The following is a 56394-nucleotide window of genomic DNA, read 5'->3' as shown; positions in this document are numbered from 1 at the left end:
AGTTTTCCGCTGGAGGCCGCTCAGTCACGCGCAGGGCTGGACGCCAGCCGACCGAATCTGACTGCATTCTTGAAACGTATAAGAGACAGGCCCGCTTATCAGCGCGCCGTTGAGAAAGGTGGTCCGGTGATGCCGGGACGCTAAGCCACCACGCCCGGCATCGCCAAGGTCAGCGATGTCGGGCCGCTGCCTTGTCTCGTTCCGCACGCACCGGGATAGGCTGCAAACGAGGCGGTTCGACAAACCCAAGCGCCACTGCCAGATTCCAGCACACACTATTGAGCCATGCTTTCATGGTCTAACCCCTCCTGCTGATACGGGTTTTGGTGGAGCCATGGGACTTCGAGATCAGCATAACCCAACAACTGCAACATCGCCTGTGCTAGGTGTTGCAGAGTGTGCAGCCGCCGCGCCGTTCGTCCGGCCCTTATCAATAGCGACCCATATCGTATGGAAGCGTTCGCCTCGCACGACTACTGGGCAGTCTGCGCCTTGCGACGATACGGAAAGACGTCGATCACCTTGCCCGCGCTGATGGCCTGTTGCAGCCCCTTCCAGTAGTTGGCGTCGTAGAGTTCTCCGTGCAGCCTTGCGAACAGTCGGCGCTGCTGGATATCCGCAAACAGGAAGCGAGGAAACTCCTCGGGAAACACATCGTTGGGCCCAACGGAATACCAGGGTTCGGAGGCCATTTCATCTTCGGGGTATCGGGGCTCGGGTATATGGCGGAAATTAACCTCGGTGAGAAAGCAGATCTCGTCGTAATCGTAAAATACGACACGGCCATGGCGGGTCACCCCGAAGTTCTTCAGCAGCATGTCGCCAGGAAAGATGTTGGCGGCTGCCAGTTGCTTGATGGCGAGCCCGTAATCTTCCAACGCTTCATGCACCTGCTGTTCGCTTGCGTTTTCGACGTATAGGTTCAAGGGCGTCATCCGCCGCTCGGTCCAACAGTGACGCACCAATACCGTATCGCCCTGAACCTCGACCGTAGAGGGCGCGACCTCGAGCAGTTCGGCAAGGCACTCGGGATCGAACTTGCCCTTGGGGAAGCGAAAGTCTGCGAACTCCTGGGTATCAGCCATGCGCCCCACGCGATCGACGCTTTTCACCAACCGGTATTTGTCTACAACCGTCGCGCGGCTGACATTCTTGGTATGGGAAAAACGATCCTTGATGATCTTGAACACGGTATTGAAGCCCGGCAGCGTGAACACGCTCATGACCATCCCGCGCACGCCCGGCGCCATGATAAATGTGTCGTCGGTAGTCGCCAGATGGTTGATCAGCGCGCGGTAGAACTCCGACTTGCCGTGCTTGTAGAAGCCGATCGAGGTGTAGAGCTCGGCGATGTGTTTGCCTGGTAACATCCGCTTGAGGAAGCCGATGAACTCCGCCGGGATCGGAACTTCAACCATGAAGTACGAACGGGTGAACGAGAAAATGATTGAGACTTCCGCCTCGTCAGTAATCAGGGCATCGGCGACCAGCCCATCGCCTTCGCGGTGCAACAGCGGGATGACCAGCGGCCATTGCTCGTCGCGGGTGAAGATGCGCCCGACAAGGTAGGCACCCTTGTTGCGATACAGCACCGAAGTGAAGAGCTCAACGATCAGCTCCGGGTCTCTGCAGACCCAGTCTGGCAAGGACAACTGCAGCTGCGCCTCGAGTCGCTGCAGATCCCCCTCCCGGTCACCGTACGGCACGTCGAACGCGAAATCGCTGAGGATCTGCTCCAGCACGCCATGCAGATCCCCGCCGGGTTGGTAGCGTCGCGTCTGCGCCATCCGTTGAGCGCGGTTAGCGGGCCGGGTGGTGTGGATGAACATGGTGCTGTCGTTGATGCAGTCATGGCTGAACAAGTTACAGAAGATCGAGTTGTACCAAGTCTCCGAAAGCTCATCGTCAAAGCGCGGGTTGATCAATCCAATGTATTGGCCTTTGATCTGCGGCCAGCGGTTCACGTCGAGCAGAACCTGTGGGTCCATAACAGAGCGCAGCGCTGCAGCGGTTTCGCCGACCTTCTGTTCGTACAGATTGATACGCGCCGCCGATGCGTGTTGCGCATCCTGCCACCGGGCTTGCTCGAAGCGCGCCCTGGCGCCTGCGGTGATCAGCCTGAAATGTTCGCGGTAGTCATCGAACCCCAGAAGGATCTGTCGGGCGATCTCGAGGTCCGGCGAATGCTGCGCCATAGCATTTTTCTCGCTGCGTAAAAGCCTCGAGCTTATCCACCGACCATGCCCAATGAAAGCCGGACAGCTCAACGGGAGTTTTGAAAGCCAGATCCGAGTTGCCAGAAGCGCCCACCTCGCCAACACTGATAAGCCGTCCGCCGGAGCCCTGCCATGCGACCGCTCGACCTGTTGCGCCTGCTCAGTCTCGCCGCTATCTGGGGCGCCAGTTTTCTGTTCATGCGCATCATCGCGCCGGAGCTTGGCACCTTCCCCACCGCGTTCTTCCGAGTGCTGTTCGCCTGCATCGGTCTGCTGGCGATTCTGATGATCATGCGGACCCGCTGGGACTTTCGCGGCAAGCTCAAGCTGTGCCTGATCCTGGGGATGATAAATTCCGGCGTGCCATTCGCGCTGTATGCCTTGGCGGCGCGATTCCTGCCAACGGGCTATTCGGCGATATTCAATGCAACCACACCGATGATGGGCGTACTCATCGGTGCCTTGTTCTTCGCCGAAGCATTGACTGCAGCGAAACTGGTCGGCGTACTGTTTGGCCTGAGCGGCGTAGCCTTGCTGACGCGCACCGGCCCGGTGGCCTTCGACCTTCAACTGCTGGTCGGTGCACTCGCGTGCCTGGGTGCGACAGCGTGCTATGGGTTTGGCGGATTCCTGACCCGGCGCTGGATCAACCAACATGGCGGTCTGACGAGCGAATTGGTCGCCTTTGGAAGCCAGGCCGGAGCAGCGCTATGTCTGCTGCCGCCGTTCATCATTTCGCTGCTGATCGCACCTCCGGTTTCCTGGGGTGACAGCACCGTCTGGCTAAGCCTCGCTGGCCTCGGCATCGTCTGCACGGCCTTCGCTTACATTCTGTACTTCCGCTTGCTTGCGGATATTGGTCCGGTTCGAACCTTGACGGTGACGTTCATCATCCCGCCATTTGGCGTGCTGTGGGGCGCCCTGTTTCTGGGCGAACCGCTGGACTGGGCCTATGCCTACGGCGGAGCGCTGATCGCTGTGGCGCTCTGGCTCGTGCTGAAGCAGGCACCGAGCCCAATCGCACCGCTTCAGGCCCAACGCGACCAGACGAATGCGGCGCTCGTTCCCTCTGATGAACTGGAGCTGCGTCGGGACTGAAGATTCAGTCCTGACGCAGGACCAATTACTGCTGCAGTTCCTGCTCGCCGAACACGTCGGAAAACAGCATGGTCGACAGGTAGCGTTCGCCGGAATCGGGCAGGATCACCACGATGTTCTTGCCCTGCATTTCCGGCTTCTCGGCCAGGCGTACCGCTGCCACCATCGCCGCACCGCAGGAGATACCGCAGAGGATGCCTTCCTCACGCATCAGGCGCAGCGCCATGGCCTTCGATTCATCGTCATCGACACACTCAACCTGATCGATGATCGACAGATCCAGGTTCTTCGGAATGAAGCCGGCGCCAATGCCCTGAATCTTATGCGGGCCGGGTTTGAGCTCTTCGCCGGCCATGGCCTGGCTGATCACGGGTGAGCTGACTGGCTCCACCGCGACGCTCAGAATCTGCTTGCCCTGGGTGTTCTTGATATAGCGCGACACGCCGGTAATAGTCCCGCCCGTCCCCACGCCAGCCACCAACACGTCGATGCTGCCTTCGGTGTCGTTCCAGATTTCCGGCCCGGTGGTCTTTTCGTGAATGGCGGGGTTCGACGGGTTTTCGAACTGTTGCGGCATGAAATAGGTGTCCGGCGCAGAAGCCGCGATCTCGGCGGCTTTCTCGATTGCCCCGTTCATGCCTTTTGCGGGTTCGGTAAGCACCAGCTCAGCGCCAAGCGCCTTCAATACCTTGCGCCGCTCCAGGCTCATCGAGGCAGGCATTGTCAGCATCAGCTTGTAGCCACGCGCCGCTGCGACGAACGCCAGGCCGATGCCCGTGTTGCCCGAGGTCGGTTCGACAAGCGTCATGCCCGGCTTCAAGCGTCCACTTTGCTCGGCGTCCCAGATCATTGCCGCACCGATCCGGCACTTGACTGAATAGCCGGGGTTTCGACCCTCGATCTTGGCCATGATGCTGACGCCCTTGGGCCCCAGCCGGTTGATCATGACCAGTGGCGTATTGCCGATGGTTTGCGCGTTGTCAGCGAAGATGCGGCTCATGACGAATTCCCTGTGATGAAAAAACCAGACTGGTGAGCCTAAGCCCAGTCTCCCAACTCGTCCAGCCGAACTCATGGTCGGCAAGCAGGGTCCATCCAGAAGCACAGCCGCCCATGTTTCCGCACGATCAGGTCGCCCATGAAGACACGCTACCGACGCCCGCTATGGATCTTGTTGTCGCTTGCACTAGTGCTGCTGGTTGTCCATCTGGCACTGCCCTACGTTGTTCTCAACTACCTGAACGGCAAACTCGCCGACATGGGTGACTACCGCGGCCACATCGAGGACGTCGATCTTGCCTGGTGGCGTGGCGCCTATCGAATCGACGACCTGCTGATCGAGAAAAAAAACCAGCAGGTCCAGGCGCCGCTGTTCACCGCTGACGCCATCGATATCGGGCTGAGCTGGGGGGCGCTATGGGAGGATCAAGCGCTGGTCGGCGAAATCACGCTGGAACAGCCGCACCTGAACTTCGTGGACGGTGAGGAGAAGGAAAGCTCGCAGACCGGCGACGGAGTCGACTGGCGGGATCGCCTCAATGAACTGATGCCATTCACGCTTAACGAACTGAAAGTGGTGGACGGACAGGTCTCGTTTCGCAACTTTCAGGCAGATCCGCCGGTTCATGTCTATGCCAGCGCAGTCAACGCGAGCCTCTTCAACCTGACCAATACTGCCGACCAGAAGCAAGGGCGCGTCGCGCGGTTTGAAGGTAATGCCAAGTTTTTCAACCAGGCCCCGATGGAAGCCCGTGCGCAGTTCGATCCCTATACGGACTGGGAAGATTTCCAGTTCAGCTTGCGTGTAACGGATGTTGATCTGACCAAACTGAATGATTTCAGCAACGCCTACGGAAGCTTTGACTTCGCCGACGGTACCGGCGACCTGGTAATCGAGGCCGAGGCCAACGACGCTCAACTCGATGGCTATATCAAGCCACTGCTGCGAAATGTCGAGGTATTCAACTTCGAGCAGGACATCAAGAATGAAGACAAGGGATTTTTTCGCGGCATCTGGGAAGCGGTTGTCGGCGGTGGCGAGGAAGTCCTGCAGAACCAGCGCAAGGAGCAATTCGCTACACGCGTTGAGCTGAATGGCAGCACCAGGAACGCTGATGTGAGTCCGTTCCAGGCGTTCATCGCAATTCTGCGTAATGCATTCGTGGAAGCCTTCTCGGCACGTTTCGAGCGCTCGCTGGGCGAAGATGAAGGCTAAGCGTGAGCATCCATCGAACGGCCGCTCATTCAGTGACTGAATGATCTCCTCACGTTCACACTCATGCGCCCATCACTTATAGTCGGCGGTCTAATTAACACGAAGCGCCTGCGTGCCAGGCCCGATCCAAGGAAACTCCGATGAAGTTCGAAGGCACCCAGTCCTACGTCGCCACAGACGATCTCAAGCTTGCCGTGAATGCTGCCATAACGCTCGAGCGTCCTTTGTTGGTGAAAGGCGAACCGGGCACCGGTAAAACCATGCTGGCCGAGCAGCTCGCAGAATCATTTGGCGCGCAGTTGATCACCTGGCACATCAAATCCACCACCAAAGCCCATCAAGGCCTTTACGAATACGATGCGGTGAGCCGTCTGCGCGACTCGCAGCTGGACTCGGACCGCGTTCACGACGTACGCAACTACATCAAGAAGGGCAAGCTGTGGGAGGCGTTCGAGTCCGAGCAGCGCGTCATCCTGCTGATCGACGAGATCGACAAGGCCGACATCGAGTTCCCCAACGACCTGCTGCAAGAACTCGACAAGATGGAGTTCTACGTTTACGAGACCAACGAAACCATCAAGGCTAAGCAGCGGCCCATCATCATCATTACCTCGAACAACGAGAAGGAATTGCCCGACGCCTTCCTGCGCCGCTGCTTCTTTCACTACATCGCCTTCCCCGATCGCGACACGCTGCAGCGGATTGTCGATGTGCATTACCCCAACATCAAGAAGGACCTGGTGGCCGAAGCGCTCGATGTGTTCTTTGATGTACGTAAGGTGCCAGGCCTGAAGAAGAAGCCGTCCACCAGCGAACTGGTCGACTGGCTGAAGCTTTTGATGGCCGACAACATCGGCGAGGCCGTCCTGCGCGAGCGCGATCCGACCAAGGCGATCCCGCCGTTGGCTGGCGCCCTGGTGAAAAACGAGCAGGATGTGCAATTGCTTGAACGTCTGGCGTTCATGAGTCGTCGCGCCAGCCGTTGACCGGCGGCGGTTCACGGGAGCCGGACGCCTCATTTACTGGAGGAAGATCCATGCAAACGCATACCGGTAGTTGCCTCTGTGGTGTCGTGCGCTATCGCATCGACGCCCCGATCAACGAGCTGACCCACTGTCACTGCAAGAAGTGCCGCAAAGCCCACGGTGCGGCTTTCGCCACTTACGCGAGCGTGCCGCTGGATGCGTTTCACTTCCTTTCAGGCAAGGACCAGTTAGGTGTCTATCACTCCTCCGATCATGTGACGCGGACGTTCTGCATTCGCTGCGGCTCCAACCTGCAATTCGTCGACAACCGCGAGCATGAGCTCGGCGTCGCAGCCGGCACATTCGACTCACCATTGCCCGCCCCGCCGCAGACGCACATTTTCGTGCGATCCAAGGCGGACTGGTACGAGATCCGAGACGGCCTCCCGACTCACGACGAAGATATCTGAATCAATCATGAAAGCTGCCGCCAAGACGGCACGCTAGAGGTTCTGCCATGCTGCTTGGCTTGTTCAATGAGATGCGCGCCGCCAAGGTTCCGGTGTCGGTGCGCGAACTGCTCGATCTGATCAACGCGCTGAAACACAACGTCGTATTCGCCGACATGGATGAGTTCTACTATCTTTCGCGTGCGATCCTGGTGAAGGACGAGCGGCATTTCGATAAGTTTGATCGTGCCTTCGGCGTCTATTTCAAAGGTCTGGAAAACCTCAACCAACACATTGAGGCGCTGATTCCAGAAGAGTGGCTGCGCAAGGAATTCGAGCGCTCGCTGAGCGACGAAGAGCGGGCCAAGATCGAATCGCTAGGCGGTCTGGATAAGCTGATCGAGGAATTCAAAAAGCGTCTGGAGGAGCAGAAGGAAAAGCACGCCGGTGGCAACAAATGGATCGGTACCGGTGGCACCAGCCCGTTCGGCTCCGGCGGCTACAACCCCGAGGGCATCCGCATCGGTGATGCAGGCAAGCGCCAGGGCAAAGCGGTAAAAGTCTGGGATCAGCGCGAATACAAGAACCTCGACGATCAGGTCGAGCTGGGCACGCGCAACATCAAGGTCGCGCTACGCCGCTTGCGCAAGTTCGCTCGCCAGGGTGCGCAGGATGAACTGGACCTGGACGGCACCATCGACCACACCGCTAAAGACGGCGGCCTGCTGAATATCCAGATGCGCCCCGAGCGCCGCAATGCCGTCAAGCTGCTGATCCTGTTCGATATCGGCGGCTCGATGGATGCGCACGTGAAGGTCTGCGAAGAGTTGTTTTCGGCCTGCAAGACCGAGTTCAAGCACCTCGAGTATTTCTACTTTCACAACTTCATTTACGAATCGGTCTGGAAAAACAACTTCCGCCGCACCTCGGAGCGCACTTCGACCCTCGATCTGCTGCACAAGTACGGCGCGGACTACAAAGTCGTGTTCGTTGGCGATGCGGCCATGGCGCCCTACGAAGTTACCCAGCCCGGGGGCAGCGTTGAACACTGGAATGAAGAGGCCGGTTACGTCTGGATGCAGCGCTTCATGGAAAAATACAAGAAGCTCATCTGGATCAACCCTTACCCGAAAGACACCTGGGGCTACACCTCATCCACCGGCATCATCCGCGACTTGCTGGAAGACCGCATGTATCCGCTGACCTTGAGCGGGCTGGAAGAAGGCATGAAGTTCCTGTCGAAATAGGCCGTTTCCGGTTAACCATTGCAAGGATGCAAATAATGAAACAGCGCTGGGCGATTGCCGCAGTAACCGGGTTTACGGCGCTCATAGCGGTTAACGATCTCCGCTTGGTTATTGCGGTGCTGCAGTCTGGCTCTTATAGCTGGCCAGCAGCCCCATCGCATGCATTCTTGCTGGGCAACGGAGGGATTCTTCCTGCCCTGTGGAAAATGTCGTTATCGATGACCTTGCTGGTGTGGTGGCTAGGCGCTCTGCTGGTGCCAGCGCACCGCCCGTGGCTGCGAATTGCCAATGGGATTTTCGGCGGCTGGCAGCTCGCTCAAGTCACTGTGATATGGCTCGGGGTTATCGGTGTCCTGCTGCAGGTTGCCGAAATGCCCACGACCCTTCGAAACGTGAGGCTGATTGTGGGAGATACCGACCTGCTGTGGATCATACCTCTGACACTGTGCCTGCCTGCCCTGCAGTTCGGTCTAGGGGAGTGGGCGTATCGCGTAAACAGGCGAGTCGAGCAAACCCAGGCGACCAATACTATCGCTTCGACGGAAGCGAGTTAGCCGTACGACGCCGACGTCGATTGCGTTGTGGAAACAGCGCCTGGCGAAGCAATACGAAGAGACTTTCGACGATCCAGGCGAGCAATAGCGCACAGCTCAGGCCCCAGGCGATCGCCTCGGGCGACAGCAGTACCTGGAAACGGTAGCTGTTCCAGACCTGACGCCTGATCGCCTGATCCGCGCCGACCAGGACGTGCCAGGCCTGTGCATACCAAGGCCCCTCCATGATTCGCCATTCGCGGTCGAGTAAACGCGCACGTTCGACCAATGCCGAAACGCTGCGCGCATCGCTCTGGATTACCGGATCTTCGCTGGCTCGATAATGTTCGACCAACGCATTCAGATCACCTTTGAAAAATCGCCCTGCCGTATCCTGGAATCCCTCCAACCCCTGTTGTGCCTCGAGGCGGCGCGCCTCGACGTGGTTGCCGTATGCCTCAATGAAGCCCGGCACCTGAACACCAACCAGCAGCCCCAAGGCGAACAAGGTCAAACGCAAATAGCTTCTCAGCATCACCCCACCTGCCCGCGCGCGACGCACTCGCCCAGCCGCCAAAGCGTCCATTCGCCCGATTGGTGCACATCCCACTGTTCATTGTCAGTTAACGGCTCGGTCGCCAGCACGGTTACGACATCGTTTGGCGTCGTCTCGGCCTCGAAGTCCACCGTCAACTCGGCATCTTTCAATTGAGCCGGGCCGAACGGCGCGCGACGGGTAATCTGCGCCAACTTGGTCGAGCAGAAGCTGAACAGCCACTCGCCATTGCTCAGCAGGCAGTTGAATACGCCCTTGGCACGGTAGCCGGCACAAGCATCGAGCAGATGCGGGATCAAATCCTCCGCAGCGACCCGCTCGGGAAAATCGCCGCGTATCCGATTGAGCAGGTCACAAAATGCCGCTTCGCTGTCGGTATCCCCTACCGGCTGATAGAAACCACGCGCCGGAGCGAAATCCCCCAGCTGGCCGTTGTGGGCAAAACACCAGTGCTGACCCCACAACTCACGTACGAAAGGATGCGTGTTGACCAGAGCGACCTTGCCGACGTTGGCGTGACGGATATGGCCGATCACCACATGACTTTTGATCAGATAGCACTGGACCATTTTCGCCACTTCCGACTCGCAGCTAGCCACCGGATCCTGGAACAGCCGCAAACCACGGCCTTCGTAAAAAGCGATCCCCCAGCCGTCCTTGTGTGGTCCAGTACGGCCACCGCGTTGCATCAGGCCGGTAAAACTGAAGTGGATGTCGGTGGGTACATTGGCGCTCATGCCGAGCAATTCACACATGCGCTATCTCCCGATAGGTCCTGCCGCGCCTTGGGCGAGAAGGTTCTTCAGAGTCTGGGTTCAGTCCGTGCCTCGTAGCGGTTTGTCGGGCGAATGTCCTCGTCGTCATCCTCGAGTCGTTCACGCAGGGTACGAGGATCATCGTGTCGCGATTGGCTCCGCTGCTGCTTAGTCCGGCGCTCGATCAGCCAGCGTATGACAACAAACACTGCGTAGATCGCAAATGCGATCAGTCCATACAGCGCCAGGTCAGCCACGGCACGCCAGGCATTGCTGCCAACCTTGAATAACAAATCCAGTGCCGTGATGGCGACCGCTGGGGCGAACAGGTCCTTGGCGGGGTCGACGATGGTGGGCGTCAGCAACAGCACGGCAACGATCAGCCGCAACGGCTCGCGCAGCCAGCGCCACATTGGGCGGGTGATGCGCATCCAGACCAGCAGGCAACCCAGCGCGGCGATACCGTAGGCTGACCAGGCGAGCAAATATTCATTGGCGAATAGGGACATAGCGATCTCTGTACAGGCCGGAGGAAGCACCGGCATCAGCGACGTGCATGATAACAGTCGTGACCGGCGGCACGGCTAGTGACCTGATGCGCTGCACGCTGGCCATTACGCATCCAACGCCGTATAAACCCTGAAAAAAAACGCGTCCTTACCCACACCGCGCGCCGAGAAGCCATACTTGTAGCAACCGACATTTCAGGAGATTCAACATGATCTACCAGCATATTCTGGTCGCCACCGACCTGAACGACGATTGTCATCCGGTGGTAGCGCGCGCTCAGGCGCTGGCGACTGCCAGCGGTGCGAAACTGGCGCTGGTCCATGTCATCGAGCCGATGGCCATGGCGTTCGGCGGGGACGTGCCGATGGATCTTTCCATGCTGCAGCAGCAGCAGTTCGATCAGGCGCGCGAGCGTTTGGCCGGGTTTGCCGACCGTTACCCCGGACTCACTGCGGAACAACGTCACCTGGCTTACGGCCAGCCTCGCCAGGAAGTTCACCGACTGGCCAAGGAGCAGGGCTGCGATCTGGTAGTGGTCGGCAGCCATGGTCGCCATGGCCTGGCGTTGCTGCTGGGCTCCACCTCCAACGACATCCTGCATGGAGCACCTTGCGATGTGCTCGCCGTGCGCCTGAAAAAGCCCGAGTGAGCTCTCCAAACGGCCTGAACCGGCAACCAGTTCAGGCCGTTTCGGCGTTTTCCTCGGCGCTCATCACCAAAGGGCGGATCTTCTGCAGCTGGGTTTCCAGTGAATAGGTCAAGCTCGACGCCATCGAGAAAAAACTCAGGAATGCCTTGAGATTCGAATCACCGTGGCAGGTGTCATGGATACGCTGCCAGAACGCCTGATTGACCAGCTGCAGTTGCTGAAATGACCGTACCAGCCCGCGCAGCTCCCAGTCAGCATGCCGCCCCTCGCGCAGATTGAAATACTGCTGCGCCAGATGCAGAGATACCGCGCGCAACACGAACTCCTGATTGCTGGCGAATGGCAGGTGCTGATGGGCCATGGGTTTCAGCCGGCCGAGCACCGGGCAAGCACTGGTCGCCATGATAACGCCAAGCAATGCGCGCAAGCCCTCCTCCAGCCCCACCAGCTTGCTGTATTCCCGCTCTGGCGTGCGAACGTGAACCTGCGCCTTGCGGATGGCTGGCAGGCCCTGAAAGTCTTCGATCACTCGATGCAGGTCGACCGCCGCCGGGCAATGGCGGAACTGGTCGCGGCTCAGCGGGCAGTTGTTGCATTGCTGATGATCCAGACGCGTCCACTTGGGCGCTTGTCTGGCTGCCTCGTGATCAAACACACGGTCCAGTTCGATCCGGTAACTGAACTCGTGCTCATCATCGAGGATGATGCGGTATTCGATTGCCATCTATGCCCGTCCAGTGCTGACAGATGTTTCGTTTAACGGCGTCCTGCAACTTGCTAGACGTTTCGCGCCGCATACGCCGAAGGCTGTATGCGGCTTTTTCGAGAACGCCGAGCAAAACCTACCCGGCGTCTCAGCCTTCCAGCTCAGCCCAACGCTCAAGCAGCTCATCGAGCTGCTGTTGCATCGTTTCGAGCTTCGCTATCGCTTCGCCAGTACGCTCAGCAGTCTGCTGGTAGAAGGTCGGCTGCGCCATTTCCTCCTGAAGCGCGGCGATGCTCTTTTCCATGGCATCGATTTTCCCCGGTAGCGCCTCCAGTTCGCGCTGTACCTTGTAGCTCAGCTTCTTCTTCGCTGGTACGGGTTCGGCGGGCATCGGCGCAGCCGCTGGCGCCGCTTCGGGTTTGCTCTCCTTGCCATCCTTCGCATCGCCGACGCCGAGCAGCTTTACCGAACCGCCCTGGCGTAGCCAATCCTGATAGCCACCGACGTACTCGCGAACCAGACCATTACCTTCGAATACCAGCGTGCTGGTCACCACGTTATCGAGGAACGCCCGGTCGTGACTGACCATCAGCACCGTGCCCTGGAAATTCAGCAAAACTTCCTCCAGCAGCTCAAGCGTTTCCACATCGAGATCGTTGGTGGGTTCGTCCAGGACCAGCAGGTTGGCGGGCTTACTGAACAGCTTGGCCAGCAAGAGCCGTGCCCGTTCGCCGCCCGAGAGCGCCTTGACAGGCGTGCGTGCACGCTGGGGGCTGAACAGGAAATCTCCGAGGTAGCTCAGCACATGTCGATTCTGGCCGTCGATGGCAATGAAATCACGACCCTCAGCGACGTTGTCGACGACGGTTTTTTCCAGCTCCAGCTGGTGACGCAGTTGGTCGAAATATGCCACTTCCAGCTTGGTCCCGGCTTCCACCGTACCGCTAGTCGGTTGCAGATCACCCAACAGCAGCTTGAGCAGCGTGGTCTTGCCAGTGCCATTGGCGCCGAGCAAGCCGATCCGGTCACCGCGCTGCAACACCATCGAGAAATCTCGGATCAGCGGCTCACCACCGGGATGAGCAAAACTCGCATGCTCCACGACGATGACCTGTTTGCCGGACTTTTCCGCAGCATCGATCTGAATGTTCGCCTTGCCCTGATGCTCACGTCGCTCGCTACGCTCACTACGCAATGCCTTGAGTGCCCGCACGCGTCCTTCGTTGCGGGTGCGCCGCGCCTTGATGCCCTGGCGAATCCACACCTCCTCCTGTGCCAGCTTCTTGTCGAACAGCGCATTGGCTGTCTCTTCGGCGGCCAATTGCTGCTCTTTGTGCACCAGGAAGCTGGAGTAGTCGCCGTTCCAGTCGATCATGTGGCCACGATCGAGCTCCAGGATTCGGGTCGCCAGGTTCTGCAAGAATGCCCGGTCATGGGTGATGAAGAGCACTGCGCCATTGAAACCACTGAGCGCCTCTTCCAACCACGCGATAGCGCCGATATCGAGATGGTTGGTGGGCTCGTCGAGCAACAGCAGATCAGGCTCTGAGACTAGCGCCTGGGCCAGCAGCACGCGTCTGCGCCAACCGCCGGACAGCTCGGCGAGTGTTTTGTCCGCTGGCAACTGCAAACGACTCAAGGTGCTGTCCACCAATTGCTGCAGGCGCCATCCATCCTTGGCTTCGAGCGCTTGCTGGACATGCATGAGCTTGTCGAGATCGGCTTCGTTGTGGATGTTCTGACTCAGGTGATGATATTCGGCGAGCAACTGCCCCACCCCGGCCAGCCCTTCGGCAACAACATCGAAGACAGTGCGCTCATCGGCGACCGGCAGTTCCTGCGGCAACTCGCCAATCTTCAATCCTGGCGCTCGCCAGATTTCGCCGTCATCCGGCAGCTGGCTGCCCTTGACCAGGCTGAGCATGCTGGATTTGCCGGTGCCGTTACGGCCGATGATGCAAACCCGCTCACCCCGCGCAATCTGCCAGGACACTCCATCGAGTAATGGATTGTTGCCATAGGCGAGGGACACATCGGTCAACTTGAGCAGGGTCATGACGATCTCCGGAAAACAGGGCGCGCATTCTAACAGAAGGCATTGCTCCGCCGGGCTGTGACGGATATCTGCAAGCTGCTTGAGGACAGGTTATCGCCCGCCCTGCCGGCCTCCATCCGAACGAGCCGCGCCCGCCTGGGGCGAGGCATTGGCATGACGTTCGTCGGAAGTTTCGCTTTGAGCGTTTGCAACGCTTAATCCTCGTTTAACTGCTTGACCGCTCAAGCTAAGCTAGCCGCAGAAACTCCCCGTACCCCCCGTTTTCGGAAGTCTCATGCGCGGTCGACTCTCCAGTGTCTGTTTGTGTCTTTTTTTCACCATCGTCACCCTCGAAACCACTCAAGCCGCGAGCCTGCAGCAGCAGCGCCAGCTCTATGACGAAGCCAAGCGGGCGCTGGCCAAGGGCGATAGTGGGCCGTACCGGCGTCATGCCAACGCCCTGCGTGACTATCCGCTCGAACCCTATCTGGCCTATGACGACCTGACCGCACGATTGAAAACCGCCAGCAACGAGGAAGTGGAGAAATTTCTCGCCGAGCACGGTGATTTGCCACAGGCGAGCTGGATGAAGCTGCGCTGGCTGCGACTGCTGGCTGCGCGCGGCGACTGGCGTCCCTTTGTCGCCCACTACGACCCAAAGATGAACTTCACCGAGCTTGACTGCCTGTATGGTCAGTACCAGCTCATCAGCGGTCGGAAAGACCAGGGCTATGCCACGGCTGAAAAGCTCTGGCTGGTTGGCAAATCCCAGCACAACGCCTGCGATGCCTTGTTCGAGCGCTGGGAAGACGCAGGTCAACTTACCGAGAACCTGCGCTGGAAGCGCACCAAACTGGCCGTCGAAAGTGGCAACTATGGGCTGGCCAAGTTCCTGGTCAAAAGCCTGCCAACGCTGAAAGCTCAGGGTGAACTGCTAATCGACGTTGCGCAGAAACCGCAATTGCTGAGCCACCCTGAGCGGTTCTCCCCAGCTACCGAGGCCATGGGTGATATCGTCTCGATCGGCTTGCGCCGGCTGGCCCGTACCAAACCGGAGCAAGCGCTTGGGTTGCTGGACAGTTACTCCAGGCGGATGTCGTTCTCGGCGGAAGAAAAGGTTTCCATTGCCCGCCAGATCGGCCTGACGTTGGCCAAGCGGTTCGATCCCCGCGCGCTGAAAATCATGGCCGAATACGACCCCGAGCTACGCGATGACACGGTTAGCGAATGGCGGGCTCGTCTGTTGCTCCGCCTCGGCCGCTGGGACGACGTCTATGCGCTGACTCAGCGATTCCCCGAGGAGCTGGCAAACAGCAATCGCTGGCGGTACTGGAAAGCTCGCAGCCTGGAGCTGGCCAGACCCAACGACAAGCAAGCCGCCCAGCTCTACCAGCCGGTCGCGGGGGAACGCGACTTTTACGGCTTCCTGTCGGCAGACCGTATCCAGGCGCCCTACAAACTCAACCATCAACCCCTCGCGCTTGACCCGGAACTGGTGCAGAAGGTTCGTAATACCGCGGGCATTCGCCGTGCCATGGAATTCCATGCGCGCGGGCAGATCGTCGATGGGCGCCGCGAGTGGTATCACGCCAGCCGGTTGTTCAGCCGCGACGAACTGGTTGCCCAGGCGCGACTGGCGTACGAAATGGAATGGTACTTCCCGGCCATCCGCACCATCAGTCAGGCGAAGTACTGGGACGACCTGGACATCCGTTTCCCCATGGCTCATCGCAGCAGCCTGGTGAAAGCCGCAAAAGCGCGTGAAATCCACCCGAGCTGGATATTTGCGATCACTCGCCAGGAAAGCGCATTCATGGCCGATGCTCGCTCTCACGTGGGCGCCACAGGTCTGATGCAACTAATGCCGGCCACCGCGAAAGAAACCGCGAGGCGCTTCGATATTCCGTTGTCGTCGCCTAAGCAAGTGCTCAATCCCAGCGTCAACATTCAGCTGGGCGCTGCCTATCTCAGCCAGATCTACGGTCAGTTCAACGGCAACCGGGTGCTAGCCTCAGCCGCTTATAACGCAGGTCCTGGGCGGGTCCGCCAGTGGCTGAAGAATGCGGAACACCTTCCGTTTGACGTATGGGTCGAGAACATCCCGTTCGATGAAACCCGCCAGTACGTGCAAAACGTACTGACCTATTCGGTCATCTACGGGCAAAAGCTCAATTCACCGCAGCCACTGGTGGAATGGCACGAGCGCTACTTCGATAACCAGCGATAAACGCGTATCCGGCCTGACGGCCGCATGCGCGGTGCCGCCGCCACCAAATCGGCCCAGGCTTAGCCGTAGCGTTATTTCATGGGCGTCAGTGGCGCCCTGGCTGGGCCTATTCGAGCACTTCGACCGGCATGCCGACCTGCAACAAACCAGTGCCTTCGGCGATGAGGTTCTGTCCGAAGAACACGCCACCGTCGCCCTTGCGGTAGTTCATCAGCGTCGCCAGCGGCTCGCGATCAAGGTTCCGTTCGCCGCTCAGCGGATCGATGGTCGGGATGATGCAGCGTGAGCAGGGCTTGACCACGCGGAACGCAAGATCACCAATGCGAATTCGCCGCCAGCCATCCTCGGCGTACGGCGCCGCCCCGGCGATCACCAGATTCGGCCGAAACCGACGAGCGTCGAACAATCGTCCAACGCGCGCCGAGAGATCATCGAGTGACCGCTGACCGATCAGCAGAAACGGAAATCCATCGCTGAACGCCGTGCGCTCGCCCGGCCGAGCATAGTCCTGATCGATCTGGATGGCCCGCGACGTGGGCAGATGCACCAACCGACACGGACGCTCAAGCAAGCGTGTAAGCCACTCAGCCGCAGCGTCGCCCGCATCGGGCACCTGCAGACTTTCACGCCAGATAAGCACGCCTCGCTCAATGCCACCCTCCTCCGGGACCGAGACCGCCAACGCCTCCATCCCCGGCGCCGTCAACAGCAGCTCGGCGTCGCCTTGCCAGCGGGCGTCCAGCAACGCCATGCGGGGCAGTATGCGTTGGGTCAGGAATTTCCCGGTCGCGGCGTCCACTACCATCCAGCGCCGGTCGCCAGACAGACCCAGTTCGTCACATCGCCCCTGTTCCAGTGACTCAGCCGAACCGGACTTGAGTGGAAAACGGTACAACGAGGCAAGGTGCATACGGGGCCCTCGAGCGATGGGTCAGGTCAGCGTGTTTCGTCCAGCAACAAGCGCTCGCGGACGACATCCACCAGTTTCTCCGGCTGGAACTTGGAAAGGAAGTTGTCACAGCCAACTTTCTGCACCATCGCCAGGTTGAAGCTACCGGAAAGCGAGGTATGCAACACCACGTAAAGATCACGCAGACGCGGATCGTTGCGGATCTCGGTGGTGAGCCGGTAGCCGTCCATCTCAGGCATTTCGGCATCGGTGAACACCATGAGCAGACGCTCGGTGAGCACCTCGCCGCTGTCGGCCCAGGCTTTGAGTCTGTTCAGCCCCTTCATGCCATCGCTGGCTGAGTGAACGGTAATTCCCAGCTGGCTCAGGGTTTCACGCAGTTGCGCCAAGGCTACGGTCGAGTCGTCGACACATAGCACTTCACGGCCCCTGGCACGCTCGAGCACCGGATCGGCCAAACGCTCCGGTGCGATGCTGGTGTTGTAGGGCACGATCTCGGCGAGGACCTTTTCCACATCGATGACTTCAACCAGCTTGTCCTCGACCTTGGTAATCGCCGTGAGGTAATGCTGACGTCCCGCAGTAGTCGGCGGCGGTAACACCTCTTCCCAGTTAAGGTTGAGGATGCGATCCACGCCGCCGACCAAAAATGCCTGAATCGATCGGTTGTATTCGGTCACGATGATGGTACTGCGCTCATCCGGCACCAGAGGACGCAAACCTATCGCGCGCGACAGGTCGATGACCGGCAGCGTCTGTCCGCGCAGATTGACCACGCCGCATACAGAACCATGGCGGTGCGGCATCAGCGTCATCTTTGGCAGCTGCACGACTTCCTGCACCTTGAACACGTTTATCGCGAACTGCTGCCGCCCCGAAAGACGGAACATGAGAATTTCCAGGCGGTTCTGCCCCACCAATCGGGTGCGTTGATCGACTGACTCTAGAATGCCGGCCATTGCAGGCTCCTTTGGCGAATAAGGGACTGAGGAGTTATCGGCCGCAAATGTCCGGGCTTTATCCAGCATCAACAGAATTTATCGACCCGTTTTCATGCGTGTCTGTGCACGGAGCCGTAAAGGGTCAGATGGGTGAATCATCGTCTTCGATCAGTGGTTCCTCTCGTAGTAGAGGGCTATCCACTGGAAGATGCAGTCGCAGCGCCCGACGCTTTACGGAAAAACGCATGTGCTTTGCCGCGAGCGGCTCGCCATCGAGATTAATGCTGATTTCTTCTGGCGCCTCCACTTCGAACCATGGCGCGCGGGCTTTGACCGAGACAGTGTCGATGCCAAGCAAGCCGCCACTCAGCAAAGTACCGAGTGTGCCGACCGTATCGGGCGGTGCCGGAACGATGCAGATGTCGAGCAAGCCGTCATCGATCGAGGCCTGTGGGCAAAGCAGCTGGCCGCCACCGGACTGACGGCCATTACCGATGCCCAGCGCCAGAAACTCCCCCTCCCAGGTGAAATCGGGCGCCACGAAGCGCCCCCAGGTGGCGCGCAACTCACTGAAGCGCGACAACCCGGTCAGCAGGTATGCGCTTCCGCCCAAAACCCGTTTCAATTCCGATGAAGTGGTGGCGGTCACTTTGGAGCCAAAGCCACCCGTCGCCATGTTCATGAACAGCTCACCGTTCATGTCCCCGACGTCGACCCAAACGGGCTCCCGATTGAGCAGCGTGAGCGCATCGAAAGGTGCCAGCGGGATTTCAGCCGCAGTGGCGAAATCATTAGCGGTGCCCAGCGGTAACACCGCCAGGCTTGCGTCAGAGCCGTTGTCGAGCAGGGCCTGAACCATCTCCCGCAAGGTCCCGTCACCGCCACCCGAGACCAGTGTCCGATAACCTGCGGCCAGCGCTTCGCCGACCAGGCGCGCGGTGTCTCCCGGCTCCCATGTCACCCGCACGGCCAGTTCATTACCCAGCTGACGCCATTCGGTAACGGCCTCCCTCAGTTCTTCGTTGAGTCCTTGCTTCCCGTGAAGGACGAGCAGCGCCTTAGGCTCATTCATACCAATGGTTCCCGTCGTCCGTTTCGATATGCGAGATAGACCTGTTCCCACCGCATAAAGTTGTGAAAAAGCAAAGCGTGCACCGACTTAAGTCGCCCAGGCAAAACGCTGACCATCGGTCAGCGAACAGCGATGGAACACCCTGCCGGAAACCCGCCATAACCGATTTATTATTTACATATCAATCACTTGCGAGAGGCATTTAATCCTTTCGGAGCGATCGGGTCTTTCCATGGTTTCTGTGAACTCATTTCCCGCAAGGCGGTCCGAGCACTTGTCCAGGTAAAGGTTGCGATAGCGGCCTGCCATCAGAACCGCGGATCGCGGCGATCAAAACGAGTATTGAGCTAGCAATAGCCATAGGAAGGAGCCTTGTATGCGCTTACAGTCCGTTGGAACCCTTGAGTACGCCCACCCCAGTTTCGTAGATTACTTTCTTGCCAGCATCCGTCTGATCCACGGGCTGACCGCAGTACTGCCGGGCGTTCTGTTGTTGCTGTTCCTGCCCCTCGACCTACCGGCAGGCGGAGGCACATTCAGCACCTTCCTGATGTTCTTCGGCGTAATCAGCGTCGTGATCTTCCAGTCGGTCGGCATCTATAGCGAGGAAGTGTTCAGCACACTGCTACGTTTTCGCACCATGATGGTCGCCTGGGCCGCGGCTTTCAGCCTGATGATCTTCATGCACCAGGGCCTGGGCATGTTCGGCTACCTGGAAGCCAAACACCTGACCTTCTGGTTCATTGCCAGTGGCATCCTGTTCGGCGCCGAGCGACTGATGATGCTGGCGCTGTTCCGCCGCCTGATGGCAAAAGGCGTGTATCTGCAGAATGCAGTCATCCTTGGCGGTACCGACAACGGTGTACGGGTTGCCGAGTATCTGGCTCATCACCGCGATATCCGCACGGGCGTGCTCGGCTTTATCGATGACCGCCTCGAGCGACTCCCGAACACCCTGGCGGATCTGCCGCTGTTGGGCAACACGCGCGATCTGGAGCAGATGATCCGCGAGGAAAAGGTGACCCAGGTGCTGGTTGCCCTGCCCTGGTTTGCAGACAGCCGTATCGGCCAGCTGATCAATGAGTTGCGCAGACTTCCGGTCAACGTCTTGCTGGTGCCGGACATGGTCGCCTTCCGCCATGCGAACAAGCGCATCACCGAAGTGGGCGGGCTGCCGACGCTGATTGCCTCCGACCTGCCGCTACGTGGCTGGTCACCGATGTTCAAGCGCATCGAAGACATCACGCTCTCCAGCCTGGCGCTGCTGGCCGCCGCCCCGGTCATGCTGCTGCTTGCGTTGGCAATCAAGCTCGATTCACCCGGTCCGGTGTTGTTTAAACAGAAGCGCTACGGCTACAACAACCGACTGATCGAAGTGTTCAAGTTCCGCTCGATGTACCACGCCAAGTCAGATGCCAATGCCGAACGGCAAACAACGCGCAACGATGACCGCATCACCCGAGTGGGTCGTTTCATTCGCAAAACCAGCCTCGACGAGCTGCCACAGTTGCTCAACGTGTTCCTCGGCAGCATGTCCATGGTCGGCCCTCGCCCCCATGCAACCGCGACCAAGGCCGCAGGCGTGCTGTTCGAGGACGCCGTATCGGAATACTCCGCACGCCACCGCGTCAAGCCGGGCATCACCGGCTGGGCGCAGATCAATGGCTACCGTGGCGAGACCGACACCGTGGAGAAGATCGAGAAGCGCGTCGAGTACGACCTCGACTACATCGAGCGCTGGTCGGTCTGGTTCGACATCTACATCCTGGCCCGAACCATCCCCGCCCTGCTGCTCAACAAGGATGTTTACTGACTGCCACACGCATTGACCAGCTCCAACCGGGCACCAAGCCACATTCATGCGCGAGCGCAGCAGGAAGATTGAACTAATGAAGCGAGCCAATATCAGATTTGCGTTCTGCAACAGGCACACCTGTTCGCCCACGAAACGCGGGCTACGAGGCTGAGCGAATGTTCCAGAACATATTGATCGTCTGTGTGGGCAACATCTGCAGAAGCCCCGCAGCCGAAGCGTTGTTAACCCACAAACTCGAGAACAAAGGCCTGACGATCAGTTCGGCAGGCATAGGTGCCTTAGTAGGCAACCCAATGGACAAGACTGCACATGAGGTGCTTAACGACCACGGAATAGAACATACGGCCCACCGTGCGCGTCAGGTCGATAGCGAGATGCTGCATCGCGCAGACCTGATCCTTGTGATGGAGCAGAGCCACATCCACCACATTCGTCAGATTGCACCCGAAGTACATGGCAAGACCTTCCTGCTGGGTAAATGGCTGGACGATACGGAAATCCCTGATCCCTACCGCCAGTCCAAGCCCGCATTCGAACATGTTCACAGCCTTCTGACCCAGTCCGTCGAAAGCTGGCTTCCTTACCTGAAATAAGAAGAAGGAACTTCAATGACCACCATGCCCCGACCCATCTATGAAACAAAAGAGGCCAAAGACATTGACTTGGCCCACCTCTTTGACACGTTTCTCAACAATCGCGCGCTGATACTCACCATCACGGGGTTTTTCGCCGCGCTGGGTGTTGCCTACGCCCTGCTCGCGACGCCGGTGTACCTGGCCAGCGCAATGATTCAAATCCAGCCGAAAGGCGGCCTGCCCAGCCTCACCGATGTGGTCGGCACCGCGCCAGCCGTTTCGCCGGCCCAGACCGAGATCGCCCTGCTCAAGTCGCGCTCGGTGGTCGGCGGAGCGGTCCAGGACCTGAACCTTGACATCATCATCGAGCCTCATCATTTCCCTGTGATCGGCGGTTATATCTTTCGTCGATTCGAGCCCACTGAGGAAGGTGAGCTGGGCTGGTATCCGGAAGGTTTCGAATCCTACGCCTGGGGCGGCGAGTCGCTGCGAGTCACGCAGCTGATCGTGCCGGACAAGATGCATGGCGAGGAACTGACGCTGGAAGCTGCCGAAAACAACGGCTTCATCCTGCGTGACACCGATGGCGAAGTGGTCGTTCAAGGCGTCATCGGCGAGCCGATCGAGACCCAGGATTACGGCATCACCGTGGCGGAGATGAATGCACGGCCAGGCACTACGTTTACCGTGATCAAGAACCGCACCTATGCCACCACAGAGGAGTACCAGAATCGCCTGAACGCCGGTGAGCGCGGCAAGCAGTCGGGCATCCTCAATGTGACGCTCGAGGGCACCGATCCAGAAAAAGCGGTCAAGGTGCTTGAGGCCGTGGCCCAGCGCTACGTCGATCAGAACATTGCGCGCAATGCGGCCGAAGCGACCCAAAGCCTTGAATTCCTGAGCGAGCAGGTACCTGAGGTCCGCCAGAAGCTCGATGCCGCTCAAACAGCACTGAACGAATTCCAAACCGGCAACCGCTCGGTGGACATCTCCGCGGAAACCCAGTCGGTACTCGACCGTATCGTGGACCTGGAAAGCCAGATTTCCGAGCAGAACCTCAAGCGCACCGAGATGGAGAGCCGGTTCACCCGTCAGCATCCTAATTTCCAGGCGCTGATGAACCAGATCAATCAGTTGCAAGCGCAAAAAGCTGAACTGGAGAAGCAGATTGGCACCCTGCCGTCCACTCAGCAGGAGCTGTTGCGCCTGAACCGCGATGTCGAGGTGTCCTCCGATACCTACTCGATGCTGCTGAACAAGACGCAGGAGCTGGATATCATCCGTGCGGGGACAGTGGGCAACGTTCGTATCGTTGACCACGCTGCGGCCGATATCGACGAGCCGATCAAACCCAACAAGCCGTTGATCGTCATTGTCGCTACGCTGCTTGGCGGAATTCTTGCAGTCGCCTTCGTATATGTTCGTGAAGCACTGAAGCGTGGCGTCGAAAATCCTGAAGAGATCGAGCGCGTAGGTATCCCTGTGTACGCAGCGATTCCGTTCAGCGAGAAGCAGGGATTACTGGAAAAACGTCTGGCCAATTTCAAGCGGGACAAGAGCAGCGCTTCGTATCTGCTTTCGATCAATGATCCAGCCGACCTTGCGACCGAAGCGATGCGCAGCCTGCGTACCAGCTTGCACTTCGCGATGATCGAAGCAAAAAACAACATCCTCATGATCACTGGACCAAGCCCAGCAGTGGGCAAGTCATTCGTGACCAGCAACCTTGCGGCCGTCATCGCGCAGTCTGGCAAGAAGGTGCTGCTGATCGACGCCGACATGCGCAAAGGCTATCTGCACAAGGTCATGCGCTGCCAGGGTGAGAAAGGCCTCTCCGACATCCTGTCAGGCCGAATCACACTGTTCGATGCCATTCAGAAAACCCAGCTGAACAATCTGCATGTGATCACCCACGGCCAGCTACCGCCAAACCCATCGGAGCTGCTGATGCACGAGAACTTCTCGCGCTTCGTCAAAGAGATCAGCGGCATGTACGACCTGGTCATTTTCGATACTCCACCGATCCTGGCCGTAACCGACGCCGCACTGGTCGGCAGCCAGGCCGGCACCACCCTAATGGTGACGCGCTACGGACTGAACGGCGTGAAGGAAATCGAGTTCGCCAAACGACGCCTTGAGCAGAACGGGCTCTTGGTCAAGGGCGTTATCTTCAATGCCGTCATACGCAAGGCGTCAACTTATAGCGAGTACGGTTATTACCAGTACGAGTACCAGAGCAAGTAACGTGTGCTTGGCTTGTAAGTATCAACACACTTTTCACTCTGCAAATCACCCCATGCTGCTAACCGAGCCGTTCTCCCGATAACACAGGGGAGCGGTTCGCATTATGCAACCGGCTGAATATCAAATAAGCCGCCGAGTTGACAGCGATCCTTAGGAGATAATGGTCATCATGGAACGTCGCCCCCTTTCTCTGCTGTTTCGCACTGCAAGGCTTGTAGTCAGTTTGACCCTGGCCGGCTGCGCGTCGCTTGTACAAGCTCAGCCCAGCGAACACACAGGCATCGACTTGATTGGCATCAATATGTCGGGTGCGAACTTCGCTCCGCACATCACACCAGGCAAAGTCGGCACGAACTACTTTTATCCGGAAGAAAAGTACTTCGAATATTATGCAAGCAAGAATATTCGCCTGATTCGGTTTCCGTTCATCTGGGAACGCCTGCAACATGATCTATATAAGGGCGTCAATTTCGATCAAATGCGGCTACTCCGGCGAACCCTCGACTTCGCCGCCAAACATGACCAGCAGGTTATCCTGGATATGCACAACTACGCCCGCTACAAAGGCAAGTTGATCGGATCACCGCAGGTGCCTTACGAAGCCTACGCAACTGTCTGGCGCAAGCTTGCAAAGGAATTCAAAGACCATCCCGCGCTGTTGGGCTACGACATCATGAACGAGCCCCACTCCACTGACGGGCTGTGGCCCGCTGCGGCCCAGGCGGCCGTCGACGCCATCCGCCAAGTGGACATGGACAGTTTGATCTTCGTCGAAGGCGATCGCTGGGCGAGCACCTTTCACTGGCGTTACGTCAATGAAGACTTTCTTATCAACGATCCCGCAGACAAGATAATTTACGAGGGCCACCTATACCTCGATAAGGATTTTTCAGGGCGTTATGCAAAAGACGAAGTGGTCGATCCAATGTTGGGCGTTGAGCGCGTTCGCCCGTTCGTCGAATGGCTAAAGGAAAACAACCTGAAGGGTTTCCTCGGCGAGTACGGTGTACCTGGGCACTCAGAGTCAATGCTGGTCGCCATGGACAACCTCCTCGACTACCTCAACGAAAACTGCATGCCAAGCGCTTACTGGGCTGGCGGTCCGGGCTGGGGCAAATACGTGTTGGCTGTCGAACCCGTCGATGGAAAGGACAGACCTCAGATGGAGCTTCTGCAAAAGCACATTTCCAATAGCTGCACGGAATACGGCCCTAAGCAGCAACGTTGAAAAGGCTCCTTTGCCTCGCTGGCTGCAGCTGTCGGCATCGCCCCTACTCAACAATGTGAAGCTGTTCGGAAAGATTTCAGCGAAACCCGAAAAATTTACGCAACCCTGCCCGCAGTTGCTTGTCCAAATTTGACCATCCATCGAGCGGCTTAATGCGTGCGGAACTCAAATGACCTAGCGGCTATCGAAACCGGTTCTTTACAGGCTCATTACCGGATTCGGATTGATTAAGGCGCTTAGGCGGTCAGCGATTCACAGAGTGACGACGCACCGAAGGCAACGATATGGCAATGCTAAAGCTTGAGTTTGTTGCGACGTAGTTAATCTGGAATGGAATGCACCTAAGGACTCAGGTGATGACAAACATCAGCTCAAAATTTTTCTTTTTGCCGTTGACCGTGCTGGCGATTGTCCTGCACTTTTCGGTGTTCGGGGACAGTACGCACAACCCGATCGGCTTCAAGTTTTTGAACGAAGCCTATCTGGCTGTAAGCTTGGGATTCTCGCTTCTGTTGATTCTTGCCAGTACTGAAGAATCATCCAGAGAGTTCCGCATCCTGATGTATTACGCGTTTTACAGCGTTTTCGTATTCACCATACTACCGGCGATCTTTTCGTTTTATACCTTTGGCCAGCCCATCACTTACGGTTTGATCGAAGAGCGCCGAATTCTTTTTACATTCGGTTTCGTACCGCTGCTATTGCTCACCAAGTACGTCAGCACGCGCCAGTTCGAGCATGCATTAATCTACGCCGCATTGATCGCTATAGCCCTGTCCTGGGGTTTCAAGTTTGGGCTGGTTCCGGATTTGCGTGAGGAGCAAACCTCATGGGACCGCCCGGACCGTTCGTCCATAGGGCCGTTTCTGATCTGTTTTGCGTATTTCTATTGCATTCAGGTCTGGGCAAGAGGCAAGTCGCCAATCAATGGCGAAGAACGGCAGCGAGTATTTTATCTCGTTATCGCAGCCCTACTGTTGCTGACCTTGGTGTTCGCAACGCAGACTCGCCAATTGATCGTGCTATGCCTGGCATTCACATTGTTTTCGCTGCGGGCCAAGGCCATTATCTGGGCCGCCTCTCTTTGCGTGTTGTTGTCACCGCTGTTTTTTTATCCGGAACTACTCGACGTCCTCGGTCTGAACGTCGAGTTTTACGAGAACAGTCTGGACGGTGACCTCGAGGATGGGGTGCGGCCGCATACGATCGCATCCGTGTTCAGCCATTTGAGCCTGGTTAACTGGCTCCCCAGCGGGTCCCTGTCGCTGATGTGGCAGGACGGTTTCATTCCCTACTTCGGCGAACACTTCTTTCTTTCCGATATCGGCATCATTGGCACACTGTTCCGTTTCGGTTTTCTAACTTTCCTTCTGGTTCCGCTGACGCTGTTCATCTATCGGCGGATTGCCCGCAGCATTAACGCGGATATGGAGTTCACCTATGCGGTGATGCTGGCCTTCTTTGTGATATGGCCACTTAACGGCCTGTTCGAATATACGCAACCAGTTATTTGTATGCTTTTCGTACTACATGCTCTACGGGCACGCCATCTTCGCAGCAAGGAACGAGTACATGAACGTCGCACTTATTCTCAACTACAAAGCTGCTACTGAAACGATCAGCTGCGCTGAAAGCCTGCTCGAATATTGCGCGACGATTGGCCATATCGTCATCATCGACAATGATTCGCAGGACGGCTCAGCCATCGCCCTTCAAAATTGGCGCGATGAAAAAGCTTATTCAAATGTGACGCTGCTTTGTAATCCAGAAAACAGCGGTTATGCAGGCGGCAACAATTATGGGTTGCGCTGGGCCATGGAGCATCTGCAACCCGAGTATTTCTGGGTTATCAATAACGATACTTATGTAGACAGTGATGCCTTCTCACCGTTGTTGGCGGCATTGCAGCGCAACGACCGTCAGTTCGTCGGCTCGCTCGTATTGAGTGCCGATACAGGTCGCCTGGAGTGCTACGGCGGCGGCAAGCTCTACCCGATCCTAGGCAAGGCTCGACTACTCGGAAAAGATCAGAGCATCGAAGCCTCTCAGCGGCAAAATCCACAACACACGCCTGATTACATCATGGGCTGCAGCCTGGCTTTTTCGGCCGCTTTGACTGAAGAAATCGGTTTGATGGATGAAGATTACTTCATGTATTTCGAAGAGGTGGATTGGCAATACCGTGCGAGACGCTTTGGTATTTCAACGAGCGTGATCGCTGAAAGTCGCCTCTATCACTACGGTTCACTCAGTCTGGGCAATCGCTCGGCGTTTTATCACTACTACCGCAACCGTGCAGCTACCCGTTTCAACAAGCGTTTCTACGGCCCGGCATTCGCTGTCGTCTCCGCGTTTCTGCTTTCGGCTGTTACAACCATCAAGGAATACAAAAATCCCACCCTCGCCTGGTCAGGTATCAAGGGCGCCTTCAAGGGAGTAGCAATGAGTGTCGAGTGATACTACTGCGTTCGGAATAGATTTCTATTCCGGCAATAAGAAGACTTTATTGACCTGCATACGCGAGGGAGTCAAGCAACCCTATTCGTTTGTGGTGACGCCGAATGTTGACCATCTCGTTCAACTGGAACATGACGAACAGCTGCGTGACGCTTATTTCAAGGCGCGCTGGAGACTGTGTGACAGCCGCATCCTGGTGTCGCTGTTAAGTCGTCTGGGCGTCCATCTGGATGAAGCTATTCCCGGCAGCGATCTAACGCTCGACCTGCTCAAATGGGCAGACCGGGACCGGCTGCGAATTGTCCTGATCGGTTCAGCGAAATCCGAAGCCGACAAACTCAGAGCGCTTTATCCCGGCATCTCTCTGTATCACTACAACCCACCGATGGGCTTTATAAAAAAGCCGGAAGAAGTGCAGCGTTGCTTGCAATTCGTTCGCGAAAATCCGTCGGAATTGGTTCTGTACGCGGTGGGTACGCCACGCGGTGAGGTCCTGGCTGCAGCGACACAACCGTATGAGCGCACCGGTATGGGTTTCAGTATCGGCGCCTCCATTTCGTTTGCGACGGGTACGATTAAGCGAGCCCCAAAGTGGATGCGCGAATACAAACTCGAATGGCTGCATCGCATGTGCATGGAGCCCCGCAGGCTGGCCAAACGCTATTGGGCAGATGCGGTGTATATCGTGCCTGCCTTCCTGCGGGAAAAAAGCGCCAGGCAGAAAGCCAGCCCAGCCAAACAGGAATCTTGAACAGATATCGAACGTCATCTTCCGGAACTACCGGGCACCGGTACGCGGCGCTCGATAGTCAGTGAAGCTTACCGAAGCACTTCGCTGCGCTTCAGTGCCCTGTGCCAGGCAGGAGCGAAGCAAGAGCATTTAGAAACCTATCCTTCGAACAGGGAAGAAAATGAAAGCGATTATCACGGGTATCACAGGACAAGACGGCGCCTACTTGGCAGAACTTCTGCTGGAAAAAGGCTATACCGTCTACGGCACGTTTCGTCGCACCAGTTCGGTCAATTTCTGGCGAATTGAAGAGTTGGGTATCGACAAGCATCCCAACCTGAATCTTGTCGAGTACGACCTGACTGACTTGTCGTCCAGCATTCGCCTGCTGCAGAGCACTGGCGCGACAGAGGTGTACAACCTCGCCGCACAGAGCTTCGTGGGTGTTTCCTTCGAGCAGCCGCTGACTACCCTTGATATTACCGGTGCAGGTGCTGTGAACCTGCTGGAAGCAATTCGCATCGTCAATCCGAAGATCCGCTTCTACCAGGCCTCGACCTCGGAAATGTTCGGCCAGGTGCAGGCCATTCCACAATCCGAAACCACACCGTTCTACCCACGCAGCCCCTACGGCGTCGCCAAGCTGTATGCACACTGGATGACCATCAACTACCGCGAGTCATACGGCATATTCGGCTGCAGCGGCATTCTGTTCAATCACGAATCGCCACTGCGTGGGCGCGAGTTCGTGACTCGGAAAATTACCGATTCGGTAGCCAAGATCAAGTTGGGCAAGCTCGACGTCTTGGAACTGGGCAACATCGACGCGAAGCGTGATTGGGGTTTTGCCAAGGAATATGTCGAAGGCATGTGGCGCATGCTGCAGGCCGACGAGCCCGGCGTGTTCGTGCTAGCGACCAACCGCACCGAAACCGTGCGCGATTTCGTGACATTGGCGTTCAAGGCAGTTGATGTCGAACTCCAATGGGAAGGTTCCGGTGAGCAGGAACAAGCCATCGACGCAGCAACCGGTAAGGTGGTTGTGCGGGTCAACCCGAAATTCTATCGCCCAGCGGAGGTCGACCTGCTGATCGGCGACCCGCAAAAGGCCAAGGACGTATTGGGCTGGGAGCCGAAAACCACACTGGAGCAATTGTGCCGCATGATGGTGGACGCCGATATGCGCCGCAATCAGCAGGGTTTTTCATTCTAGACGCCATCGGCTGGCGACGGCCGCTCTCGTTCCGGCATCTGCGTCCGGTTACTCCACGGGGGTAACCATGCCGGAGAGCCAGCCGGTGCATTAGTTCAGAGCGGTCTTGGTGGCTCCAGCGGTCGAGACAGGTGCCTTTGGAACACCGAGTACGCACTGGGGTTACGGCACTGATCGTCGAACTGGCCGTCGGCAGTCATCGGAACGCCATGTCTCGCACCTATATCTGGGCTTTGCATCGCCGTCTAAACTGGAATTCATCCTATCGGGAAGATCATGCGCAAAGTGCTGATTACCGGCGCCACCGGTTTTACCGGCCGCTATATGGCAGAAGAGCTCGCAGCCTGCGGCTACGAGGTTCATGGCCTCAGCTATCGCCAGCCCGTCGGCGAGCTGCCTGCGGCTCTCTCAGCTGTCCATTGCTGTTCGTTGAACAATGCAGAGCTGCTACGAACCCTGCTGGCAGAAATACGCCCAACCTACGTCGTCCATCTGGCGGCGGTCTCGTTCGTCGCCCACAGCGATGCGGACGCAATCTACACCGCCAATCTGCTCGGCACTCGCCACCTGCTGGAAGCGTTACGCACCACTGCAACCGAGCTCGAAGGCGTGCTGCTCGCCAGCAGTGCAAACGTCTATGGGAACGCTACCGAAGGTGTCCTCGATGAATCATCGCCCTTTGCTCCGGCGAATGATTATGCCGTGAGCAAAGCCGCCATGGAGTTCGTCGCGAGGCTGTACCAGGATCGCTTGCCGCTGATAATCAGCCGTCCGTTCAACTACACGGGAGTTGGCCAGGCAGAGCAATTCCTCATCCCGAAAATCGTGATGCACACGCGTCGAAGGGCCGCGGTGATAGAGCTCGGCAATTTGGACATCGCCCGTGATTTCTGCGATGTCCGTCACGTCGCCCAAGCCTATCGACGCCTGCTTGAAACCCCCGCCGCGATTGGCCAGACCGTCAATATCTGCTCTGGGTCTGCCTATACGCTGGAGTATGTCCTCGAGCAGGCAGCGGCTATCTCTGGCCATCGTATGGAGGTCAGGGTCAATCCGGCCTTCGTGCGCAGCGCCGATGTGAAGAACCTGTTCGGTAGCCGAGCCAAACTGGATTCACTGATCGGCGACATGTCCCGGATCGAATTGAAGGACACGCTGCGCTGGATGATCGAGCACGCCTCTTCAACCGATGCATGACCCGACGTTCGTTGCACGTAGCGAAGTAGACACCTCAAGCCATGGCGATACGCGCTTTTGCTGGCACTGGAGCAATGAGCGCAGGCCTGGCGTTGCCCACGGTCTGCTGCGTTCACGAAGCGTTGATTGATAGCTGTCAACGATCAGAACCCGGGCTCAAACCGCAGATCGCTTGTCATCGCTACCTCCTAATTCGACCTGCATCGGCAAGCTTTGCGTTACCGCCGCATTTATGCACATCACCGTGAACCGCAGAGAAACGGAGCGGTCTATGGCTACTGTGAGCAACGCAGCGTCGGTTTTCCATCCGAGGAAGGCGCTAGACAAAGGTTGAGCGGAACCTGCTCAGTGGCTCAATCGGAACTGATCTCACACGAGTCTGGAGGTAGACCTCACAGAGCTTGCAGTAGCGACACCCGGAACAGCAGAGATTGGATGCGTCTGTTACACCGTCGAAACACGTTCGGCGAGGCGATAGACGAGTCAGTGTTCGCTCGCTCCTTTAGGTAAAGGTGAATTGCGCTGTTTCACTTCGTAAAAACAACTATTCCGTCAAGGATGAAGAAACCATGAAACCATTATTTGCTCTCGCCTTCTCTTCCGTGCTGGTACTGCAGGGTTGCGTATTCTCGCCTGGTCAGCACCTGGATCCCGACCAGTTCAAGGAAGGCGCAGAAACGGAAGACGGCACAGTCCAACTGATGCGCATCACCCCCGATATGCTCAAGGGCGAGCTCTCCTCCGATAAAGGCACCTCCAGCAAGCAAGAGCTACTGGGCTTCAAGCCCGAGGCCTATCGCATCGGCGCCAACGACCTTCTCTACATCACTGTCTGGGACCACCCAGAGCTGACCGCTCCGTCGGGCCCACAACAACAGCTCGACGCTAATGGTCGCTTGGTTCGCCCCGATGGCACGCTGTTCTATCCCTATATCGGGAACATCGAAGCTGCGGGCAAGACGATCGAACAGCTTCGCTCCGATATTTCCAAAAGGTTGGCCAATTACATCGATAGCCCTCAAGTAGACGTCAGTCTGCTGCGTTTCGGTAGCCAGCGCATCGTGCTCTCCGGTGCATTCACTACGGCCGGCGAGGTTGAAATGACAACCGCCCCGATGACCATCATGCAAGCTATTGGTCAAGCCGGTGTCGATACCGATACCGCGGATCTGTCCGGCCTGATACTCAAGCGTGACGGCCGTGAGTACATGCTCAATCTTGATGACCTGAACCGTCCGGACTCCTGGCTGCATCAGGTGTATCTGAAAGACGGCGACCAGCTCCATCTGCCATACAACGATCAGAAAAAGATCTACGTGCTGGGTGAGGTGGTGAATCCGCAGGCGCTGACCTTCAAGGCAACCAGTCTTAACTTGATGGATGCTATCGGCACTGCGGGCGGTATTCGTCAGGACACCGCCGATGGCGAAGCGGTCTACGTTATCCGTGGCGCAGAGAACATCGCCACTGAAAAGGCCACCGTATTCCAGTTGAATGCCGAATCGCCTGCGGCATTTGCTCTGGCTCAACACTTCCCTCTGCAACCGCAGGATGTGGTGTTCGTCGGACCGGCCGGGATCACTCGCTGGAACCGCTTCATCAGCCAGTTGCTGCCGTCGGCTAGCGTCATTGGTACCGGTGCTGCGTTCAACCGGTAAAAGCGGTAATCCTCAGGTCGAGATCGGCCTGATCTAAACCGCAGTCAGCGACCAGCGACTGCGGTTTTTTATTGGCCTCTCGAACCCGCTCGGGCCGCCTACATACGCCGACCTGGCTAGTCGGTCGGGATCGTAGATCATCCTGAACATATCGACGTCGTCATCGCTGATCTTCGTTTCATCCGGGCGTGTCCAATGACATTTCATCTCGCATGATTCACCGGCGCTTCAGGCCGCCAGCGACCTGAAACTTTGAACATACGAACGCTGATAGTGCGCACCCGCCAATCGGGCTCCGCATCGCTTTTGCAAGAACACGCCCGGCGTCGCGTGGCGGACTCATACACGGAGCCCTCGCTCTCCTGATAAACTTGCCAGCCATTTTTCGAGGCGATTGGTTAAGCAACCGCTCCAGTCGACCTTCGGCGCGCTCTGATAGTCGCTGTTTCGCCACCGCCAACCGGTATAAACCTGTCGAAACAGCTGCAGCGCTTCCGAAACACTCCGCCGGAATGCCGCATGAACGTTAGCAACAAGCCCGCCAGCACGTCTTCTCAACTGTCGCGCCGGTTCTCTGTCGCGCCCATGATGGATTGGACGGATAGGCATTGCCGGTATTTTTTGCGTCTGCTTTCACGGCACACCCTGCTCTACACCGAGATGGTCACCACGGGCGCATTGATCAACGGCGATGCCAAACGTTTTCTGCGTCACGATGAGGCGGAGCACCCATTGGCGTTGCAGCTTGGCGGCAGCGTGCCGGGTGATCTCGCCGTCTGCGCAAAGATGGCCGAAGCAGCAGGGTACGACGAGGTTAATCTCAATGTTGGGTGCCCCAGCGACCGCGTACAGAACAACCTGATCGGCGCATGCCTGATGGGCTATCCGGCACTAGTGGCCGATTGCGTGAAAGCGATGCGTGATGCAGTTGGGATCGAGGTAACGGTCAAGCACCGCATCGGCATCAATGGACGCGACAGCTACGCCGAACTTTGTGATTTCGTCGGCCAGGTCCAAGCGGCCGGCTGTCGCAGTTTTACCGTTCATGCGCGTATCGCTATTCTGGAAGGGCTTTCACCGAAGGAAAACCGGGAGGTTCCACCCCTCCGCTATGACGTAGCGCAACAATTGAAGCGCGACTTTCCGGATCTGGAAATTATCCTCAACGGCGGCATTAAAACGCTGGACCAGTGTGAAGCCCACCTGGAGCAGTTCGATGGTGTGATGCTCGGACGCGAGGCTTACCACAATCCTTACTTGCTTGCGCAGGTTGACGCCAGGCTGTTTGGCAGCGAGGAACCACTCATTACCCGCGCCGACGCACTGAGACAGATGCGCCCCTACATTCAGAATCATCTTGATGACGGTGGCTCGATGCACCATGTTACCCGGCACGTACTGGGGCTGGGCCAGGGTTTTCCAGGCGCCAGACGTTTTCGCCAGCTGCTGTCGGTCGACATCCATAGAGCCAGAGAGCCACTGGTGCTGCTTGATCAGGCGACCGCGCTGCTCGAAGGACACTGATACGCAGCAGGGAACATGCGGCCGCATTTTCGATCCAACAGCTGCCACACCCGGACCATCCCAGATGGCGCGATGGCCACGGAATTCGAGTCATGACAACCAAAGGATAGAGCGCCCTTATGACGTCAAAGCTGGAACAACTCAAGCAATTCACTACCGTGGTCGCCGACACTGGCGATCTCGACGCGATCGCCCGCCTCCAACCGGTTGATGCCACTACCAACCCTTCGCTTCTGCTCAAAGCTGCTGCCCTGCCGCGCTATGCCGAGCACCTCAAGGCAGCTATGTCCCACTGTGGCGGTGATATTGGCCTGGGCTGCGATCTGTTCGCGGTCGCGGTGGGTCAGGAAGTGCTCAAGCTGATTCCGGGTCGCATCTCCACTGAGGTCGATGCGCGGCTGTCATTCGATACACACGCGATGGTCCAGCGCGGCGAACGCCTGATCGGCGTATACGAGCAGGCCGGGGTATCCCGTGACCGCGTATTGATCAAGCTGGCCTCTACCTGGGAGGGCATCCGTGCCGCTGAGCAGCTGGGAAAATCGGGTATCCAGACCAACCTGACACTGTTGTTCTCTTTCACCCAGGCAGTGGCATGTGCCGAGGCCGGGGTATTTTTGATCTCGCCTTTCGTCGGTCGCATCTATGACTGGTACAGGAAATCCGAAGGCCGTGACTACGTCGGTGACGAAGATCCAGGCGTACAGTCGGTCAGTCGGATTTACGACTACTACAAAGCGCACGGCTATAAGACCGTCGTGATGGGTGCGAGCTTCCGCAACGCCGGTCAAATCGAAGCCTTGGCAGGCTGCGATCGCCTGACAATCAGCCCTGAGTTACTCGGCCAGCTGGCCCAGGAAGAGGGCACGCTGGAGCGCAAGCTGTCTCCCGGACGTGCTTCCGAGCCGCGCATCAGCATGGATGAGCGTAGCTTCCGCTGGGGATTGAACGAAGATCCGATGGCGACGGAGAAGCTGGCCGAGGGGATTCGCCAGTTCGCGCGGGATCAGGAAAAGCTCGAAGCACTTCTGCCAACCAAGCTGTAGCTTAGCAGCGCTCCAACGCCGTCACGAGGTCGCGGAACGCCTCGCGGTTCGACTCGTTAAGGCTCATCAGAATACGGTGAGCCTCGAGCACCTTGCCCTTCACAATATCCTCGGACTGATCCTGGCTCGGCAAATCAGCCAGTTGTTCAGGCGACGGCAGCGGCTGGTCGACAATATTGAAGACCTGATCGAAGCCCATAGACTGCAGAAGACGCGTGATGTCCTCATGCGTGGTGACCAAGGTCGGCAGCATGCCGACCTTCTGCCGCGAAAGGATCGAAAGTTTGGCGAGCAGGCCGAGCGTCGTGCTGTCGATGCTACGGCTTTCGGTGAGATCGATGACGATCGATGAGAAATTGCGCGAAGAAAAGATCTTCTCGATCGTTGCGTCCAGCGCCGAGCAAAGCGTTAGGCGGATCTCTCCGACGAACTTGAGAACGAATGTACCGTTCTGCTCAGCAAACTGGATTTTCCCAGTGCTCATGCAAGGTTCCTGCTCAGTACCAATAGCGCGATGTCATCCGGCATATCTTCCAGTTCGGCTAGGCCTAACACACGCTGCAGCCCGCCCAGCGTGCCGCCTGCTTCGCGAATCAACCCGGGTAGTCCAGTCTCTTTATCTTTGAGGGTGTCGCCGGGCAAAAGGTCCAGAATGCCATCGGAAAGTAGCGTCAGACTGAAAGAATCGGGTAGTTCAATCTCATAATTGTCGTAGGTCGCTTCGACGAACAAACCGACCGGCAAACCTTTCCCTTCGAGATATCGCGCAACGCCGTCGGCGTATAACACCGGCATCGGAAGGTGACCACCGATACTGTAGTGCAGCAGGTTGCGCTCCTGATCGATGACGCCGCCCAGCATCGTGACGTGTTTGCCGAGCTTGCAGTTGATCAAACCGCGATTGATATGATCGAGCACCTCGGACGGTTTGAATGCGCGCAGCGTCCTACCCCGCCGAGATTCATAGAGCAATCGCGTGGTCATGAATTTCAGCAGGACGGTGACGAACGCAGAAGAGGCGCCGTGACCGGAAACATCTGCCAGATAGAAGCCGATGCGGTGCTCGTCGACCCGAAAGTAATCGACGAAATCGCCCGAGAGGTAAAGCGACGGGATGATCTGATGGGCGAACTGGAAGTCGTCAAGACTGCAGGGCGTGGCTGGCAGCATGTTCATCTGCACCTGCCGGCCAGCATCCTGGTCTTCCTGAAGGAGGTGCAAGCTCGCCTGCAAATCGCGATTGGCCGTTTCCAGCTGTTCACGGTAGCGCCGGTTTTCCAGACGCAAGCGAGAACGATCAAGGGCCCGGCGGACCGAATGCTCGAGCATCGCCAGGTCTTCGAGGGGTTTGATCAGGTAGTCGGCTGCGCCCAACCGCAGAGCTTCGACCGCATCACTCATCACGCCGGCACCGGAGACCACGATCACCGGCAGATCAGCCTGGCGCTCGCTGATCAAGCGGATCAGCTCCAGGCCGTCCATCTGCGGCATGCGCAGATCGCAAATCACCAGATCGGGGTGTTCGGCATCGAACAGCTCCACACCGCGCGGCCCGTTAGGCGCCTGCAACACCTTGAAACCACTGTCATCCAGATAGGCAGCCAGGCTGGCTCGTACCACATCGTCGTCATCTATGATCAGCAGCGTCGCGCTTGGGTTATGCATGTTCCTACCAGGCGGTATCGCCAGGATGATTGGCGAAAGCATCGGCCCCGCGCGAGCGCCGGGCATGGGATCGTTTCAAGGCGCAGACGGTACTCCCATACGATCTGCGTTTCAAGCCAGGCGCAGCCGCTCCGTCTGTGCTTTACAGGCTGATTTGACGGGCGTTATAAGAGCTGGCGTAACCAGAACCCAAAGGACGAAAACAATGACTCAGCGTGATCGAGACTACAGTGAAAAACGCGACTTCATTCGCATGAATATCGAGACCGCAATTACCCTGACCCAGGGTGACCAGCACTACGAGGCAAGCTGCCTGGACCTTTCCAGCACGGGAATGCAGGTAGTCGCAGCGACCCGCTTGCAGACCGGTGACAAGGTTCAGGTGCACATTCCTTCGGAGCACAGCGAACTGAAGGGACTGGAGGCTGAAACAGAAGTAGTGCGAGTCGCTACGCTCGAAGACGGACGGCAAAGCCTGGGCCTGGCGATCCTTTCGATGAGTTGAGTTTTTTAACACCAAGGTCTTGGCTTGACCGTGGCATAAAGGGCCGAGGGACCGCACTGGCCGAGCCGATGCGGTCCGGATGACGGTTAGAAGTCGTCTTCGACCTGGCCATCCTGCGTGCGGAATTCGCGATTCTGCAGGTAGGCGTTGCGCACGAAGATGTACCTGTCGCCCGTGATCATTTTTTCAGCCGAGAGCAGGCCGGCGCGCAGGTCCACCACGTTGACGGCTCGCGTCACGTTGCGTGTCGGCACATGGTCCATGTACGGATACGGCTGCAGGAAAGAGTCTGGCACCCGTCCTGCCGCATCGCGCACAGTGCTTGGGCCCAGCAGCGGCAACACCACATAAGGCCCGCTACCAAGCCCCCAAACACCCAAGGTCTGACCGAAGTCCTCATCGTTCTTCTGCAAACCCATAGGCGTTGCAACATCGAAGAAACCCAGTACACCGAAGGTGCTGTTGAACAGGATGCGGCTGGTGTCGATGCCCGCGTCACGAACCTTGCCTTGCAGCAGGTCGTTGGTCAGCACCACTACGTCGCCAAGATTGCTGAATATGTTGCTGATGCCGTCTTCGAGAAAGTTTGGTGTGATCGTCTGGTAGCCCTGCGCCAACGGCTTGAGCGTGTAGGTATCGACTTTGTCGTTGAAAGTGAAGATCGCCCGATTCACGCCTTCCCAGGGGTCTTGTTCGGCGGCGTGAAGCGACGATGCGCCAAACACGGCCAGCGCCATTACCAGCGTTATCCTGATATACCCAACCAAATCCTTGCTGATGACCTGCATCGCGACCCTCTCCTATTTCGAATGAGGACAATTGCCCAACAAAGCGCAGCAGTATAAATCGATAGCGGTCGGTTTCGGCAGCGGGCAGACACACGGAAGCCTGACAGATTTCACAGGCTGCTTGAGCTTCAAAATCAAGGACAAGCCCAGCACGCTGGTTTACCCTGCTCCTATCAAGCGCTGGCGACTTTGCGCCGTAAGACAAACCAGAGAGGGTAGCAACATGCCGGAACATGATCTGCAGTTGCAGCTAGCAGAGCTGCGTAGCCAACTGGCCCAGGACACACCGCTCACCGAAGAAGAGCGCGCCTCGCTGCAGGTGATTGCTCATGACATCGAGCTGCGGCTTGCCAACCAAGGCGTAGTCGATCATCAGAACGACTCACTGGTCGACGGCGTCAACCTGGCGGTCGAGCGCTTCGAGGTCAGCCATCCCAACACGGCAATGACGCTGCGCAACATCATGCAAACCCTGGCGAACATGGGAATCTGAGCGAAAGCTGTCAAGCCAGCAGAGCGTGGACGCGTCCGCGCTCTGCTATCGCGGCGGTTATTGCCGAACCAGCCGGCGATTGTCTGGCGAAACGGGATGAGTGCTGCGGTAGGGATTGATATCCAGCCCGCCGCGCCGCACATAGCGCGCATGCACGCTCAGTTGCTCTGGCCGCAGCACCCGCTGCAAGTCGAGAAAGATCCGTTCCACGCACTGCTCGTGAAAGTCCGCGTGCTGGCGAAAGCTCACCAAATAGGCAAGCAAGCTAGCGTGGTCCAACGCGGCGCCCCGATACTCGATCACCACTGTGCCCCAATCCGGTTGGCCGGTGACCGGGCAGTTGGATTTCAACAAATGGCTGTAGACGCGCTCTTCGACCTGGCGCGCAGGGTCGCTGCTGAGCAGATCTGGGCGTGGCGAATCATAGTGCAGGATGCCGACATCCAGATCATCGATACAGTGGCCATCTAGCGCTGCAATCCCCTCCTCGGCAACCTCGTCCAGCGTCCGCAGGCGAACGCCGACGGGCTTACCCGCTGCGGCTGACAAATCCCGCGTCATCACGTCAACGAGCGCACCGAAACTCTCGAAGGCCGACTGGTTAAGCGAGTTCAGATAGAGCTTGAAGGACTTGGATTCGATGATATTTGGCGAGTCCGCAGGAATGCTGAACTCACCGATAGCCACCACGGGCTTGCCGGATGGCAACAGCCATGACAGCTCATAGCAGTTCCAGATATCGACGCCGCCATAGGGTAAAGACTCAGCCGTCAGCCCAAGCTCGGCCCACTTCGGCGCACGCGGAATGGGGAACAGCTGCTCGGGACAGTAGGTCGCGACATAGGCGCTGGATTTGCCCAGCGGCGACAGTTCGGCGGGGTGCTGCATAGCGGGAACCTGTACGAAAAATGACCGCCAGTGTAGCGGTTCCCGCACTGTTTATCACCGCGCCGTCATTGGCAGATTGAAAGCGGCATCGGGTTACTGGCGCATACCTCGGCCGCTCTTGAGCAAGTGAATGCACCATAGGTACATGACTATTGCCGCGACGACCATGAAACTGATGGCAATGCCGATACGGATGTCCGAGACGCCCAGGATGCCGTAACGGAACGCATTGACCATGTGCAGGATGGGGTTGGCCAGTGAGAGGGTCTGCCAGAACGGCGACAGCAGGTTGATTGAATAGAACACGCCGCCCAGGTAGGTCAGAGGGGTTAGCACGAAGGTCGGAATGATCGAGATGTCATCGAAGTTGCGTGCGTAAATCGCATTGAGAAACCCGCCAAAAGCGAAGATCGTCGATGTAAGGGTAATCACCAACAAGGTGATACCTAGATGGTGCACCTGCAGATCGGTGAAGAACATCGACAGCAGCGTCACGATAAAGGCCACGGCCAGACCGCGCGTAATACCACCCAGGGCGAAGCCGATGAGGATCACGTGAGGCGACACTGGCGAGACCAGCAACTCCTCGACAGAGCGCTGAAACTTGCTGCTGAAAAAACTCGAGACCACGTTGCTGTATGAATTGGTGATCACCGACATCATGATCAGCCCCGGCACGATGTACTCCATATACGTGAAGCCATCCATTTCGCCGATCCGCGCGCCGATCAGATTCCCGAAAATGACGAAGTACAACACCATGGTGATGGCCGGGGGCAGCAAGGTCTGCGGCCAGATGCGGGTGTAGCGGCGAATTTCGCGGTGAACGATGGTCTGCAGGGCAACCAGATTGGGCCGGAATTCTGTGTTCATTTGGCCACCTTAGGCAGGTTGTTTTCCACCATCGAAACGAACAACTCCTCCAGCCGATTGGTCTTGTTGCGCAGGCTCAGCACCTCGATGCCCTGCGCCGACAGCATACGAAACAGGTCGGTCACGCCCTGGCTCTTGTCCACCTGCACTTCGAGGGTGTGATGATCAACCAGGCGCGCCGGGTAGCTGCCAAGCTCTGGCGGCACCAGCTGCGACTCCTTCAGATCGAGCAGGAAGGTCTCGACATGCAGTTGCTTGAGCAACTCGCGCATGCTGGTGTTCTTGACGATCTGGCCATGATCGATGATGCCGATGTTTCGGCACAGCTGCTCGGCCTCCTCCAGATAGTGTGTGGTGAGGATGATGGTGATGCCTTCCCGGTTCAGCTCGGTGAGGAATGACCACATCGAACGGCGGAGCTCGATATCCACGCCCGCGGTGGGCTCGTCGAGGATCAGCAGCCGCGGCCGGTGAATCAACGCTCGTGCGATCATCAGGCGCCGCTTCATACCACCGGACAACATGCGCGAGGACACGTCGCGCTTGTCCCACAGTCCCAACTGGGTCAAGTACTGCTCGGCGCGCTCCTTGGCAACCTTAGCCGGGATGCCGTAGTAGCCGGCCTGGGTGACAAGAATGTCGAAGGCCTTCTCGAACTGGTTGAAATTGAATTCCTGCGGCACCACGCCCAGACAACGCTTGAGGCCTGAAGGGTCGCGATCAAGGTCGTGACCGAACACATTGACCGTGCCGCCGGTCTTGTTCACCAGCGTGGAAAGGATGCCGATGGTGGTGGACTTGCCAGCGCCGTTGGGTCCCAGCAATGCAAAGAAATCGCCTTCGGCGACGTCCAGATCGATGCCCTTGAGAGCCTCGAAGCCGTTTCCGTAAACCTTGGTCAACTGCCGAATGGACAGAGCGGTAGTCATATTAGAACGCACACAACGCAGAGAGATTCAGAGTAGATAAGGGCACGCCAAGGCAATTGCAACGCCGAACCGAAAACGGCGCCCGGCAGCCACCAAGGCGAAAAAAACGTTGTGATCAGCGACGGTCACTTTCGAACTCGTTTGTTAAGGTCCGGTCATTATCTGAAACCAAACGCGCCGCCCTGTCTCTTCACCCCGCTCGCCACAAAAGCCTATGCTCAAGTAGGACGCCATTCGCTCAACAAGGAAAACCATATGACCCTGCTCTGGCTGCTCGTATTACTCATCGGTATCGCCGGCATAGCTCATTTACGGACGTCTCCCGTTCCGGCGCTGGCCATCGTTGCGGCTTATTTGGTGCTTATGGGCGCTGCCGACGAGACGCCAACCTGGTTGATGGTCATCCTCTGGCTCATGCTGATTGCAGTCGCGGTGCCCTTGCTGGTGGCCGACCTGCGCATCAAGTACTTCAGTGGCCCGATGTTCGACTGGTTCAAAAAGGTCCTGCCGCCTATCTCTGATACCGAGCGTGATGCGATCGACGCCGGCACAGTCTGGTGGGATGGCCAGCTATTCAGCGGAAAACCTGATTGGGACGTCTTGCTTGGCTATCCGAAGGCGGTCCTTACCGAGGAAGAACAGGCCTTCGTCGATGGCCCAACCGAAACCCTTTGCGCCATGGTCAGCGATTGGGAAATCGGCCAGCGCATGGACCTTCCCCAAGAGGCGTGGGACTACATCAAGGCCGAAGGATTCTTTGCCCTGATCATTCCCAAGGAGTACGGCGGCAAAGGCTTCTCCGCCTACGCCCACTCGCAGATCGTGATGAAGCTAGCCACCCGCAGCGGTGACCTGGCAACAACCGTGATGGTGCCCAACTCCCTCGGCCCTGCCGAACTGTTGATGCATTACGGCACCGATGAACAGCGCAACCATTACCTGCCTCGCCTGGCGAATGGCACGGACATCCCCTGCTTCGCCCTGACCGGCCCCTATGCGGGCTCCGATGCCGGCGCGATGAACGACAGCGGCGTCATCTGCCGTGGTCAATGGGAAGGCGAAGAAGTACTCGGCCTGCGCCTGAACTGGGAGAAGCGCTACATCACCCTCGGCCCTGTCGCCACCCTGCTCGGTGTCGCTTTCAAGACGTACGATCCTGAGCATTTGTTGGGCGATGAGGAAGAACTGGGCATCAGTCTCGCGCTGATTCCGACCGATACCAGCGGCGTCGAAATCGGTCGCCGTCACCTACCCCTCGGCGCCGCGTTCATGAACGGTCCGAACTGGGGCAAAGACGTGTTCGTGCCACTCGAAGCCATCATCGGCGGGCGCGACATGATCGGCAAAGGCTGGATGATGCTGATGAACTGCCTGTCGGTCGGGCGTTCGATTTCGCTGCCAGCGACCGGCGTCAGCGCAGCAAAGACCTGCAGCTATGTCAGCGGTCGCTATGCGCAGATTCGCGAGCAGTTCAACGTACCGCTGGCCGCTTTCGAAGGCATTCAGGAACCGCTTGCACGGATCGGCGGCAATGCCTGGCTGATGGACAGTGCACGAATCCTGACAGCCAATGCGGTCGACCTGGGCGAAAAACCCTCGGTGCTTTCGGCCATTCTCAAATATCACCTGACCGAGCGCGGCCGCGAGTGCATCACCGATGCGATGGATATCCACGGCGGCAAGGGCATCATCATGGGGCCCAGTAACTACCTCGGTCGCATGTGGTTGTCGGCACCCATTTCAATCACGGTCGAAGGGGCGAACATCCTCTCGCGCAACTTGATGATCTTCGGGCAAGGTGCAATCCGCTGCCATCCGTTCGTGCTCCGCGAAATGGAACTGGTGCACGAGCCTGACCGCGACGCCGCGATCAAGAAGTTCGATGGGTTGCTGATGCAGCACATTGGTTTTGCCGTCAGCAATACCGCCAGCACGCTGGTACTCGGCCTGACGTTCGGGCTGTTAGGCAAGGCGCCAGGCAACGAGCTGACTCGACCGTACTTCCGGGCGCTGGATCGGATCGCCGCCGCGTTCGCCATGCTCGCCGACCTGTCCATGATGTTGCTCGGCGGCGAACTCAAGCGTCGTGAGCGCCTCTCCGCGCGACTGGGCGATGTGCTCAGCCACCTCTACCTGGCGTCCGCTGCGCTCAAGCATTACCACGACCTGGGTCACCCGACGGAGCAAGCACCGCTGCTGCGTTGGGCGATGGAAGACTGCCTCTGCAAAGCCGAGCAAGCGCTAGCCGACACCCTGGCCAACTTCCCCAACCGTCTGCTGGGCGGTGTATTGCAGGTGCTGGTGTTCCCCTTCGGCGCGCGCCACAAAGGTCCATCGGATGAACTAGATGCCGAAGTGGCTGGCATTCTTGGTCGTCCGGAAGGCGATCCGGCGCTGGAACAGATTCTCGAAGGCGTCTATCGCCCGCAAGGCAGTGACGAAGCGCTTGGCGCCCTGCGCGACGCGTTCGACACGCTGGCCGCTTCGCAGCAGCTGCAGAAGAAACTGCACAAGGCGCTGAAGAGCGGCGAGGTCAAGCCGACCGCAGGCGAGGATCCGATCAGTGCAGCGCTTGCCGCCGGAGTGCTTGATGCTGCCGAGGCTCAGCAACTCATCGCGGCGGAAGCGGCGCGGCGCAAGGTCATCAGCGTTGATGATTTCGGCAAGGAGGAGCTGGTGCCGAGCGAGGGTCGTATTCGTTGACCCACCGCTGGCGACAGCGATGCCCCCAGGCTTCCGCCTACTGTTCGTTGACGACGCGCCGAGCGTTGGCGGAGCCTGCTGACCACGCAGTGCTGCGCTCAACGCTCATCCGCTCCATATCAGCAAGTCGCTAAGGCATTCGTTGAAATCCGATGCCAGACATTACCGCCCGACGGCCACTCGACCCGCGCACCGAACCCGGACCAGGGTCTCGAGTCAACAGGACACGCCCCAACTAATCCGAGCGCCGCTATAATCGCGCGCCCTTACGACACAGGTGAACCATGGCCAATCCTTATCACGATCACAACCTGGCACTCCTGGCCCATCTGCGCGGCATTCTGCTTGCCATGGGAGAGACGGAACAGGTTTCTGAAGAGAGCCACGCGCTATTTCTCGAGCGCTTCGACGAGCTGATCATGAACCTTCAGAACGTACCGGAAGAACGGCATATGGGTCAGGACATGATCTGCCAGGTTTTCCACCGCTACCCGCAAATCGCCCACCTCGTCCCACGGGATCTGCTCTGGTACTTCGGCGGCGATTGTCTGCACTTCATGCCCGACGAGGAAATCGAGATCTTCCAGCGTCTGGAAGAGCGGCGCTTTGAAGCCGAGGAAAACGACGAGCCTTTCGACTGGAACATGGAGCGCCAGCTGATGACAATGCCAGAAGAAGGCCCGCGCCACTGATTGCACGGACCATCGTCGGAGCGGTTACAGATCGCCGGCATATCTTTTCCAGGCCTTGGGGTGACGCTTCGCAGCTACTCATCCCACGGCCAGCAGACAAGCCCCTGAACAGCTGCATGACTCTCAACGAGCGCCCTGTCTCGGCAAGGTCGACTCCAGTTCAGTTTCGCACGTGCTTGACTTGGCGCACCCCTACGCTACCACTCGCGGCGCTACGCTGTTGTCGGCTGAGTAGGCCCCGGCATCGGCGTGCTGATAAATCCAATGTCTCCACGCAACCGCTCGCAGCTTCGAAGCGATAGCTGCGTTACTGCTGATCAGTGATCGCAGCGCCTCACCGCTGCGGTTGAAAAAGCGGAGCCTGTGGAATCCTGAGCGGGAAATACTGACCAAGCTGCAAGGTGTTATTTAAAAGGGAACCACGACCCTCGTTAACCCTAATCACATCAGATCGATGAAATACAACCGTAACCCGCGGAGTCGTTAACGGGTTGCCTTCACCGTTTTACTTGCCTAGGGTTGTTTGCCATGAAGACCTTAATTGCCCCGATCAGCTCGCTGCTGGGAGGCGTTGCATTACTACTGCTCGGCCACGGCCTGCTGAATACGCTGTTGACGCTGCGAGGCGTCGCCGAGGGGTATTCAACCGGAATGATCGGCCTGCTGATGTCTGGCTATTTCGCCGGCTTTCTCGTAGGGACCTGGCTTGCACCCTCTCTGATTCGCCGCGTCGGGCATATTCGCACGTTCGCCTTCTATGCCGCCTTGGCAGCGGTCGCCGTATTAATGCATGTGCTTATCGTCAACCCTTGGGTGTGGCTGGTTCTGAGGCTGATGTACGGCGTCGCTTTGGTAACGCTTTACATGGTGATTGAGAGCTGGCTGAACGCCCAGGTTAGCGGAGAGAAACGCGGGCAGGTGTTCGCGGTATACATGGCGGTGAACCTTGGCGCACTGGCTGCAGCTCAACAACTGCTGAGTCTGGACAGCCCGATGAACTTCACGCTGTTTGCGCTGGCCGCAATCCTGATCTGTGCAGCGCTGATGCCAATCACACTGACTCGCCAGGCACAGCCAGCGCAACCGGATATGCCTGCCACCGACCTGCTGCAGCTCGCGCGCATTGCACCGCTGCCGCTGATGGCCGCCGGCATCTCCGGCCTTACCTTAGGCGGATTCTGGGGACTGGCGCCGGTCTATGCGTCGCAGAGCGGCTTCGACGCCTCAGGTGTTGGCCTGCTGATGAGTATCACGATCCTTGGCGGTGCCGTTTTGCAGTGGCCCATCGGATTGTTTTCAGACAAGCATGATCGACGTCTGGTCCTAATCTGGGTGGTCGGTATCGGGGCCCTGATCGGTGCGCTCATGACGCCTTTAACATCTGGACCAATACTGCTGGCTATGATGTTCCTGTGGGGCGGGTTGGCATTTTCCATCTATTCGATTGCGGTCGCGCAAATGGTCGACCAGTTGCATCCAGACGAGATCCTTTCCGGCTCCAGCGGCCTGTTGCTGGCTAACGGTTTTGGCGCCGCGTTTGGCCCGGTAGTCGCGGGCGGGCTGATGAGCTTTTTTGGGCCCAAGGCGCTCCCGGTGTTCTTCGCGGTGACCTTGGCCTTTCTGGCCCTTTATTCGTACTTCCGCTCCCGCCGTGTGTTCGATCTGGTGACCGAACCGCATGGCCACTTCACGCCGATGTTGCGTACCAGCCATACCGTGCTCGAACTGATGCCAGACACGCCGGAAGGCGAAGTTGCCGAGGCCGATATGCTCGACGAAGGGCAGCATCCGAGAGAAGAAGAAATCGTAGAGCCACGAACAGGCACCCACTCGTAGCGCGAACGGTGCGTCCTGAAGCGTGCTGGTGGTGCAAAGCTATCGGCACGCTTCAGAAGTCGACCTTCCCACGGCCGGCCTTGATTGCGCCGCGTTTGCTCTTTCCCTCCAGACGCCGCTTCTTCGAACCCAGCGTGGGTCGCGTCGGACGGCGCGCCTTTTCCACCTTGGTCACACTGCGGATCAGTTCAGCCAGACGCTCAAGGGCATCAGCGCGGTTCTGTTCCTGGGTCCGGTACTGCTGGGCCTTGATGACGATGACACCATCGCCAGTGATGCGGCTGTCTCGCAGCGCCAACAGGCGTTCCTTGTAGAACTCCGGCAATGAAGATCCGTTGATATCGAAGCGCAGGTGCAGCGCGCTGGATACCTTATTGACGTTCTGCCCACCGGCTCCCTGGGCCCGAATCGCGGTGAGTTCGATCTCGCTGTCGGGCAGCTGCACGTTAGTGGAGATATCGAGCATCGGTCCTTCTTGATGTGAAATGAGCAGCCATTGTCTACGAGCCGGCTGACGTGGACACGTTTTTATAAGATTTCGAGCCGCTACAAACGAGTCGGTTCGGCTACTGTAGCTCGCTCGTTATAACTGGATTGCAGCATGGACTCGATTACCCAGGCTCTACTTGGCGCTACGGTTCAGGCGTCGCTGCTTGGTCGCTGGCAAGGTCGTAAGGCACTGGTTTACGGTGCTGTACTCGGCACCCTGCCCGACCTTGATGTCATCATCGATTACGGTGACGCCGTCGCTGACATGACCTATCACCGCGGTTTCAGCCACTCTCTTTTCGTTCTCAGTCTACTGGCCGTCGCGCTGACCTGGCTGACGAGACGAATACGGCCCGACCCGGACTACAGCAGCATGCGCCTGTTTCTGACGATCTGGGCGGTGCTGGCCACCCATGTGCTGCTTGACGCGTTCACCAGTTATGGCACCCAGCTGTTCTGGCCCCTGACCACACCGCCGGTGGCCGTGTCGAGCGTGTTCATCATCGACCCGCTTTACAGCGTCCCGCTATTGCTTGCGGTGCTGGTGACCGCGATCCGCGGATTGAAGGGCCGGAACCCTCGCTGGGCGAATATCGCGTTAGGACTTTCGACCGTCTATCTGGCCTTCACCGTAGCTGGCAAGCAGATGGCCGAACAGCGCGTGGAAGCGGTCATGGCCGAGCAAGGCATCCAGCCGAGCCAGTTATTTAGCACCCCGACGCCATTCAATAGCCTGCTATGGCGGGTCGTCGTCATCGACGGTGATCGCTACTACGAGGCATTGGTGAGCTGGTTTGATGACGAGCCACCTGAGTTGGTCAGCATTCCTCGCAGCGGCGAGCTCGCTGCGGCATTGAGCGAGTCGCCGCAACATGCCCGTTTGCAATGGTTTACCGGCGGCGTGTTGCGCTACGACGAGGTCGATGGCCAACTGCTGGTGACCGATATGCGCCTCGGCATGACCGGCTTCCACCCCTTTCGCTTCGCCCTGGCCGAACGAGACGGCGATGACTGGGCGCTCATCCCTTTCGTCGAACGACTCCCAGCCAATCGCGGCGATATGAATTGGCTCAAGCAGATCTGGCAGCGTATCTGGCATCAGCAGCCAGCGCTGCCATTGGCCGAATGGGCAGCAGGAATGAATCGAGGCTGACTAGCCGCGCCGCCCAGTGCGCCACCGGCCAAGCCCATAGAGCAAGGCGCCCAGCGCCATCAACAACCCGGCACGCAACCAAGTGCCGGCGTCTTGCTGGGAAAGCAGCACCAGACAGGAGATGATCGCCAGGATAGGTAAGAACGTTGGCGTGCGGAAATGCGGCGCATCGATCTTGTCCTTGCGCAACACAAGCACCGCCACGTTTGTGCTCATGAACACAAACAGCAGCAACAGGACCACTGTCTCAGCCAGCGCTGTCAGTGTGCCCGTTACGGTGAGGACCATGGCTAAGAGCGTGGTCAGTACAATTGCGAGCCAAGGCGTACGCCGTTCCGGCAGTACGCGGGTCAGTACAGAGGGAAGCAGGCCCTCGTCCGCCATGCCATAGGCCAACCGGCTGGACATGATCATCGTAAGCAACGCGCCATTGGCGACCGCTACGAGCGCTACGGCTGCAAACAGCCAGTGCGGTACGGCATAACCGGTAGCGCGCACTACATCGAGCAAGGGGGCAGACGATTCCGCCAACTCTGCGGGCGGGATTATTGCCGTAGCGGCGAGACCGACGCCCACATAGACAAGGCCGGCCACCAACAACGCACCGAACAGCGCGCGCGGGTAGTTGCGCCGCACATCCTTGACCTCTTCAGCTACGTTGGCCGACACCTCGAACCCCACGAAAGAATAGAACGCGATCAGCGCAGCGCCAAGTACGGCAATCGCTGGCGATACGCCTGGCGTGAATTCAAATACCCTCGACGGCTCGCCCTGCCCGTTCAGAAGGAAGCGCGCCGCCAGCACCACGACGAATAACAGGCCGGATACTTCGATTACCGTCATCACGGCGTTGGCACCCAACGACTCTTTGATCCCCCGTGCGTTCAGCAGCGCGACGATAGTTAGAAAAATCAGTGCGGTTGGCACTGCAGGGGTATCGAGAAAGGCGCTGAGGTAATCCCCAGCAAACGCCAGTGACAAACCCGCGGCACTTGTCACACCGGCAGCCAGCATGCAAAAACCTACGAGAAAGGACACTAATGGCTTGCCGAATGCTCGCTCGGCGAACACTGCCGCGCCGCCTGCTTTCGGATACTTGGTGACCAGCTCAGCGTAGGACGCCGCAGTGAGCATCGCGAAACCCAAAGCGACTACTAACGGCACCCAGGCTGCTCCGCCCGCTTCGCCAGCAATCTTGCCGACCAGCGCGTAAACACCGGCACCCAGCACATCACCGAGGATGAAGAGAAACAACGCAGGACCAGTTATCGCTTGTTTCAGTCGGGACTCGCCCGTAGCGAACGCGTTGGTTTTCATGGTCGGGCGGCCTCAAGTTCAAGGCCGCGATTGGCGAGCGACAGGGCTTTCAATCATATTCTCCAGAGCATGCGACGGTAGTCGCGTCACCTTTTCTAGATAGGTGGAATCTCGCCGGAGTTCAGCGCCAAAAACGACAAAGCCCCGGCGGGAGCCAGGGCTTTGGTAATGCAGGGTCGATTCAGGTGCGGAACCGAGCCACCAGTCCCTGCAGTTCAATACCAAGTCTCGCTAGCTCGGCGCTAGCCGCAGCGGTCTGCTCGCTACCGCTGGCGCTTTGCTCGCCGATGTCCCGAACACGGGTCACGCTCTCGGAGATGTTCTCAGCCACGGCGCTTTGCTGTTCGGCAGCCGCCGCGATTTGCTGGTTCATCTGTTCGATGGTCGATACCGACTCGGTGATGCGGCCCAGCGCGCTACCCGCTTCACTGGCGAGGTCGACGGTACGCTGGGTCAGGTTACGGCTGGTTTGCATTTGCTCGACGGCCTTTTGCGCCACACGCTGCAGGTTGGCGATCAGTCCCTCGATCTCCTCGGTGGAGTCGTGGGTACGGCGAGCCAAGGCGCGAACCTCATCAGCCACCACAGCGAAACCGCGGCCTTGCTCACCGGCGCGGGCGGCCTCGATCGCTGCGTTCAGTGCGAGCAGGTTGGTCTGCTCAGCCACCGCGCGGATCACTTCCAATACGGTGCCGATGCGGCCGCTTTCGGTATTCAGCTCTTCGATCGCATGCGCGGAATGCTCGACTTCACCGGACAGGCTGTCGATCTGGCCGATGGCCTCCTTGACCACCTGATCGCCCTGGCGCGCCTGCTGGTCGGCCTGACGCGCAGCAAGCGATGCCTGCTCGGCATTCTGTGCGACTTCCTGAACGGTGGCCGCCATCTCATGCATGGCGGTAGCGACCTGCTCGGTCTCGACCCGCTGTTTTTGTACGCCCGCGCTGGTCTGAGCGGTGACGGCCGAAAGCTGCTCTGCGGCAGTCGCAATCTGACCGACGCCACCACCGATGCGGCCGATCAGCGTGCGCAAGCTCACGGTCATCTCCGACATCGCCTTTTGCAGCTGGCCGAGTTCGTCGCGACGGGTCACCTCTTGCGACTGGGTCAGGTCACCTTCGGCCACCCGCTGTGCCAGCTGTACGGTATAGCGAAGGGGAACGACGATCATGCGGGAGATTGCCGTCGCAGCTGCCAGGCCGATTACCACGGCCAGAACGCTGATGATCCCAAGCAGCATGTAAGCACTGCGGCGCTGGTCCTGCATCGCTGCGGTGGCGTCAGCCAACGCCTGATCGGCGGTGTCCGTGATGTGCTGTGCCTGCGTCACCATCGTCTGCTCCAGCGCGACGCGGTTGGCGCGGCTGCCGCGAAATTCAGCGAATGCCTGCTGATACGACGCAAGCGCCGCCAGAGCACCATCCATAGTGGTTTTCTGCTCGTCGTTAAGCCAGGCTTTCAGACTGCTGCCGATGGTGGTGACGTCCTGATAGGACTCGTTCCAGCTGTCCACCGCAGTCTGGTCGCTGTTGGCGATGAACATGCTCTCGAAGGTGCGCAGATCGAGAATGCGCTTGGTCAGGCCGGAAGCAGCTTCGGCAATGGTCAACGGGTCACTGCCTTTCAGGTGATCACCTTCGAGGCGCAACACACGCACCGCGTCGTACATATCCAGCTCGATGTACTCGAATTCCTCTCGGCTCTTCTGTGCAGCCTCGGCCATGCGCTCGCGCAGTGCTACGCCCTTGCCGATCAACTGACCGTATTGGGCGAACTGGTCAGTGTATTCGGCCGCATCACTGCGGATCTGTTGCAGCGTCTGCCGGTGTTCTTCGGATGAGTCCTTAGCAAGCTCTTCCAGCTCCTGATCGAGTTTGGCCAAGGTGCTGCGCAGGGCATCGGCCGACTCGTCACTGCGCGTCAGTGCAAAATCACGTTCCAGGCCACGCGCTTCAAGAATCGCCGCATTGATGCGTGACAGCTGGTTCATCTGATACGAGCGGTCGAGGATCGAGTCCACAGCGTAAAAGCCGGTCCCGGCGACTCCCAGTGTCAGCAGAAGCACCATGGCGAAGCCAAGCAACAACTTCTTGCCTACGGACAGGTTGGCGAATATGTCGACGGACTGCATCAGAGAATCCCTTAAAAAGTAAGCGCGCTTATAAAGTCGGCAGATCGCGACCAAAGTTGAATGCGAAAGGGGCGCAATTTAAGCAGCAACTGACGTCATATTGCCAGCACACACTGGCCAGACGATAACTGAGCCCACCGGATCGCGTTCATTGCCTGGCTCAGTGTTGCTGAAGATGCCCGTAAAGCTTGGCGTAGAGCCCGCCGTCGGCGATCAGCTGCTGATGATCACCCTGCTCGGCAATGCGCCCGCCATCGAAAACGAGCACACGATCAGCCTGCTTCACCGCCGACAAACGGTGAGCGATGATCAGTGTGGTGCGACCTTGCAGGAAGCGATTGAGGCCTTGATGCAAGGCATACTCGGTAGCCGCATCCAGAGCCGATGTGGCTTCATCGAGGATCACCACCTTAGGCTCGGCCAAAACCATGCGCGCCACAGCCAGTCGTTGCCGTTGGCCCCCGGACAAACGCACACCAGAACGACCAACGATGCTGTCCAGCCCGGCTGGCAGTTGCCGGATGGTATCGGCCAGCTGGGCGATTTCGAGTGCCTGCCAGCACGCCTGGTCGTCGCGCTCACGCCCCATCAGCAGGTTGGCACGCACGGTGTCGTTGAACAGCGCCGGATGCTGCAGCACCACCGCCACATTGTCGCGAACCGTTGCCAGACCGATACCCTGCACCTCGACCCCAGCAAAGCGGATGTGCCCGGCCTGCGGCTGATAGAGGCCCAGCAGCAGTTGCACCAGCGTGCTCTTGCCGCCACCACTGGCGCCGACGATGGCGACTTTCTCACCGGCTGCGATGGTCAGGTCCAGCCCTTCCAGGACTGGCTCATCCTGATAGGAAAAACGCAGCCCTTGAACTTCAATATCGACGGTGTCGCGCCCAGCGAACGGATCCTGGCCACCGGAATATTGCGGCTCATCGGCTCGCGCCAGCAGCTGATTGATGCGGCTCAGCGCACCGCCCGCCGCGTAGAAGGCGTACTGCAGATTAAGCAGCTGCTCCACCGGGCCGATCATGAACCACAGGTAGCTGAACACCGCGAGCATCTGCCCGATGGACAGGTCGGAAAACAGCACCGTGAGCATAGCTGCGGCGCGGAAGATATCGATACCGAACTGGAACAGTAACCCGCTGGCACGGTTGGAGGCGTCCGTCTTCCACTGCGAGGCGACCGCATAATCTCGCACCTCGCGTGCCCGCAGACCGAGGCGCCCAAGGAAGAATCCCTGGCGGTTGCCGGCGCGGACTTCCTGAATCGCATCCAGGGTTTCGGTAAGCGCCTGGGTGAATAAAGACGTGCTGTCGTTCTCCAGCTTCTTGAGGTGCTTGACGCGCTTACCCAGCTGCACCGTGGCGTAGATCACCAAAGGGTTGAACAAGAGGATCAACAGCGCCAGCTGCCAGTGCATCCAGAGCAGGATCGCTGCCGTACCGGCAATAGAAAGCACGGCGACCAGCAAACGGCTAAGCGTCTCGCCGATGAATTTGTCGATGGTTTCGAGATCGGTGACCAAGTGAGCCGCAACGGTCCCTCCACCCAAACTTTCGTACTCGCTCAGCGCAATGCGCTTGAGTCGCTCGATCAAGCGGACCCGGATGCGATAGACCAGATCCTTCGACAGTCGAGCAAACAGCCGGGCCTGCAGCACGTTGAAGACCAACGCCGAAGCGCGCAGTGCCAAGGTCACGCAGAGCATCAGGCCGATATAGCCAACCGCCGTCTGCCACCCAACCGGGAGGAAATTGTTCATAACCTCGAGCGCTGCGTCGCCCTGCTTCAACAGCACCTCGTCGACCAGCAGTGGCAACAGCAAGGGAATCGGCACGCTGCACAGCGTTGCCAATACCGCGACCAGATTGGCCAGCACCAAGGCCTTGCGATGGTGAAGCGCGAGGCGGCGGATCTCGGCCCAACTGAGCTGATCAGGCATCGATGTTGTGATCCAGCCAGCGCGCCAGCAGCGGCGACAGCGCATCGAGCGGTTGGAAGCCGTTGGTCACCAACGCCAACTGACCGTCGTGCTCAGCCAGCAAGGTGGGGAAACCGGCAATACCAAGATTTCGCGACCATTCGAAATCCGCGGCGGTGGCATCGCGTGCGGCCTGGGAATCGAAGCGGTCGGCGAACTCGATACGCGGAATACCAGCAGCATCGGCCAGCTCGACAAGCTCCGGCGGCAGCGTGACGTTGCGTCCTTCGACGTAGAACGCGCGTTGAATCAGCCCGGCAAGCCGCCACGCAGCTTGCCTATCGAGATCGCGCGCGGCGACCAGCGCGCGGCAAGCCGGCTCGGTGTCGTAAACCAGCCCGTCCGGCAGGCCCGCCTCGAAGTTGAAGGGCTGGCCGCTCGCCTCGTGTACCGCGTGCCAGTAAGAAGCGGTGCGCTCGCGAGCGGCCTGGTCCATCGCAACACGCTCCTGACGGAGTCCGCCGACGACCAGATCCGCACCGACGCCGCGGGCCTGCGCCTGCTCGACCAATGCCTGCACGACCGGTGCGAAGCCCCAGCACCATGAGCACATCGGGTCCATTACGTAGATCAGTCGGCTGCTCATCAGCGCTCCGGTGCTATCAGGGTAAGGCGCATTTAGCGCGCCTCATGGCTGTCCTCGGTCACGCCCGCCTTGCGATAGTTGTAGCCGATGGGGTGTGGCTGGTTGCGCTTGAGCGCCAGTTCGATCTGCTTCTGCCGCTCGCGCGCACTGTGGCGGGTTTTCTCGCTGAGGTTATCCCAGCAATGCGGACAGCTGATGCCTGGAGCGTAGTGCTCCGATTGCCGGTCCTCCAGCGAAATCGGCGTGCGGCAGGCGTGGCACTGGTCGAAGTCGCCTTCTGTTAAGTCATGGCGGACGGTCACACGGTTGTCGAACACGAAGCAGTCGCCGCGCCAGCGTGTTTCTTCCTGCGGAACTTCTTCGAGGTATTTAAGGATGCCGCCCTTGAGGTGATAGACCTCCTCGAAGCCCTCTCCAAGCATGTAGCTGGACGCCTTCTCGCAACGGATGCCGCCCGTGCAGAACATCGCGACTTTCTTATGCCTGGCCGGATCGTAGTGCGCCTTGATGTACTCGGGAAACTCGCGGAAGGATTTCGTCTTCGGGTCGATTGCGCCCTCGAACGTACCGATGGCCACCTCGTAGTCGTTGCGGGTGTCGATCAGCAGTACTTCCGGATCTTCGATCAGCGCATTCCAATCCTTCGGATCGACATAGGTACCGACGCGCTGGTTGGGATCGACGCCTGGCACACCCAGGGTGACGATTTCCTTCTTCAGCTTGACCTTGGTGCGATAGAAGGGCTGCTCGTCACAGTAGGATTCCTTGTGATCGATATCAGCCAGGCGCGCATCGGTGCCGAACCATGCCATCAGCGCATCTATGGCCTGCCGACTACCGGATACCGTGCCGTTGATCCCTTCTTCGGCCAGCAGCAGCGTGCCTTTGATGCCATTGGTCTCGAGGGTTTCGAGCAGGGGCTCACGCAACGCGACGTAGTCCGGCAGGGAGACGAACTTGTACAGCGCCGCGACGACGATCTTCTGAGTCATGAATTATCCTCGAGCAGTCACCCGCGCAAAGGGCGGACCGGGAATGCGAAAACAACAACGCCGGCGTGAGCCGGCGCGGCGTGCATTCTAGCAGGGGCGATAAAGCCGAAGAAAGCGCCGGAGGCCGGACGGCCACCAAGGTGGATGCGCTTCCTGTACGTCCAGCCCCTAGCGCCTTCCGTTCTTACTTATGCCCGCCCGCGCAGACCGGGGATGCGGGTGCAACGCCCTGCTCGGCCCACTCTTGCGGGGTATAAGTGTGCAGCGCGAGGGCGTGAACCTGTTGCATCAGCTCACCCATTGCCGCGTAGGCCTTTTGATGGCGCTTGACCGCGTTCAGGCCGGCAAACTGCTCGCTGACGATCACCGCCTTGTAATGGGTTTCCTGACCGCGGCTGTGCATGTGGCTTTCATCGAACACCTGCAGGTGCTCGGGTTGCAATGCGCTTTGCAGCGCGGCTTGGATAAGGTCGATCTTGGACATGCCAGGCGGACTCCGTCAGGGCTTTTTCTGGGTATCGAGTTCGGCAGTCATTTCTGCCAGCAGTTTGTTCACCTGAGGCACGGCGCTTTCCAGCTTGGTCTGAGTGACCTGCGCAGAGCGCGCATTCAACTCAGGCAACTTGGTCAGCATCTTCTTGCCCAGCGCCGACTCGTAGAACTCGTTCAACTGGGTGAGCTCCTGCTCGGTAAAGGTCTCGGTGTAGAGCGTGATCAGCTCTGGCTTGACCTTTTCCCAGCCGATCGCTTGGTCCAGCGCGGCGTCAGCCTTGGACTGGTATTGCTCAAGCAGCGCGCGTTTGTTCTCCGGCGCCCGGGTCTGCTCGAAGCGTTGGGCAAACATCTGCTGCACCTGGGCATACACCGGCACCGCGAGCCTGTCGGCGTTGACCAATTCCAGAAAACGCTCGGCCTGGGCCTCGTGACCTGCGCTGTCAGCGCTGGCCTGGCCACTGAGCAGCGTCATCGACAAAACGCTACAAAGGCCGAATGTACGGAGAATGTGCATAAGATGATCCTTGGCGATCGATAGGTGAGCCTCAATGGACACATTCTGCGCGCGGAGTTCCCATCGCTCAAGGAACAGCTGCAGGCCAGATTGAACCTGTGCCCGTCGCCAGCAACCTAACAGGCATACCTCATTAATGGAGCACGGCATGACACGCACCGAAACCGACAGCCTGGGTCCCGTGGAAGTACCTGAGGCGGCTTACTGGGGGGCACAGACACAGCGCTCCCTGATCAATTTCGCCATCGGCGAGCAGCGCATGCCGCTTGCCGTCTGCCATGCTCTGGCACTGATCAAGAAAGCAGCGGCGCGAGTAAACGACCGCATCGGCGACCTGCCGCCAGACATCGCCCGCCTGATCGAACAGGCCGCGGACGAGGTTCTACATGGTCAGCACGACGATCAGTTTCCACTGGTGGTCTGGCAAACCGGGAGCGGCACCCAGAGCAACATGAACGTCAACGAGGTCATCGCCGGGCGCGCCAATGAACTGGCCGGAGGAGCACGCGGAGGCAAGAGCCCGGTGCACCCCAACGATCACGTCAACCGTGCGCAGAGCTCCAACGACTGTTTCCCGACTGCCATGCACATC

53 protein-coding genes (1 of these 53 only partly in view) are annotated in these 56394 nt (G+C 58.5%); 28 read left to right on the top strand and 25 right to left on the bottom strand.

The window, feature by feature from the left end:
• Nucleotides 1-144, top strand: the 3' end of a protein-coding gene (locus tag PSTU_RS0113945) for a glutathione S-transferase family protein (RefSeq protein WP_019341642.1). 528 nt of this gene lie to the left of the window's left edge; 144 of the gene's 672 nt are visible here — the last part of the coding sequence; the start codon falls outside the window, past its left edge; it ends in the stop codon at nucleotides 142-144.
• 25 nt (nucleotides 145-169) lie between these two features.
• Here PSTU_RS0113945 and PSTU_RS22230 read toward each other — a convergent pair whose 3' ends face one another.
• On the bottom strand, nucleotides 170-295 hold the full coding sequence (locus PSTU_RS22230) for a PA1414 family protein (protein ID WP_319946125.1): 126 nt from the start codon (nucleotides 293-295) through the stop codon (nucleotides 170-172).
• Between the two features lie 178 nt (nucleotides 296-473).
• Nucleotides 474-2195: a bifunctional isocitrate dehydrogenase kinase/phosphatase gene (gene aceK / locus PSTU_RS0113940; RefSeq protein WP_019341641.1), complete on the bottom strand. Its 1722-nt coding sequence runs from the start codon at nucleotides 2193-2195 to the stop codon at nucleotides 474-476.
• A 153-nt stretch (nucleotides 2196-2348) separates the two neighbouring features.
• Here aceK and PSTU_RS0113935 point away from each other — a divergent pair, with 153 nt between their 5' ends.
• The gene (locus PSTU_RS0113935) at nucleotides 2349-3314 is read left to right on the top strand and encodes a DMT family transporter (RefSeq protein WP_019341640.1); all 966 of its coding nucleotides are present in this window, start codon (nucleotides 2349-2351) and stop codon (nucleotides 3312-3314) included.
• 25 nt (nucleotides 3315-3339) lie between these two features.
• On the opposite strand, the gene cysK is transcribed toward PSTU_RS0113935, so the two are convergent.
• Nucleotides 3340-4314 carry a cysteine synthase A gene (gene cysK, locus PSTU_RS0113930; RefSeq protein ID WP_019341639.1) on the bottom strand — a complete coding sequence of 325 codons (975 nt, stop codon included), beginning with the start codon at nucleotides 4312-4314 and terminating at the stop codon, nucleotides 3340-3342.
• Nucleotides 4315-4452: 138 nt separating this feature from the next.
• Here cysK and PSTU_RS0113925 point away from each other — a divergent pair, with 138 nt between their 5' ends.
• The 5 genes from PSTU_RS0113925 (at nucleotide 4453) to PSTU_RS0113905 (ending at nucleotide 8744) form a co-directional block, all read left to right on the top strand.
• The gene (locus PSTU_RS0113925; protein WP_019341638.1) at nucleotides 4453-5529 is read left to right on the top strand and encodes a DUF748 domain-containing protein; all 1077 of its coding nucleotides are present in this window, start codon (nucleotides 4453-4455) and stop codon (nucleotides 5527-5529) included.
• 140 nt (nucleotides 5530-5669) lie between these two features.
• Nucleotides 5670-6515: an AAA family ATPase gene (locus PSTU_RS0113920; RefSeq protein ID WP_019341637.1), complete on the top strand. Its 846-nt coding sequence runs from the start codon at nucleotides 5670-5672 to the stop codon at nucleotides 6513-6515.
• 50 nt (nucleotides 6516-6565) lie between these two features.
• Nucleotides 6566-6964, top strand: a complete 399-nt coding sequence (locus tag PSTU_RS0113915; protein ID WP_019341636.1) for a GFA family protein — start codon at nucleotides 6566-6568, stop codon at nucleotides 6962-6964.
• 47 nt (nucleotides 6965-7011) lie between these two features.
• Nucleotides 7012-8190: a vWA domain-containing protein gene (locus PSTU_RS0113910; protein ID WP_019341635.1), complete on the top strand. Its 1179-nt coding sequence runs from the start codon at nucleotides 7012-7014 to the stop codon at nucleotides 8188-8190.
• Nucleotides 8191-8225: 35 nt separating this feature from the next.
• On the top strand, nucleotides 8226-8744 hold the full coding sequence (locus PSTU_RS0113905) for a hypothetical protein (RefSeq protein WP_019341634.1): 519 nt from the start codon (nucleotides 8226-8228) through the stop codon (nucleotides 8742-8744).
• Here PSTU_RS0113905 and PSTU_RS0113900 read toward each other — a convergent pair.
• From PSTU_RS0113900 to PSTU_RS0113890, 3 genes are read right to left on the bottom strand one after another with little or no spacing between them, the layout of a single operon-like run.
• Complete coding sequence (locus PSTU_RS0113900) at nucleotides 8719-9258, bottom strand: DUF2937 family protein (protein WP_019341633.1); 540 nt, start codon at nucleotides 9256-9258, stop codon at nucleotides 8719-8721. The two genes, PSTU_RS0113905 and PSTU_RS0113900, sit on opposite strands and share 26 nt — an antisense overlap.
• Nucleotides 9258-10034 carry a class II glutamine amidotransferase gene (locus PSTU_RS0113895; protein ID WP_019341632.1) on the bottom strand — a complete coding sequence of 259 codons (777 nt, stop codon included), beginning with the start codon at nucleotides 10032-10034 and terminating at the stop codon, nucleotides 9258-9260. Before PSTU_RS0113895 ends, PSTU_RS0113900 begins: the two co-directional genes overlap by 1 nt.
• 47 nt (nucleotides 10035-10081) lie before the next feature.
• Nucleotides 10082-10543, bottom strand: a complete 462-nt coding sequence (locus tag PSTU_RS0113890; protein WP_019341631.1) for a hypothetical protein — start codon at nucleotides 10541-10543, stop codon at nucleotides 10082-10084.
• Nucleotides 10544-10752: 209 nt separating this feature from the next.
• Between PSTU_RS0113890 and PSTU_RS0113885 the strand changes: the two genes are divergently transcribed.
• On the top strand, nucleotides 10753-11193 hold the full coding sequence (locus tag PSTU_RS0113885) for a universal stress protein (RefSeq protein ID WP_019341630.1): 441 nt from the start codon (nucleotides 10753-10755) through the stop codon (nucleotides 11191-11193).
• Nucleotides 11194-11224: 31 nt separating this feature from the next.
• Here PSTU_RS0113885 and PSTU_RS0113880 read toward each other — a convergent pair whose 3' ends face one another.
• Both PSTU_RS0113880 and PSTU_RS0113875 read right to left on the bottom strand, forming a co-directional pair.
• Nucleotides 11225-11917 carry a DUF6901 family protein gene (locus tag PSTU_RS0113880; RefSeq protein ID WP_019341629.1) on the bottom strand — a complete coding sequence of 231 codons (693 nt, stop codon included), beginning with the start codon at nucleotides 11915-11917 and terminating at the stop codon, nucleotides 11225-11227.
• A gap of 130 nt (nucleotides 11918-12047) precedes the next feature.
• Nucleotides 12048-13955, bottom strand: coding sequence for an ATP-binding cassette domain-containing protein (locus tag PSTU_RS0113875; RefSeq protein ID WP_019341628.1), 1908 nt, complete (start codon nucleotides 13953-13955; stop codon nucleotides 12048-12050).
• Between the two features lie 274 nt (nucleotides 13956-14229).
• Between PSTU_RS0113875 and PSTU_RS0113870 the strand changes: the two genes are divergently transcribed.
• Nucleotides 14230-16161: a transglycosylase SLT domain-containing protein gene (locus PSTU_RS0113870; protein WP_019341627.1), complete on the top strand. Its 1932-nt coding sequence runs from the start codon at nucleotides 14230-14232 to the stop codon at nucleotides 16159-16161.
• Nucleotides 16162-16267: 106 nt separating this feature from the next.
• On the opposite strand, the gene PSTU_RS0113865 is transcribed toward PSTU_RS0113870, so the two are convergent.
• The 3 genes from PSTU_RS0113865 to yegS form a co-directional block, all read right to left on the bottom strand.
• Entirely contained in the window at nucleotides 16268-17071 is an 804-nt protein-coding gene (locus tag PSTU_RS0113865) for an MOSC domain-containing protein (RefSeq protein WP_019341626.1), read from the bottom strand.
• 26 nt (nucleotides 17072-17097) lie between these two features.
• Nucleotides 17098-18030 carry a chemotaxis protein CheV gene (locus PSTU_RS0113860; RefSeq protein ID WP_019341625.1) on the bottom strand — a complete coding sequence of 311 codons (933 nt, stop codon included), beginning with the start codon at nucleotides 18028-18030 and terminating at the stop codon, nucleotides 17098-17100.
• Between the two features lie 124 nt (nucleotides 18031-18154).
• Entirely contained in the window at nucleotides 18155-19084 is a 930-nt protein-coding gene (yegS, locus tag PSTU_RS0113855; RefSeq protein ID WP_019341624.1) for a lipid kinase YegS, read from the bottom strand.
• Between the two features lie 376 nt (nucleotides 19085-19460).
• Here yegS and PSTU_RS0113850 point away from each other — a divergent pair, with 376 nt between their 5' ends.
• From PSTU_RS0113850 to tal, 12 genes are all read left to right on the top strand, one after another.
• A complete protein-coding gene (locus PSTU_RS0113850; RefSeq protein ID WP_019341623.1) occupies nucleotides 19461-20897 on the top strand; it encodes an undecaprenyl-phosphate glucose phosphotransferase in 1437 nt (478 codons plus the stop codon).
• A gap of 158 nt (nucleotides 20898-21055) precedes the next feature.
• Complete coding sequence (locus PSTU_RS0113845; RefSeq protein ID WP_019341622.1) at nucleotides 21056-21493, top strand: low molecular weight protein-tyrosine-phosphatase; 438 nt, start codon at nucleotides 21056-21058, stop codon at nucleotides 21491-21493.
• Nucleotides 21494-21508: 15 nt separating this feature from the next.
• Nucleotides 21509-23719: a polysaccharide biosynthesis tyrosine autokinase gene (locus PSTU_RS0113840; RefSeq protein WP_019341621.1), complete on the top strand. Its 2211-nt coding sequence runs from the start codon at nucleotides 21509-21511 to the stop codon at nucleotides 23717-23719.
• 169 nt (nucleotides 23720-23888) lie between these two features.
• Complete coding sequence (locus tag PSTU_RS0113835; protein ID WP_029404789.1) at nucleotides 23889-24947, top strand: glycoside hydrolase family 5 protein; 1059 nt, start codon at nucleotides 23889-23891, stop codon at nucleotides 24945-24947.
• A 356-nt stretch (nucleotides 24948-25303) separates the two neighbouring features.
• On the top strand, nucleotides 25304-26560 hold the full coding sequence (locus PSTU_RS0113830) for a hypothetical protein (protein ID WP_019341619.1): 1257 nt from the start codon (nucleotides 25304-25306) through the stop codon (nucleotides 26558-26560).
• Nucleotides 26520-27404 (top strand): glycosyltransferase family 2 protein, encoded by an 885-nt coding sequence (locus tag PSTU_RS0113825; protein ID WP_019341618.1) that lies wholly within the window; start codon nucleotides 26520-26522, stop codon nucleotides 27402-27404. Before PSTU_RS0113830 ends, PSTU_RS0113825 begins: the two co-directional genes overlap by 41 nt.
• Nucleotides 27394-28155, top strand: coding sequence for a WecB/TagA/CpsF family glycosyltransferase (locus PSTU_RS0113820; RefSeq protein WP_029404788.1), 762 nt, complete (start codon nucleotides 27394-27396; stop codon nucleotides 28153-28155). Before PSTU_RS0113825 ends, PSTU_RS0113820 begins: the two co-directional genes overlap by 11 nt.
• A gap of 160 nt (nucleotides 28156-28315) precedes the next feature.
• On the top strand, nucleotides 28316-29347 hold the full coding sequence (gmd, locus tag PSTU_RS0113815) for a GDP-mannose 4,6-dehydratase (RefSeq protein ID WP_019341616.1): 1032 nt from the start codon (nucleotides 28316-28318) through the stop codon (nucleotides 29345-29347).
• 276 nt (nucleotides 29348-29623) lie between these two features.
• Nucleotides 29624-30544 (top strand): GDP-mannose 4,6-dehydratase, encoded by a 921-nt coding sequence (locus PSTU_RS0113810; protein ID WP_019341615.1) that lies wholly within the window; start codon nucleotides 29624-29626, stop codon nucleotides 30542-30544.
• Between the two features lie 569 nt (nucleotides 30545-31113).
• Nucleotides 31114-32202: a polysaccharide biosynthesis/export family protein gene (locus PSTU_RS0113805; protein WP_019341614.1), complete on the top strand. Its 1089-nt coding sequence runs from the start codon at nucleotides 31114-31116 to the stop codon at nucleotides 32200-32202.
• A 519-nt stretch (nucleotides 32203-32721) separates the two neighbouring features.
• Nucleotides 32722-33726 carry a tRNA dihydrouridine(20/20a) synthase DusA gene (dusA, locus tag PSTU_RS0113800; RefSeq protein ID WP_029404787.1) on the top strand — a complete coding sequence of 335 codons (1005 nt, stop codon included), beginning with the start codon at nucleotides 32722-32724 and terminating at the stop codon, nucleotides 33724-33726.
• Nucleotides 33727-33845: 119 nt separating this feature from the next.
• Complete coding sequence (gene tal, locus PSTU_RS0113795; RefSeq protein ID WP_019341612.1) at nucleotides 33846-34772, top strand: transaldolase; 927 nt, start codon at nucleotides 33846-33848, stop codon at nucleotides 34770-34772.
• A 1-nt stretch (nucleotide 34773) separates the two neighbouring features.
• Here the strand turns inward: tal and rssC are convergent, their stop codons facing one another.
• Together rssC and rssB are read right to left on the bottom strand one after the other, a co-directional pair.
• Entirely contained in the window at nucleotides 34774-35256 is a 483-nt protein-coding gene (gene rssC, locus PSTU_RS0113790) for an anti-sigma factor antagonist RssC (RefSeq protein WP_019341611.1), read from the bottom strand.
• A complete protein-coding gene (gene rssB, locus PSTU_RS0113785) occupies nucleotides 35253-36437 on the bottom strand; it encodes a two-component system response regulator RssB (protein WP_019341610.1) in 1185 nt (394 codons plus the stop codon). The genes rssC and rssB overlap by 4 nt, the downstream gene beginning before the upstream one ends.
• Before the next feature lie 205 nt (nucleotides 36438-36642).
• Here rssB and PSTU_RS0113780 point away from each other — a divergent pair, with 205 nt between their 5' ends.
• Nucleotides 36643-36942, top strand: coding sequence for a PilZ domain-containing protein (locus PSTU_RS0113780; RefSeq protein WP_019341609.1), 300 nt, complete (start codon nucleotides 36643-36645; stop codon nucleotides 36940-36942).
• Nucleotides 36943-37028: 86 nt separating this feature from the next.
• On the opposite strand, the gene PSTU_RS0113775 is transcribed toward PSTU_RS0113780, so the two are convergent.
• Nucleotides 37029-37679 (bottom strand): VacJ family lipoprotein, encoded by a 651-nt coding sequence (locus PSTU_RS0113775; RefSeq protein WP_237709876.1) that lies wholly within the window; start codon nucleotides 37677-37679, stop codon nucleotides 37029-37031.
• Nucleotides 37680-37953: 274 nt separating this feature from the next.
• Between PSTU_RS0113775 and PSTU_RS0113770 the strand changes: the two genes are divergently transcribed.
• Nucleotides 37954-38223: a DUF4404 family protein gene (locus PSTU_RS0113770; RefSeq protein WP_029404786.1), complete on the top strand. Its 270-nt coding sequence runs from the start codon at nucleotides 37954-37956 to the stop codon at nucleotides 38221-38223.
• A 57-nt stretch (nucleotides 38224-38280) separates the two neighbouring features.
• Here the strand turns inward: PSTU_RS0113770 and queF are convergent, their stop codons facing one another.
• The 3 genes from queF to PSTU_RS0113755 form a co-directional block, all read right to left on the bottom strand.
• Entirely contained in the window at nucleotides 38281-39111 is an 831-nt protein-coding gene (queF, locus tag PSTU_RS0113765) for an NADPH-dependent 7-cyano-7-deazaguanine reductase QueF (protein WP_019341606.1), read from the bottom strand.
• A 93-nt stretch (nucleotides 39112-39204) separates the two neighbouring features.
• Nucleotides 39205-39984, bottom strand: a complete 780-nt coding sequence (locus tag PSTU_RS0113760) for an ABC transporter permease (RefSeq protein WP_019341605.1) — start codon at nucleotides 39982-39984, stop codon at nucleotides 39205-39207.
• Nucleotides 39981-40913: an ABC transporter ATP-binding protein gene (locus PSTU_RS0113755; RefSeq protein ID WP_019341604.1), complete on the bottom strand. Its 933-nt coding sequence runs from the start codon at nucleotides 40911-40913 to the stop codon at nucleotides 39981-39983. The genes PSTU_RS0113760 and PSTU_RS0113755 overlap by 4 nt, the downstream gene beginning before the upstream one ends.
• A gap of 255 nt (nucleotides 40914-41168) precedes the next feature.
• Between PSTU_RS0113755 and PSTU_RS0113750 the strand changes: the two genes are divergently transcribed.
• The 3 genes from PSTU_RS0113750 (at nucleotide 41169) to PSTU_RS0113740 (ending at nucleotide 46144) form a co-directional block, all read left to right on the top strand.
• Nucleotides 41169-43616: an acyl-CoA dehydrogenase gene (locus PSTU_RS0113750; RefSeq protein WP_019341603.1), complete on the top strand. Its 2448-nt coding sequence runs from the start codon at nucleotides 41169-41171 to the stop codon at nucleotides 43614-43616.
• Between the two features lie 284 nt (nucleotides 43617-43900).
• Nucleotides 43901-44308, top strand: coding sequence for a PA2817 family protein (locus PSTU_RS0113745; protein ID WP_019341602.1), 408 nt, complete (start codon nucleotides 43901-43903; stop codon nucleotides 44306-44308).
• Between the two features lie 528 nt (nucleotides 44309-44836).
• Nucleotides 44837-46144, top strand: a complete 1308-nt coding sequence (locus PSTU_RS0113740) for an MFS transporter (RefSeq protein ID WP_019341601.1) — start codon at nucleotides 44837-44839, stop codon at nucleotides 46142-46144.
• 52 nt (nucleotides 46145-46196) lie between these two features.
• Here PSTU_RS0113740 and arfB read toward each other — a convergent pair whose 3' ends face one another.
• Nucleotides 46197-46610: an alternative ribosome rescue aminoacyl-tRNA hydrolase ArfB gene (gene arfB / locus PSTU_RS0113735; protein ID WP_019341600.1), complete on the bottom strand. Its 414-nt coding sequence runs from the start codon at nucleotides 46608-46610 to the stop codon at nucleotides 46197-46199.
• A gap of 135 nt (nucleotides 46611-46745) precedes the next feature.
• On the opposite strand from arfB, the gene PSTU_RS0113730 reads away from it, so the two are divergent.
• The gene (locus tag PSTU_RS0113730; RefSeq protein ID WP_019341599.1) at nucleotides 46746-47786 is read left to right on the top strand and encodes a metal-dependent hydrolase; all 1041 of its coding nucleotides are present in this window, start codon (nucleotides 46746-46748) and stop codon (nucleotides 47784-47786) included.
• Here PSTU_RS0113730 and PSTU_RS0113725 read toward each other — a convergent pair whose 3' ends face one another.
• The 7 genes from PSTU_RS0113725 to PSTU_RS0113695 all read right to left on the bottom strand — a co-directional run bounded on the left by PSTU_RS0113725 (nucleotide 47787) and on the right by PSTU_RS0113695 (nucleotide 55802).
• Entirely contained in the window at nucleotides 47787-49103 is a 1317-nt protein-coding gene (locus PSTU_RS0113725; RefSeq protein WP_019341598.1) for an APC family permease, read from the bottom strand. It abuts the gene before it with no gap.
• A gap of 181 nt (nucleotides 49104-49284) precedes the next feature.
• On the bottom strand, nucleotides 49285-51234 hold the full coding sequence (locus PSTU_RS0113720) for a methyl-accepting chemotaxis protein (protein WP_019341597.1): 1950 nt from the start codon (nucleotides 51232-51234) through the stop codon (nucleotides 49285-49287).
• Between the two features lie 160 nt (nucleotides 51235-51394).
• Nucleotides 51395-53176, bottom strand: a complete 1782-nt coding sequence (locus PSTU_RS0113715; protein WP_019341596.1) for an ABC transporter ATP-binding protein — start codon at nucleotides 53174-53176, stop codon at nucleotides 51395-51397.
• Entirely contained in the window at nucleotides 53169-53801 is a 633-nt protein-coding gene (locus PSTU_RS0113710) for a DsbA family protein (RefSeq protein ID WP_019341595.1), read from the bottom strand. Before PSTU_RS0113710 ends, PSTU_RS0113715 begins: the two co-directional genes overlap by 8 nt.
• Nucleotides 53802-53833: 32 nt before the next feature.
• Nucleotides 53834-54793: a rhodanese-related sulfurtransferase gene (locus PSTU_RS0113705; protein ID WP_019341594.1), complete on the bottom strand. Its 960-nt coding sequence runs from the start codon at nucleotides 54791-54793 to the stop codon at nucleotides 53834-53836.
• Between the two features lie 184 nt (nucleotides 54794-54977).
• Complete coding sequence (locus tag PSTU_RS0113700; protein ID WP_019341593.1) at nucleotides 54978-55277, bottom strand: BolA family protein; 300 nt, start codon at nucleotides 55275-55277, stop codon at nucleotides 54978-54980.
• A 15-nt stretch (nucleotides 55278-55292) separates the two neighbouring features.
• Entirely contained in the window at nucleotides 55293-55802 is a 510-nt protein-coding gene (locus tag PSTU_RS0113695; RefSeq protein WP_019341592.1) for a DUF2059 domain-containing protein, read from the bottom strand.
• 148 nt (nucleotides 55803-55950) lie between these two features.
• Here PSTU_RS0113695 and PSTU_RS20825 point away from each other — a divergent pair.
• Nucleotides 55951-56394: lyase family protein (locus PSTU_RS20825; protein WP_036993249.1), on the top strand; the 444-nt coding region annotated here is incomplete at its 3' end.

The sequence above is a fragment of the Stutzerimonas stutzeri SDM-LAC genome (assembly GCF_000235745.1).
Taxonomy (GTDB): domain Bacteria; phylum Pseudomonadota; class Gammaproteobacteria; order Pseudomonadales; family Pseudomonadaceae; genus Stutzerimonas; species Stutzerimonas stutzeri_H.
This window is presented reverse-complemented; position numbering and strand designations above follow the sequence as displayed.

Coding starts and splice junctions, on each gene's coding strand:
- PSTU_RS0113895 (WP_019341632.1), bottom strand. CDS start 10,034: ATGTGTGAATTGCTCGGCATGAGCGCCAATGTACCCACCGACATCCAC.
- yegS (WP_019341624.1), bottom strand. CDS start 19,084: ATGAATGAGCCTAAGGCGCTGCTCGTCCTTCACGGGAAGCAAGGACTC.
- PSTU_RS0113880 (WP_019341629.1), bottom strand. CDS start 11,917: ATGGCAATCGAATACCGCATCATCCTCGATGATGAGCACGAGTTCAGT.
- PSTU_RS0113715 (WP_019341596.1), bottom strand. CDS start 53,176: ATGCCTGATCAGCTCAGTTGGGCCGAGATCCGCCGCCTCGCGCTTCAC.
- PSTU_RS0113755 (WP_019341604.1), bottom strand. CDS start 40,913: ATGACTACCGCTCTGTCCATTCGGCAGTTGACCAAGGTTTACGGAAAC.
- PSTU_RS0113835 (WP_029404789.1), top strand. CDS start 23,889: ATGGAACGTCGCCCCCTTTCTCTGCTGTTTCGCACTGCAAGGCTTGTA.
- PSTU_RS0113915 (WP_019341636.1), top strand. CDS start 6,566: ATGCAAACGCATACCGGTAGTTGCCTCTGTGGTGTCGTGCGCTATCGC.
- tal (WP_019341612.1), top strand. CDS start 33,846: ATGACGTCAAAGCTGGAACAACTCAAGCAATTCACTACCGTGGTCGCC.
- PSTU_RS0113865 (WP_019341626.1), bottom strand. CDS start 17,071: ATGCACCTTGCCTCGTTGTACCGTTTTCCACTCAAGTCCGGTTCGGCT.
- PSTU_RS0113935 (WP_019341640.1), top strand. CDS start 2,349: ATGCGACCGCTCGACCTGTTGCGCCTGCTCAGTCTCGCCGCTATCTGG.
- PSTU_RS0113740 (WP_019341601.1), top strand. CDS start 44,837: ATGAAGACCTTAATTGCCCCGATCAGCTCGCTGCTGGGAGGCGTTGCA.
- PSTU_RS0113860 (WP_019341625.1), bottom strand. CDS start 18,030: ATGGCCGGCATTCTAGAGTCAGTCGATCAACGCACCCGATTGGTGGGG.
- PSTU_RS0113750 (WP_019341603.1), top strand. CDS start 41,169: ATGACCCTGCTCTGGCTGCTCGTATTACTCATCGGTATCGCCGGCATA.
- PSTU_RS0113850 (WP_019341623.1), top strand. CDS start 19,461: ATGCGCTTACAGTCCGTTGGAACCCTTGAGTACGCCCACCCCAGTTTC.
- PSTU_RS0113775 (WP_237709876.1), bottom strand. CDS start 37,679: ATGGCGCTGGCCGTGTTTGGCGCATCGTCGCTTCACGCCGCCGAACAA.
- PSTU_RS0113920 (WP_019341637.1), top strand. CDS start 5,670: ATGAAGTTCGAAGGCACCCAGTCCTACGTCGCCACAGACGATCTCAAG.
- PSTU_RS0113825 (WP_019341618.1), top strand. CDS start 26,520: ATGAACGTCGCACTTATTCTCAACTACAAAGCTGCTACTGAAACGATC.
- cysK (WP_019341639.1), bottom strand. CDS start 4,314: ATGAGCCGCATCTTCGCTGACAACGCGCAAACCATCGGCAATACGCCA.
- PSTU_RS0113725 (WP_019341598.1), bottom strand. CDS start 49,103: ATGAAAACCAACGCGTTCGCTACGGGCGAGTCCCGACTGAAACAAGCG.
- arfB (WP_019341600.1), bottom strand. CDS start 46,610: ATGCTCGATATCTCCACTAACGTGCAGCTGCCCGACAGCGAGATCGAA.
- PSTU_RS0113745 (WP_019341602.1), top strand. CDS start 43,901: ATGGCCAATCCTTATCACGATCACAACCTGGCACTCCTGGCCCATCTG.
- PSTU_RS0113830 (WP_019341619.1), top strand. CDS start 25,304: ATGACAAACATCAGCTCAAAATTTTTCTTTTTGCCGTTGACCGTGCTG.
- PSTU_RS22230 (WP_319946125.1), bottom strand. CDS start 295: ATGAAAGCATGGCTCAATAGTGTGTGCTGGAATCTGGCAGTGGCGCTT.
- PSTU_RS0113870 (WP_019341627.1), top strand. CDS start 14,230: ATGCGCGGTCGACTCTCCAGTGTCTGTTTGTGTCTTTTTTTCACCATC.
- PSTU_RS0113805 (WP_019341614.1), top strand. CDS start 31,114: ATGAAACCATTATTTGCTCTCGCCTTCTCTTCCGTGCTGGTACTGCAG.
- PSTU_RS0113695 (WP_019341592.1), bottom strand. CDS start 55,802: ATGCACATTCTCCGTACATTCGGCCTTTGTAGCGTTTTGTCGATGACG.
- PSTU_RS0113720 (WP_019341597.1), bottom strand. CDS start 51,234: ATGCAGTCCGTCGACATATTCGCCAACCTGTCCGTAGGCAAGAAGTTG.
- PSTU_RS0113770 (WP_029404786.1), top strand. CDS start 37,954: ATGCCGGAACATGATCTGCAGTTGCAGCTAGCAGAGCTGCGTAGCCAA.
- rssB (WP_019341610.1), bottom strand. CDS start 36,437: ATGCATAACCCAAGCGCGACGCTGCTGATCATAGATGACGACGATGTG.
- PSTU_RS0113925 (WP_019341638.1), top strand. CDS start 4,453: ATGAAGACACGCTACCGACGCCCGCTATGGATCTTGTTGTCGCTTGCA.
- gmd (WP_019341616.1), top strand. CDS start 28,316: ATGAAAGCGATTATCACGGGTATCACAGGACAAGACGGCGCCTACTTG.
- PSTU_RS0113730 (WP_019341599.1), top strand. CDS start 46,746: ATGGACTCGATTACCCAGGCTCTACTTGGCGCTACGGTTCAGGCGTCG.
- PSTU_RS0113705 (WP_019341594.1), bottom strand. CDS start 54,793: ATGACTCAGAAGATCGTCGTCGCGGCGCTGTACAAGTTCGTCTCCCTG.
- aceK (WP_019341641.1), bottom strand. CDS start 2,195: ATGGCGCAGCATTCGCCGGACCTCGAGATCGCCCGACAGATCCTTCTG.
- queF (WP_019341606.1), bottom strand. CDS start 39,111: ATGCAGCACCCCGCCGAACTGTCGCCGCTGGGCAAATCCAGCGCCTAT.
- PSTU_RS0113710 (WP_019341595.1), bottom strand. CDS start 53,801: ATGAGCAGCCGACTGATCTACGTAATGGACCCGATGTGCTCATGGTGC.
- PSTU_RS0113875 (WP_019341628.1), bottom strand. CDS start 13,955: ATGACCCTGCTCAAGTTGACCGATGTGTCCCTCGCCTATGGCAACAAT.
- PSTU_RS0113890 (WP_019341631.1), bottom strand. CDS start 10,543: ATGTCCCTATTCGCCAATGAATATTTGCTCGCCTGGTCAGCCTACGGT.
- PSTU_RS0113840 (WP_019341621.1), top strand. CDS start 21,509: ATGACCACCATGCCCCGACCCATCTATGAAACAAAAGAGGCCAAAGAC.
- rssC (WP_019341611.1), bottom strand. CDS start 35,256: ATGAGCACTGGGAAAATCCAGTTTGCTGAGCAGAACGGTACATTCGTT.
- PSTU_RS0113885 (WP_019341630.1), top strand. CDS start 10,753: ATGATCTACCAGCATATTCTGGTCGCCACCGACCTGAACGACGATTGT.
- PSTU_RS0113810 (WP_019341615.1), top strand. CDS start 29,624: ATGCGCAAAGTGCTGATTACCGGCGCCACCGGTTTTACCGGCCGCTAT.
- PSTU_RS0113760 (WP_019341605.1), bottom strand. CDS start 39,984: ATGAACACAGAATTCCGGCCCAATCTGGTTGCCCTGCAGACCATCGTT.
- dusA (WP_029404787.1), top strand. CDS start 32,722: ATGAACGTTAGCAACAAGCCCGCCAGCACGTCTTCTCAACTGTCGCGC.
- PSTU_RS0113900 (WP_019341633.1), bottom strand. CDS start 9,258: ATGCTGAGAAGCTATTTGCGTTTGACCTTGTTCGCCTTGGGGCTGCTG.
- PSTU_RS0113905 (WP_019341634.1), top strand. CDS start 8,226: ATGAAACAGCGCTGGGCGATTGCCGCAGTAACCGGGTTTACGGCGCTC.
- PSTU_RS0113780 (WP_019341609.1), top strand. CDS start 36,643: ATGACTCAGCGTGATCGAGACTACAGTGAAAAACGCGACTTCATTCGC.
- PSTU_RS0113845 (WP_019341622.1), top strand. CDS start 21,056: ATGTTCCAGAACATATTGATCGTCTGTGTGGGCAACATCTGCAGAAGC.
- PSTU_RS0113700 (WP_019341593.1), bottom strand. CDS start 55,277: ATGTCCAAGATCGACCTTATCCAAGCCGCGCTGCAAAGCGCATTGCAA.
- PSTU_RS0113910 (WP_019341635.1), top strand. CDS start 7,012: ATGCTGCTTGGCTTGTTCAATGAGATGCGCGCCGCCAAGGTTCCGGTG.